This is a genomic window from Micromonospora sp. CP22 (genome assembly GCF_009712475.1).
GTDB lineage: Bacteria > Actinomycetota > Actinomycetes > Mycobacteriales > Micromonosporaceae > Micromonospora.
In genome coordinates this window covers 189,850-246,336 of the sequence record NZ_VCJO01000005.1, presented here as the reverse complement: position 1 = coordinate 246,336, position 56,487 = coordinate 189,850, and the positions used below count along the sequence as shown (strand labels likewise).

The following is a 56,487-nucleotide window of genomic DNA, read 5'->3' as shown; positions in this document are numbered from 1 at the left end:
CCGGCAGGCTGCCCAGCTCACGCCGGACCGCCAGCACGTCACCGGTGCCCAGCCGCACGTCCATCAGGTCGGCGAGCGCGTCGAGCACCCGGCTGTCGGGCATCGCGGCGGTGTTCAGCACCGCGTCGAACGGACGCAGGCGGCCTTCCCAGTCCAGGAAGCTGCCAGCCTTCTCCACCACCGGCGCGACCGGGAGGACCACGTTGGCCCGGCGGGTGACCGCGCTGGCCCGCAGTTCCAGGCTGACCAGGAACGGCACCGCGTCCAGGGCCTGCTCGGCCAGGCGCGGGTCGGCCAGGTCGGCCGGATCGACCCCGGCCACCACCAGCGCGCCGAGCTGACCGGCGGCAGCAGCGGTGAGGATGGCGTCGGTGTCCCGGCCCGCCTGGCTCGGAATCACCCCGGCCGGGATGTCCCACGCCTCGCCCAGCTCCGCCCGGGCCGCCGGCTCGGTGACCAGGCGACCACCGGGCAGCAGGTTGGGCAGGCAGCCGGTGTCGACGGCACCACGGTCACCCGCGCGGCGCGGCACCCAGGCCAACTTCGCCCCGGTACGCGTCGCCACCTCGGCGGCGGCGGAGAGGCCACCCGGCACGGTGGCCAGCCGCTCGCCGACGATCAGGATCGCCCCTTCGGCACTGAGCGCCTCGGCGACCGTGGCGTGCTCGGCGAGCACCCCGGCCTCCTCGCCCGGCACCACCCGGGCCAGCTTGGCCCCGAGCTTCTCCAGGCCCCGGGTGGCGAACGGGGCGATCGCGTACACCTTCAGCTTGTTCTTCAGGTACGCCTTGCGCAGCCGCAGGAAGAGGATCGGGCACTCCTCCTCCGGCTCCAGGCCGACCAGCACCACCGCCGGGGCGTTCTCGACGTCGGTGTAGGTGACGTCGGTGCTGCCGGCGACCGTGCTGGCCAGGAAGTCGGCCTCCTCGCGGGAGGCCGGGCGGGCCCGGAAGTCGATGTCGTTGGTGTGCAGCGCGACCCGGGCGAACTTGGCGTACGCGTACGAGTCCTCGACGGTCAGCCGACCGCCGGTGAGCACCGCCGCGCCCTGGCCGGTGTCCCGGGCCGCCCGCAGCCCTTCAGCGGCGACGCTGAGCGCCTCGCTCCAGGACGCCTCCCGCAGTTCGCCGGTGCGCTCGTCACGCACCAGCGGAGTGGTGAGCCGGTCGGTGGCGCGGGCGTACTGGAAGGCCCACCGCCCCTTGTCGCAGTTCCACTCCTCGTTGACCTGCGGGTCGTCGCCGGCCAGCCGGCGGAGCACCTTGCCCCGGCGCCAGTCGGTGCGCTGGGCGCAACCGGCCGAGCAGTGCTCGCACACGCTCGGGCTGGAGACCAGGTCGAACGGGCGGGCCCGGAACCGGTACTGGGTGCCGGTGAGCGCGCCGACCGGGCAGATCTGCACGGTGTTACCGGAGAAGTACGAGTTGAACGGGACGTCGCCGGCGTCGCTCTCGTCCCCGTAGTCCTCGTCCCGGTAGATGTTGATCTCTTCGGCGGAGGAGCGGTTCATCAGGTCGATGAACTTGTCGCCCGCGATCTCCTCGGAGAACCGGGTGCACCGCTGGCAGAGCACGCAGCGCTCGCGGTCGAGCAGCACCTGGGTGCTGATCGGCAGCGGCTTCGGGTACTCCCGCTTGTGCTCGTGGAACCGGGAGTCGGCGCGGCCGGTGGACATCGCCTGGTTCTGGAGCGGGCACTCACCGCCCTTGTCACACATCGGGCAGTCGAGCGGGTGGTTCACCAGCAGCAGCTCCATGATCCCCTCCTGCGCCTTCTTGGCGACCGGGGAGGTGAGCTGGGTGCGGACCACCATGCCGTCGGCGACCGTCTGGGTGCAGGAGGCGACGGGCTTACGCTGCCCCTCCACCTCCACCAGGCACTGCCGACAGGCGCCGGCCGGAGCCAGCAGCGGGTGGTCGCAGAAGCGCGGGATCTCGGTCCCCAACTGCTCGGCGACCCGGATCAGCAGCGCTCCCTTCGGAGCGGTGACCTCGACGCCGTCGATGGTGAGGGTGACCGTCTCGGTCTGCTTGGCAACGTCCGTCACAGTGCTCGCCTTTCGCTCGCGGCTGCGGGGCTCGCTCCGCTCACTCCTCGCACTCGCATCAGTGGGCTCCCACGAGCTGCTTGTCGGACAACTTCGGCGCGGTCCGTCCCTCGATGTAGTCGAGGTAGTCCTGCTTGAAGTACTTCAGCGACGAGGTCACCGAGCTGGTCGCACCGTCACCCAGACCGCAGAACGAGCGGCCGAGGATGTTGTCGCAGGTGTCGAGCAGGGTGTCCAGGTCCTCGTGGGTGCCCTGGCCGGCCAGGATGCGCCGGTAGACCCGGACCATCCAGTAGTTGCCCTCGCGGCACGGGGTGCACTTGCCGCACGACTCGTGGTGATAGAACTCCAGCCACCGGTAGGTCGCGTAGACCGGGCAGTCCTGGTCGGAGAAGATCTGCGTGGCCGTGGTGCCGAGGATCGAGCCGGCGGCGGCCACCCCCTCGAAGTCCAGTGGCACGTCCAGGTGCTCGGCGGTGAGCAGCGGAGTGGACGATCCGCCCGGGGTCCAGAACTTCAGGTTGTGCCCCGGCTGCATCCCACCGGCCAGCTCGATCAGCTCGCGCAGGGTGATGCCGAGGCCGCACTCGTACTGGCCGGGGTTGACGATCCGGCCGGAGAGGGAGTAGATCATCGGGCCCGCCGACTTCTCGGTGCCCATCGACTTCCACCAGTCCGCGCCACCCAGCACGATGTACGGCACGCTGGCGATGGTGCCCACGTTGTTGACCACGGTGGGGCTGGCGTACAGGCCGTGGGTGGCCGGGAACGGCGGGCGCAACCGGGGCTGACCCCGGAACCCCTCCAGGGAGTCCAGCAGCGCCGTCTCCTCACCGCAGATGTACGCGCCGGCTCCCGAATGGACCACCAGGTCCAGGTCGAAACCCGAGCCGAGGATGTCGCGGCCGAGGTAGCCCTTGGCGTACGCCTCGTTCACCGCGTTGCGCAGCCGGCGGGCGGCGTGCACGGCCTCACCACGGATGTAGATGTAGGCCCGGTTGGCCCGGATCGCGTACGAGGCGATGATGACGCCCTCGACCAGCGAGTGCGGGTCGTGGGTCATCAGCGGCAGGTCCTTGCACGTGCCGGGCTCGCCCTCGTCGGCGTTGACCACGAGGTAGTGCGGCTTGCCGTCACCCTGCGGGATGAAGCCCCACTTGAGGCCGGTGGGGAAGCCGGCGCCACCGCGACCGCGCAGCCCGGAGTCCTTCACCAACTGGATCAGGTCGTCCGGGTGTGCCTTGATGGCCTTGCGCAGGGCGGCGTAGCCGTCCAGCTTCTCGTAGGTGTCGATCCGCCAGGCGTCAGGGGACAGCCAGCGCTTGGTGAGCACGGGCGTCAACTTGGCCAGGGTCTCCGGCGCGGGCGTGGTCACTTCTGAGCCCCCTTGTCGTGCGCGGATTCCGGTGCACCGCCGGTCGACTCCGCCTCCTTGAGGTTGCGCTCCTGCGCGCCGGTGTCGTCACCGGCCGGCTTGGCGTCGCTTGCCGGCTTGTTGGCGGCCTCACCGGCGGCCTCCGCGGCCCGGGCGGCACCCGGAGCCGGCGGCTGCCCGTCGACGGGAACCTTGGTGCCAGGGGCATCCGGGACCGCGGTCTTCGCGTCCGGCTGCCGGGTCTCGGCGGTACGCACCTGCGGCGACTTGCGATCCGGTGCCGCGACGTCGGGCGCGGTGCTGCCGGTCGGCGCGGCCTTGGCCGGGGTCGCCGGGGCCGGCTTGTCACCGGCCTGGCCGCTGCGGATCGGGGTGTTCGGGTCGAAGCCCGGCGCGGTGATGCCGTGCTCCTGGGCCAGCCGCAGACCGCGCAGGCTCGGCTCGCCCGGCACGCCGTCGGCGACCGCGCCCTCCCGCTCGTCGGCGAAGCCGGCCAGCTGGATCGCCATCTCCTTGAGAGTGCAGAGGCGGGCCCCCCGGCTCGGCGTGGGCCGACCACCGGCGCGCAGCTCGTCGACCACCCCGACCGCGCGCTGCGGGTCGACGCCGTCGAAGAAGTCGTAGTTGACGGTCATCACCGGGCCGTAGTCGCAGGCGGCCAGGCACTCCGCGTGCTCCAGGGTGATCTTGCCGTCGGCGGTGGTCTCGTCGTGGCCGACGCCCAGGTGCTCGGCGAGGGTGTCGTAGACCTCCTGGCCACCGAGCACGTTGCACATGGTGTTGGTGCAGACGCTGACCAGATAGTCACCGGTCGGCCGGCGCTTGTACATGGTGTAGAAGCTGGCCACCGCGCCGACCTGGGCCTTGTTGAGGCCCAGCACCTCCGCGCAGAACGCCACGCCGGCCGGGGACACATAGCCTTCCTCGGCCTGCACGAGGTGCAGCAACGGCAGCAGGGCCGAGCGGGACCGGTCCGCCGGGTAGCGCGCGATGATCTCCCGCGCCCGGGTCCGCGTCTCTTCGGTGAAGACAGTCATCAGCGTCGCCTTCCGTTCGCGACTGCACCGGCGTCTGCCCGCGACTGCGGGCGGATGGGGCTCGCAAGCTCAGTTCTCGCGCTCACCGGTCACACCCACCCATCACCGGGTCCAGCGAGGCGCCGCCCGCGATCACGTCGGCGATCAGGCCGCCCTCGGCCATCGCCGGCAGGGCCTGGAGGTTGACGAAGCTCGGCTCCCGGTAGTGCACCCGGTACGGCCGGGTACCACCGTCGGAGACCGCGTGCACGCCCAGCTCGCCGCGAGGCGACTCGATCGCGACGTACACCTGGCCCGGCGGCACCCGGAAGCCCTCCGTCACCAGCTTGAAGTGGTGGATCAGGGACTCCATCGACTGGCCCATGATCTTCGCGACGTGCTCCAGGGAGTTACCCATGCCGTCGACGCCGATGGCCAGCTGCGCCGGCCAGGCGATCTTCTTGTCGGCCACCATCACCGGGCCGGGCTTGAGCCGGTCCAGGGCCTGCTCGACCAGCTTGAGCGACTCGCGGATCTCCGCCAGCCGGACCAGGTAGCGGCCCCAGACGTCACCGTCGGGGTGGGTCGGCACGTCGAACTCGTACGTCTCGTAACCGCAGTACGGCATGGTCTTGCGCAGGTCCCACGCGAGACCGGCCGAGCGGAGCACCGGCCCGGTGACACCGAGGGCCAGGCAGCCGGTCACGTCGAGCACCGCCACGTTCTGCGTCCGCTCCAGCCAGATCGGCTGGCCGGAGAGCAGGTCCTCGTACTCCTTGAGGCGCTTCGGCATCACCTTGAGGAACTCACGGATCTTGACGATCGCCTCATCCGGCACGTCCTGGGCCACGCCGCCCGGCCGGACGTAGGCGTGGTTCATCCGCAGGCCGGTGATCAGCTCGAAGATCTCCAGGATGTACTCGCGCTCCCGGAAGCCGTAGAGCATGATCGAGATCGCGCCCAGCTCCATGCCCGTGGTGGCCAGCCACACCAGGTGCGAGGAGATCCGGTTCAGCTCCATCATGAGCACCCGGATGGTGGTGGCCCGCTCGGTGATGTCGTCGGTGATGCCGAGCAGCTTCTCCACGGCCAGCGAGTACGCCGTCTCGTTGAAGATCGGCGAGAGGTAGTCCATCCGGGTCACGAAGGTCGAACCCTGGACCCAGTTGCGGTACTCCAGGTTCTTCTCGATGCCGGTGTGCAGGTAGCCGACGACCGAGCGGGCCTCCCGGACCGTCTCGCCCTCCAGCTCCAGGATCAGCCGGAGCACGCCGTGCGTGGACGGGTGCTGCGGGCCCATGTTGACGACGATCCGACCCTCGTTGATCGGATCGACGCCGGAGACGACGTCGTCCCAGTCCCCGCCGGTGACGGTGAAGACCCGGCCCTCGGTCGTCTCGCGCTCGGTAGCGTAGTTCGACCCGGTCATTGGTAAGACCTCCGCTTGTCGGGCGGCGGAATCTCGGCGCCCTTGTACTCCACGGGCACGCCGCCGAGGGGGTAGTCCTTGCGCTGCGGGTGACCCTCCCAGTCGTCCGGCATGAGGATGCGGGTCAGTGCCGGGTGACCGTCGAAGATGACACCGAACATGTCGTACACCTCCCGCTCCTGCCAGTCGGCGGTCGGGTACACGGAGGTGACGGTGGGCAGGTGCGGCTCCTCGGCGGTGACCGCGGCCTCCAGCCGGACCTGCCGCCGGTAGGTCATCGAGGTGAGGTGGTAGACGACGTGCAGCCGACGCGCGTCGGCACCGAGGTAGTCCACCCCGGACACCGAGGAGCAGAGCTCGAACCGCAGCGCCGGGTCGTCCCGCATCACCTGGCAGACCTCGGCGATCCGCTCGGGGCGGATGTGCAGGGTCAGCTCGCCCCGGTCGACCACGACCTTTTCGATGGCCTCGCCGAACGCCGGGTACGCCTCCTCCAGCGCGTCCCGCACCTCGTCGAAGTAGCCGCCGTACGGTCGCGGCGCGTCCTCGACGATGTGGTGCCGCCGGACCAGTCCGCCGAATCCGGAGACGTCGCCGGTGCCCTGGTTGCCGAACATGCCCCGGCCCGCCGGTGCGGCCGGCGGGAACTCGGCGGGGGCGCCACTCGTCGCGCCGGCCGGCGTCACCGGAACCGGTACGCCACCGGTGGTCGGCTTGTCGTCAGTCACTTGATCCCCCCGTACGGGTGGAGGTGGTTCTGGGCCTTCATCCAGTTCTCGATCCGCAGCTGCTCCTCGCGGCCCTCGCGGACGGCCTTCGTCCACTCGGCCCGCCGGGCCTTGTCGCTGCGGTACGACGACGGCATCGAGCCGTACGGCACCACCGGCACGTCACCGCGCGCCTCGCGGGCGGCCAGCATCTTGCGCCCGTTCGGGCCGAGCGGCTCGTGGCCGATCTTCTCGCGCAGCTTGAGGATCGCGTCGATGAGCATCTCCGGCCGGGGCGGACAGCCCGGAAGGTACATGTCGACCGGCACGACGTGGTCGACGCCCTGCACGATGGCGTAGTTGTTGAACATGCCACCGCTGCTGGCGCAGACCCCCATGGAGAGCACCCAGCGGGGCTCGGCCATCTGGTCGTAGATCTGGCGCAGCACCGGGGCCATCTTCTGGCTCACCCGACCGGCGACGATCATCAGGTCGGCCTGTCGGGGCGAGGCCCGGAAGACCTCCATCCCCCAGCGGCCCATGTCGTAGTGCGGCCCACCGGCGGCCATCATCTCGATCGCGCAGCAGGCCAGGCCGAACGTGGCACCCCAGACCGACGACTTGCGCGACCAGTTGACCAGCTTCTCCACCGAGGTGAGCAGGACACCGGCGGGAAGTTTCTCCTCGATACCCATAGCCGTTCCTCCCTCAGTCCCAGTCCAGGCCGCCACGCCGCCACTCGTAGGCGTACGCGACGAAGACGGCACCGATGAACACCAACATGGCGACGAACCCGAAGACCGGCAGGATGTCGAAGGAGACCGCCCACGGGTACAGGAAGATCATTTCGACGTCGAAGACGATGAAGAGCATCGCCGTCAGGTAGAACTTGACCGGAAAGCGGCTGCCGCCGATCGGCTGCGGGCTGGGCTCGATGCCGCATTCATAGGCTTCGAGCTTGGCCTTGTTGTAGCGATGGGGGCCGGCGAGCCGGGCAGCGGCTATCGAGAACAGCGCGAAACCCGCGGCGAGGGCGAACAGCCCGATGATGGGTACGTAAGGCGAGAGCGACATTTCTTCTCCTGCTCGTCCTTCCCTGCCCTCGGTGGTTGGCGAAATTCACACTATTCACATCCCACCCCGCGCCCTTCGGCGGGGGTGGACCTTGCCTGTTCAGCGCCCCTACACAGCGGGCGCCACCCTGGTCATCGCATTGATGACCCGGTCCATCGCGTCACCGCCACGCGGGTCGGTGAGGTTGGCCAGCAGCTTGAGCACGAAGCGCATCAGCGTGGGGTGGGGCATGCCGTGCTTCGTCGCGACGCGCATGATCTCCGGACGGCCGATCAGCTTCACGAAGATCCCGCCCAGTCGGTAGTAGCCACCGAACCGGGCCTTCAACTCCTGCGGGTACGCCATCAGGGCCCGCTCCCGCTCGGCACCGGCCGGTCGGGCGAGCGCCTGGACCGCGACCTCCGCGGCCAGTTCGCCGGACTCCATCGCGTACGCGATGCCCTCGCCGTTGAACGGGTTGACCATGCCGCCGGAGTCGCCCACGAGCAGCACGCCGCGCGTGTAGTGCGGCACCCGGTTGAACCCCATCGGCAGAGCGGCACCGAGGATCGACCCCTCGGCGTTCGTCTCGTCGGTCATGCCCCACTCCGGCGGCGTGTTGGCCAGCCAGTCGGTGAGCAGCCGCCGGTAGTTCGTCTTGCCGAACGCCGAGGACGAGTTGAGGATGCCGAGCCCGACGTTGACCCGGCCGTCACCGAGGCCGAAGATCCAGCCGTACCCGGGCAGCAGTTCGTTGCTGCCCTTGGCCCGCAGCTCCAGCCAGGACTCCAGGTAGTCGTCGTCGTGGCGGGCCTCGGAGCGGTAGTAGCGACGGACGGCGACACCGATCGGGCGGTCCTCGCGCTTGGCCAGTCCGAGGGCGAGCGGGAACCGACCCGAGACGCCGTCGGCGGCCACCACCAGCGGCGCGTGGAAGGTCACGGGCGCCTTGTCCGGCCCGTCCTCGCCCTGCACCCCGATCACCCGGCCGTTGCCGTCGAGCACCGGAGCGACGACGTTCACGCTGGTGCGCAGCTTGGCTCCGGCCGCCACCGCGCGCTGGGCGAGCAGGTCGTCGAAGTCGAGCCGGGTGCGGACCAGGCCGTAGTTCGGGAAGCTGGCCAGATCCGGCCAGTCCAGTTCGAGCCGCACGCCGCCACCGATCACCCGCAGGCCACGGTTGTGCAGCCAGCCAGCTTCGGGCGAGGTGTCCACACCCATCCGGATCAGCTGCCGCACCGCACGCGGGGTGAGGCCGTCGCCGCAGACCTTCTCCCGAGGGAACTCGGTCTTCTCCAGCAGCAGCACGCGCACGCCGTGCCGAGCCAGGTGGTACGCGGTCGCCGACCCACCGGGACCGGCGCCCACGACGATAACGTCGGCGTCGTTCTCCACCGCGGTCATTAGCGCCTCCTCCCCGCCCTGCTCGTGAAATGCTTCACAAGCCAGCCGGGACGAGTCTAGGACCGACGCCGTACGCTCGCCTTGTTAGGGCGACCTAACCTGCTGGAAACGATCGGAGGGGACCGACAGCCCCCTCAGGGCCGGGCCGCGCCGGCGCTGTCCAGACCGGCGCGGATGGTCTCCGGCAGCTGCTCGCGCAACGCGCCACCGGCCGCGCGGTCCAGCGCCGCGATCACCTCGGTCACCACCTGACGCACCTCCGCGGGATCCGCTCCGGCCAACTCGCGGAGTTGGTCGACCAACTCCGCAGCGTCGCTGGTGGCCGCACTCCTCGGATCCGTCATGCGGGCCAGCGTACGCCGCCAAGAGCGTCAAATCACCATATTTGCCTGAATTCCGGACTCAACCGGATGGCCCGGTGCAGCGCCACCACGCCGCCGGTCAGGTTGCGCCACTCCACCGATCGCCAGCCGGCCGCCTTGACCCGGTCCCCCAGGGCGGCCTGGTCCGGCCAGGCCCGGATGGACTCGGCGAGGTAGACGTACGCGTCCGGGTTGCTGGAGACCTTCCGGGCCACCGCCGGCAACGAGCGCATCAGGTACGACAGATAGACCTTGCGGAACGCGGGATTCACCGGCGTGCTGAACTCGCAGACCACCAGCCGGCCGCCCGGACGGGTCACCCGGGCCAGCTCACGCAACGCGGCGTCGGTGTCGTTGATGTTGCGCAACGCGAAGGAGATGGTCACCGCGTCGAAGCTGGCGTCGGCGAAGGGCAGCCGCAGGGCGTCGCCGGCCAGCAGCGGCACCTGCGGGCGGGTCCGCTTACCGGCGTGCAACATGCCGAGCGACAGGTCGACGCCGACCGCGTACGCCCCGGAGTGGGCGAGTTCCTCGGTGGAGACGCCGGTGCCCGCACCGACATCCAGCACCCGGTCGCCCGGTCGCAGGTTGAGCGCGGCCCGGGTGGCCCGCCGCCAGAACCTGTCCCGACCGAAGGAGAGGACGGTGTTGGTCAGGTCGTAACGGGCAGCGACACCGTCGAACATCGCGGCGACCTCGTGCGGCTGCTTGTCCAGACTGGCGCGCTGGCCCTGCGGATTACGGCTCACCCCACCACTGTGCCAGCCCTCCCGCCGACGGCCTGGGCAGGGTCACGACGAAACAGTGCGGGCGGGATGGTGACCCATCCCGCCCGCACTGCCTTGCGTTATGTAAACGGCCCGCGCGGGCCGATAGAGGACGAACCTCAGGCGTCCGTCTTCTCGTCTTCCGGCGCCACCAGGACCACCCGGCGACGACGGGCAACCAGGAACATGGCCACACCGACGAGCACCACACCCGCCCCGATGCCACCGATCAGGCCGGCCTGTGCACCGGTGACCGGCAGGCCACCGCCGCCGCCACCGCCGCCGTTGGGGGCGGTGACCACCACGGCGAAGTCGTCGGAGTTGTCGGTCGGGTCCAGGTCGGCGAACTCCGACTCCTTGATCTCGCGCACCTCGGCCCGGTGGAAACTCGGCTTGGTGGCCTGCTGGCTGAGGCGAGCCTGGGGCGACAGCGCACCGAACGCCTCGGCCGTCAGGGAACCGCCCTGCAGGGTGACGGGAGCCGCCACGTCCGCACCCACCTCGACGGCCAGCGGAACGACCAGCACCGTGTCCGACTCCAGCAGGAAGGCGTCGTCCTCGCAGACCGCAGCGCGCTTGTCCGCGCTGATCTCGCAACCCTCGACCGGCAGGAAGGCGACGCCCTTCGGCAGCTGGTAGGTCAGTTTGATGCCCTGTGCGGTCAGGTCACCCTGGTTGGCGATCTCGCTCCAGAGCAGGGCCGTGTCGCCCGGACGGACCGGGCTGCCGTCCTCCTCGAAGGTGTCCAGGTCGAGGCGGGTCTGCACGTCAGGGACGATGACACCGAGGTCGACACCGCTCTCGGGAGTCAGCTCGACATCGACCTCGACGCTGTTGTTGCTCTCGTCGGTGTCGTCCGGTGACTCGATGCTGATCGTCACCGGGGCGGTGTACGGGCCGGTGCTGTCCTCGGCGGCCTTGAACAGGACGATCGGCACCTCGGTCGTCTCACCCGGGCCGGGAATCTCGCCTGCGGCGAGTTCGCAGACCCACAGCTCGGGCTTGGTGTCGCCGGTGACGTCGCAGCCGCCTTCGGTGTACGCGCCCACCACGAGCTTGGTGTCGTCCACCTTGGAGGTGTCGACCCTGACAAGCAGCTTCCTCGGCGTGCCCTCCCCCTGGTTGGCGATCTTGGCCCAGGCGATCTTGCCCTGAACTCGGTCGGTGGCGCGGGTGCCGGCGGCGGTGATGGCCAGGTCCGTCTCGGTGCCGGCGGCGTAGGCCGGAGCGCCCAGGGCGGCGCAGGCGCCCGAGGCGAGCAACGCGGCCACAGCCAGGCTGGCGGCACGACGGGTTTGCAAGATCATGGGATGGGCCCCCGTGGGGTTGCGAAACATACGGGCGGGGACGTTAGCGGTCAGCGATCGCCCGCGCCACCCTGCATCACACCCACCACAAGCTGCCCGGCTAATGGGGACTTAAGGATTGTCCGGATTGATGGGCCTTACTGCTCGGTCACCCCCGGGCATCCAGCCGGGGCGGTCCGGCGCTTCGAACCGGATGGATGGCCCCTCCGATCCGTTCGGCTGAGACGGCACGCGTCCCCGACCTCGACACAGCGTCAGCCGAGCGATCACCCCAGGTGACCGGTCGGCTGACGCGTCGCGCCGGACGAGAGCTTCGGTCAGTTCGCGTCGACCAGTGGCAGCGACCGACCGGCTCCCCCGCCGGGCAGGGCGATCGAGGAGAAGTGCGAGACCACCCGGTCGTCGCTCGGATCGTCGGCCGGGGTGTGGTGCACGGCCAGCCTGTTGTAGAGCGTGTCCCGCTGGGCGGGGATCCGGTCGGCGGATCGGATCATCCCGATCAGCTCGTGCAGGTTGGAGCGGTGCCGGGCACCCGCCGAGGAGATGACGTTCTCCTCGAGCATGATCGAGCCGAGGTCGTCGACGCCCATGTGCAACGCCAGCTGACCGACGTCCTTGCCGGTGGTCAGCCAGGACGCCTGAAGGTGCGGCACGGTCTCGAAGAACAGCCGGGCCACCGCCACCAGGCGCAGGTACTCCAGGGTCGTGGCCTGGGTGCGGCCCTTGAGGTGGTTGTTCTCCGGCTGGTACGTCCACGGGATGAAGGCCCGGAAGCCGCGCGTACGATCCTGCACGTCGCGGATCATCCGCAGGTGCTCGATCCGCTCGGCGGCCGTCTCGCCGGTCCCCATCATCATCGTGGCAGTCGACTCGACGCCCTGCCGGTGCGCGAGTTCCATGACCTCCAGCCAGCGCTCACCCGACTCCTTCAGCGGCGCGATCGCCTGGCGGGGCCGCTGCGGCAGCATCTCGGCACCCGCCCCGGCGATCGAGTCGAGCCCGGCGGCCTTGATCCGGGCGATCGCCTCGTCCAGGCTGACGCCGGAGACCTTGGCCATGTGCAGGATCTCGCTCGGCCCGATCGAGTGGATCGCGAGCTGCGGGTACGCCTTCTTGACCGAGGAGAACAGCTCCTCGTAGTACTCCACGCCGTAGTCCGGGTGATGGCCGCCCTGGAGCATCACCTGGGTGGCGCCCAGCTCGACCGCCTCACCGCACCGGCGCAGGATCTCCTCGGTCGGGTGGGTCCACCCTTCCTTGTGCTTCGGCGCGCGGTAGAAGGCGCAGAACTTGCACGCCGTCACGCAGACGTTGGTGTAGTTGATATTGCGGTCGATCAGGTACGTGACGATGTTGTCCGGGTACCGCCGCCGACGGACCGCGTCCGCCGCCTCGCCGAGGGCGTGGAAGGGGGCGTCGGTGTAGAGCAGCAGCGCTTCCTCGGGCGTGATCCGCCCGCCGTCGGCACCACGTTGCAGGATGTCGTCGATCTCCCGATTCACCGTCACATCCCCGAGAGTACGCCGACCCTTCTCCCCGTCCGCCAGGGCGGATCCCGACCTGTGATCCATCCCGCCGCCCCGGCGGCTGGCCGGTGCCGGGGGTCGGTCCGGCCCGGCCGACCCCTGGTAGGCGGTCGGTGGTCGCATCACGCGTCGTAGTCGACGGAGAGGGTGTCGGTCAATGGGCTGGACTGGCAGGTCAGCACGTAACCGGCCGCCACCTCGTCGGGCTCCAGCGCGTAGTTGCGGGCCATCTCGACCTCGCCGGAGACCACCTTCGCGCGGCAGGTCGAGCAGACCCCGCCCTTGCAGGCGTACGGCAGCTCGCCGCGCACCTTCAGGGCCGCGTCCAGCACCCGTTCGTCGCGACGCATGGTGAAACTCGACGAGCGCCCGTCGAGCATGATCGTCACGTCCGTACCGCCGGACACATCGTCGGGGCGGGCCACCGGCTCGGGCGGCGCGTCGACGTGGAACAGCTCGGTGTGCACCGCCGCCGTCGGCACGCCCCGCTCGGCGAGCACCGCCTTGGCGTCCACCACCAGCCCGTACGGGCCGCACAGGAACCATTCGTCGATCGCTTCACCGGGCACGATGGTGTCCAGCAGCCGACCCAGCCGGTCGGCGTCGATCCGGCCCGAGAGCAGCGGCGACTCACCCTGTTCCCGGGAGAGCACGTGTACCAGGTGCAGCCGGGTCGGGTACCGGTCCTTCAGGTCCGCCAGCTCCTCGGCGAACATCACGCTGCCGGCCGTACGGTTGCCGTACACCAGGGTGAAGGTGCTGGCCGGTTCCACGGCCAGCGCGGTGGCGACCAGCGACAGCACCGGGGTGATGCCCGAACCGGCGACCACCGCGCCGTAGCGGCGGGCCCGCTCCGGCGCGAACGCCGTGGTGAAGTGACCCAACGGCGGCAGCACCTCGATGGTGTCGCCGTGGCGCAGCACCGCGCAGGCGTAGCCGGAGAAGGCCCCGCCCGGGATCTCCCGCACACCGATCCGCAACCGTCCGTGCTGCGCCAGCTCCGCCAGGGTGGAGCAGATCGAGTACGACCGGCGTACGTCCTCGGCCGCGTCCGCCCCCGCACCGTCGCCGCGCTGCGCGGCCCCGGCGGGCAGCCGTACGGTCAGATGCTGGCCGGCGCGGAAGGCGAAGACCTCACGCAGTTCCTCGGGCACGGCGAAGGTGATCGCGACGGCGTCGGCGGTGAGCCGGTCGACGGCGACGACGGGCAGCGGGTGGAACACCGGCCGGCGACGAACCGGGCGGGTGATGGTGACAGTCACAGGGCCTTCACATGGTCGAAGGGTTCGGAGCAGGAGCGGCACCGCCACAGCGCCTTGCACGCGGTGGAGCCGAAGCGGCTGAGCTGCTCGGTCTCCGGCGAACCACAGCGTGGGCAGCGCACCGCCAGGGTGAGCGGGACGACGCCGTCGCGCCGGACCGGGGCTGGTGGGGCGATACCGGCGGCGGCCAGCTTGGCCCGCCCGGCGTCGCTGATCCAGTCCGTGCTCCAGGCCGGACTGTGCACCGTGCGGACCTCGGCGTCCGGGTGACCGACGGCGGCCAACGCCCGCCGGATGTCGGCGCGGATGACCTCCATCGCCGGGCAGCCGGTGTAGGTGGGTGTGATCGTCACCACCACTCGGCCGGTGTCCGGATCCTCCTGCACCGACCTCAGGATGCCCAGGTCGTCGATGGTGACCACCCGGATCTCCGGGTCCACCACCGCCGCCACGGCCTGCCGGACGCTGCTCATCTGGTCACCAGCGGGCCCCGGGATGGGCGCGGTGCAACACCTGCATCTCCGCGAGCAGGTACGACAGGTGCTCGGTGTGCAACCCGTCCCGCCCGCCGGTCGGCGACCAGCCGGCCTCGGGCACGGTGAGGGTCGCCTCGGTGAGCACAGTGGTCACCGTCTCGTCGAAGGCGGCACGCAGGGTGGCGGGGTCGACCGGCGCGTCCGGCCAGGCCACGAAAAGCTCGTCGGCGTACGGCCAGATCTGGTCGATGCCGGCCTGCATCCGCCGATGTGACTCCTCGGTCCCGTCGCCGAGCCGCCGCACCCACAGCGAGGCGTGGTCCAGGTGGTACGCGGACTCCTTGCGGGCCTTGCCACCGATGGCGGCCAGCCGCTCGTCCGAGCTGTCGGCCAGGGCGGTGTAGAGCGGCACCTGGTACGCCGCCAGGACGAGCAGCTTCGCCATGGTCACCGCGAAGTCGCCGTTCGGCAGCTCGACCAGCAGACAGTTGCGGAACTCCCGGTCGTCGCGCAGGTAGGCCAACGCGTCCTCGTCCCGACCGGCGCCCTCCAGTTCGCCCGCGTACGACAGCAGGAGGCGGGCGGCACCGAGCTGGTCCAGGGCGATGTTGGCCAGCGCGATGTCCTCCTCCATCTCGGGAGCCCGGGTGGTCCACTCGGCCAGCCGCTGCGCCGCGATGAGCGCGTCGTCGCCAAGGGCGAGGGTGAAGGCGAAGGAACCTTTCACAGGTGAGCCGCCCCTTCTGGGACCTCATAGAAGGTGGGGTGGCGGTAGACCTTGTCGGCGGCCGGGTCGAAGAAGGCGTCCTTCTCGTCGGGGCTGGAGGCGGTGATGTCGCTCGCCGGCACCACCCAGATCGACACGCCTTCCTGGCGGCGGGTGTACAGGTCACGGGCGTTGCGCAGGGCCAGTTCCGCGTCGGGGGCGTGCAGGCTGCCGACGTGGGTGTGCGCCAACCCGCGCCGGGCCCGGACGAAGACCTCCCACAGCGGGGTGTGTTGCTGGCTCACGCTGCCACCTTCTCCTTCTCCGTGTGCTTGGCCGCGTACGCGGCAGCCGCCTCGCGCACCCAGGCGCCCTCGCGGTGTGCGCGGCGCCGGTGTTCCATCCGCTGCCGGTTGCACGGCCCGTTGCCCTTGATCACCCGCATCAGCTCGTCGTAGTCGGGCTGGGTGAAGTCGTACGACTGGCGCTCTTCGTTCCAGCGCAGGTCAGGGTCGGGCAGGGTCAGCCCGAGCACCTCGGCCTGGCCGACACACATGTCCACGAAACGCTGGCGCAGCTCGTCGTTGGAGAAGCGCTTGATCTTCCAGGCCATCGACTGGGCGGAGTGGGTGGAGTCGCCGTCGGGCGGACCGAACATGGCCAGGGACGGATACCACCAGCGGTTCACCGAGTCCTGGGCCATCTCCTTCTGCGCCGGGGTGCCGTGCGCCAGGGTGTGCAGGATCTCGTAGCCCTGACGCTGGTGGAAGGACTCCTCCTTGCAGACACGGATCATGGCGCGGGCGTACGGGCCGTAGGAGCAGCGGCACAACGGCACCTGGTTGACGATCGCCGCGCCGTCTACCAACCAGCCGATCGCACCGACGTCGGCCCAGCTCAGGGTGGGGTAGTTGAAGATCGAGCTGTACTTCTGCCGACCGCTGAGCAGCAGGTCGACCAGCTCGTCCCGGCTGATGCCGAGGGTCTCGGCGGCGGCGTAGAGGTAGAGGCCGTGGCCGGCCTCGTCCTGCACCTTGGCCAGCAGGATCGCCTTGCGTTTGAGCGACGGGGCGCGGGAGATCCAGTTGCCCTCCGGCTGCATGCCGATGATCTCGGAGTGGGCGTGCTGGGCGATCTGCCGGATCAACGTCCGCCGGTACGCCTCCGGCATCCAGTCGCGGGGCTCGACCTTCTGGTCGGCGTCGACGATCCCGGCGAAGTAGGCGGCCAGGTCCGCGCCCGGCTCGGCGGCGGCACGGCCGCGTTCGGCAGCCGCGCGCAGCGCCGCCTCTGCGGCCTCGACCTCACCGAGCAGGCCGCCGGGCGGGTCCTCACCCGAGAAGTCATTGCCATACATGCCACCAGTGTTACAGCTGGGCGCTGAAGACACCAGAGGGTGTCATACAAATCCCGGACTCCCACCGCTACCCATCGGTCACCCAAAGTCGCCACGGCGACTATGAGTTAGGTCACGAACTACCGACAAATCCTCGCAAGCACCACAAATCGGTTCGTTATCCCGCCTTCACCGCGAGTCGCTCGGTGTCGGGTCCTGGCATCCCGCCGATCCGCACGTAGACTTCCTCCGTCACACCGATCGGCTGAAGACGATCGCCAGCTCAGGGCCACTTTCCCCCGGCCCGGCGGTCCACACCGGTCAGTCCTGGCAACCAGCCGGTCCCCCCGGCCTCGACATCTGGAGCTCACCCGCTCATGCGATCTCGCGTGACCATGGTGCTAGCCGTAACGGCGGTGCTGCTCGGCGGCGTCATGCTGGTGCCGGCCGCGTACGCCCGGCTCTCCGCCGGTGGGACGGACGGTGGCCAGGAGAGCGTCGCCGCGCCCACGCCCACCCCACCGCCGCCACCGACCCTGGCCGCCGGCAAGGTCTCGGTGGACTTCAAGGGCGAGTTCTTCTCGTGGGCGCTGATGGACCGGGAGACCGGCGAGATCTCCGGCTCGAAGAACATGGCCAAGACCAGCTCGACCGAGTCGATGCTCAAGGTCTGGATCGTCGCGGACTACCTGCGGCGGCTCGGCGACAAGGAGCCTCCGGCGGCGATGAAGAAGGACGCCAGCCGGGCCATCCGGGACAGCGACGACGACGCGACAAACCGGATCTACAGCGCCATCGGTGGCTCCTACCGGGCATCTGCCGACGGGCAGCCCGGCCCGGTGATCAAGCGCGCGATCAAGATCTGCGGCCTCACCGACACCGGGCGTGGCGAGGTCAGGGGCTACGAGGGCTGGTGGAGTTTCACCCAGATGTCCCCGCGCGACGCCGTACGCCTCGGTGACTGCGTCGCCGACGGCACCGCCGCCGGGCCCAAGTGGACCAAGTGGCTGCTCAGCGAGATGAGCAAGGTTCGCGGCAGCACCGCAGCCAAGGACCAGAAGGCCCGCTCGGGCGGCGGGCGGTGGGGCATCATCGACGGCCTGCCGGAGTCGATCACCAGCCAGGGCCCGATCAGCATCAAGAACGGCTGGACCCCCCTCAACTACGACGGCAACTGGCACGTCAACTGCCTGGCCGTGACCGAGAAGTGGAGCCTCGCGGTAATGCTGCGTTACCCCCAGCGGAGCGGGCTCGACTACGGGTCCGACGTCTGCGCCAGCGTCGCCAGCCAGTTGGTGACACCGCAGCCTGGCGGCGCCCTCAAGGTGCCGCAGCAGCCGATCGGGAAGCTCTGATGTCCGGCCGCAACCGCACCGATCGCCACGGCGAGACCTCGCCGCTGCGTCTGATCGCGATCGCTGCGGTGCTGATCGGGCTGGTCCTGGTCTCGCTACGCCTCATGCCCGGTTCGCCCTTCGAGTCCACCGCCGCCGCCCAGTGGGGTCGGGGTGAGTCACCGGAGGCCCGCAGCGGCACCGCGACCGACCGCAGTGTTCGACCGTCGCCGTCGCCCAGCCCGTCACCGGAGCCTGAGCCGCTGCCCTTCGAGGCGAAGGAGATCGACCTGGACATCGACGGCTGGTACGCGTGGAGCGTGCTGGACCGCCGGACCGGCGAGATCATCGGCTCGGACAACATGGACGAGACCAGCACCACCGCGTCGTTGATCAAGTCGTGGATCGTCGCCGACTATCTGCGTCGTACGGCGAACGCCGGGCAGACCCCGAGCGACGCGAAGTTGAGCGACCTGACCCGGATCATCCGGGACAGCGACAACACCCGCACCGAGCAGCTCTACACGCAGATCGGCAGGTCCGCCTCGATCAAGCGGCTCCTGTCCACCTGCGAGCTGACCGACAGCAAGGTGTCCAAGGACCTCGGCTGGAGCCGTACCGAGCTGTCCCCGCGGGACACCGCCCGCCTCGGTGAATGTATCGCCGACGGCACCGCTGCCGGCCCGAAGTGGACCAAGTGGCTGCTCAACGAGATGCGTCAGGTACGCGGTGCCGGTGACTTCGGCATCCGCAAGGCGTTCCCGGCCGCCGAGGCGAAGAAGATCGCTATCAAGAACGGCTGGGTCGACCGCACCCGGGAGCAGGAGATCCACGTCAACTGCCTGGCGATCGGCGACACCTGGACGATGGGTGTGATGCTCCAGTACCCGATCAACAAGGGCTACGAGTACGGCATGGACAACTGCCAGAAGATCACCGAGGCCCTTCTCGCCACGTGACGAGCCGCGCCCGCCGCGCAGCGGGCGAGGCCCCGCCGCACAGCGGATGAGATCCGCCCCGCAGCGGCGCCTCAGCGGGTGAAGAAGGCGGGACCGTTCGGCGGCAGTGCCGGGGTCTCGCCGAGGGCGGCGGTGCGGCGGGCGAACTCACGGATGCCGGCGACCTGTCGCTCACCGAGGGAGAAGTCCAGAGCCCGGAAGTACTCGGCGAGCGTGGTGGCGTCGAAGGGCTCCCACCGGGCGGCCGACTCGGCGACCTGATCCAGCTCCGCCAGGCACAGGTCGCGCGAGCGCAGGAAGCCGTCGTGGACCTCCTTGACCAGGCCGGGATGGGCGGCGGCGAAGTCGCGACGGGCCGCCCAGACGGCGAAGACCATCGGCAGACCGGTCCACTCCCGCCACGCCTGACCCAGGTCGGTCACGGTCAGCCCCTGCCGGGGTGCCTCGTACATCGCCCGCAGTGCCACGTCACCGATCAGCACTGCGGCGTCGGCCTCCAGCAGCATCTGGGTCAGGTCCGGCGGGCACCGGAAGTACTCCGGGCGGACGCCGTACCGCTCGCGCAGCAGCAGCTGGGCGAGAAGGACGCCGGTCCGTGAGGTGGAGCCCAGCGCCACCCGGGCACCGTCGAGATCAGCCAGCGGCCGGGTGCTCACCAGGTTGACCGACAGCACCGGCCCGTCGCTGCCGACCGCCAGATCGGGCAGGAGCAGCAGGTCGTCGGCGTGCCGCAGGTACTCGACGAAAGTGATCGGCCCGATGTCCAGGTCACCGGCGACGAGTTGGGCGCTGAGCCGGTCCGGTGAGTCCTTGCGCAGGTCGACGTCGAGCAGCGCGCCGGAACGCATCAGCCCCCAGTAGATGGGCAGGCAGTTGAGGAACTGGATGTGCCCGACGCGGGGGCGGGCGAGGCGCTCGACCATGCCCCGACCGTATCCCCACCGCCCGTGACCTGCTCAGCGGGACGCCGTCGAAGTGGCCAACCCCGCACCGCCGACGGCCAGCGGGAAAATCGGTTGTCCACGGCACGCCCTCCAGTAGGCTGTTCGTCCCCGCCTGACGGCCGCGGTGAGTAGCACCGCAGCGGACGTCCCGCGCCGACCCACGAGTCGGAAACGCGAGCGGCAGCCTTCTTCCCGTGCCGAGGAGTACATGGATGAGCCTGCACGCCCGAGAGATCTCCCCGCCGAACGCGTTGGCGGATGAACTGGCCGCCGAACGCGCGCACCTGACCCGGTCACGCGCGGCACTGCACCGGATGCGCGAACGCGCCGAAGCCCTCTTCGCCACCGGCGACAAGGTGGCCGGGGACGCGTACACCGCCGAACAGCTCGGCCGGCACCTGGCCCGGCGGGTCGCCGAACTCGCCGACGACCCGCGTACCCCGCTCTTCTTCGGCCGGCTCGACTTCGACGACGTGGACGCCGATCACGCCGGCCGCCGCTACCACGTGGGTCGCCGGCACGTCACCGACGAACAGGGCGAGCCGTTGGTGCTGGACTGGCGCGCGCCGGTCTCCCGCGCGTTCTACCGGGCCAGCGCCCGAGATCCACAGGGCTTGGCGGTACGGCGCCGGTTCGGCTTCGGCGACGGGCAGCTGACCAGCTTCGAGGACGAGCACCTGAACCGGGGCGAGGAACTCGGCCGGGCCAGCCGGATCCTCACCGCCGAGATCGAACGTCCCCGGGTCGGGCCGATGCGCGACATCGTCGCCACCATCCAGCCCGAGCAGGACGAACTCGTCCGGGCCGACCTGGCCGACTCGATCTGTGTGCAGGGCGCGCCAGGCACCGGGAAGACCGCCGTCGGGCTGCACCGCGCGGCATACCTGCTCTACCTGCACCGGGAGCGGTTGCGGCGGTCGAAGGTGCTGGTCGTGGGGCCGAACCGGGCGTTCCTCGGCTACATCGCGGCGGTGCTTCCCGCGCTGGGTGAGGTCGAGGTGGAGCAGGCCACCGTGGAGGACCTGGTCGACCGGGTGCCGGTGCGGGCGGTCGACCCGCCGGAGGTGGCCACCCTCAAACACGACGCGCGGATGGCCGAGGTGCTGCGCCGGGCTGTCGACGCGTACATCGGAGAGCCGACCGAACCGGTGCTCGTCTCCGACGGCTCGTTCCGCTGGCGGATCGGGTTGGAGCCGCTGCACCGGCTGGTCCACGACACCCGCGCGGAGCGGCTGCCGTACGCGGTCGGGCGGGACCGGGTCCGGGCCCGGGTGGTCGGGTTGCTGCAACGACAGGCCGAGGCGCGGCGGGCGGAGTCACCGAGCGACGCGTGGCTGCGCCGGATGGGCAAGTCGAAGCCGGTCACCGAGTTGCTGGACGCGGTCTGGCCGGCGCTCACCCCGGACGGTCTGCTGCACGCGCTGTACACCGACGCCGATCGGCTCGCCCGAGCCGCCGACGGCCTGCTCACCGACAACGAACAGCGGCTGCTCACCGGCGGGGCCGGGCGCGCCGCCGGTGGCACCAGGTTGGGCCGGACGGCGAAGGCGACCCGGTGGACGGCCGCCGACGCGGTGCTCATCGACGAGGCGGCCGGGCTGCTCGAACGGTCGGCGGGCTACGGGCACGTGGTGGTCGACGAGGCTCAGGATCTGTCCCCGATGCAGTGCCGGGTCATCGCCCGGCGCAGCGAGCACGGCTCGCTCACCCTCCTCGGCGACCTGGCGCAGGCCACCGCGCCGTGGGCGGCCACCGACTGGCGGGAGAGCCTGCGCCACCTGGGCAAGCCGGAGGCTTCCGTGGTGCCGTTGACCATCGGTTTCCGGGTGCCCGCCGTCGTGCTCGCCTTCGCCAACCGGTTGCTTCCGGCACTGGCCGTCGACGTGCCACCGGCCGAGTCGCTGCGCGGGGACGGCACGCTCGACGTGCGTACCGTGAGCGATCTCGCCGATGCGACGGTGGCCGAGGTGCGGGCGGCGCTCACGCACGAGGGGTCGATTGCCGTGATCGCCGCCGACGATGCCGTGGACGCGCTGCGGGCGGCGCTGACCGGGGCGGGGATCGAGACCGCGACCGCCGACGAGCCGGCGGCCGAGGCGCGCGTCACGGTGATGCCCGCGACGCTGGTGAAGGGCCTGGAGTACGACCACGTCATCACGGTCGAGCCGGCCGCCATCGTCGCCGCCGAACCGCGCGGCCTGCACCGGCTCTACGTGGTGCTCACCCGGGCGGTGTCCCGGCTGTCCGTGCTGCACACCGCGCCGCTGCCCGAGCCGCTGGGCTGACGCCGCACACCCCGCTACGGTCGCCGGTTCAGTTGACGTTCCGCCCGTTTCCGCCCCGGGCGGCGGCGGACCGGTGCCACCATGCCCGAAGGGAGCGGCCGGTGGCCGCCGAGGCGAGCAGGGTGGCCAGGCGGCTGCCGGACGAGAGGGGTGGCCGTGGTCAGCATCGCGCCGGGTACGCCCTGCTGGGCCGACCTGGCGACGCCGGGACTGGACGCGGCCCGCCGGTTCTACCCGGAACTGTTCGGCTGGACCGGCCGGGTCGACCCGGAGCCGGAGGCGGGCGGGTACACGGTCTTCCTGCTCGGCGGCCGGGCGGTGGCCGGGGTGGGTCCACCGGCGGTGCCGGACCAGGTGCCGATCTGGTCGACGTACGTCGCCACCGACGACGCCGACCTGGTCGCCGGTCGGGTGGAGCGGGCCGGTGGGCAGGTCGTGGTGCCGCCGTTCGACGTCTTCGACCGGGGCCGGATGGCGGTCTTCACCGACCCGGCCGGGGCCGCGTTCAGTGTCTGGCAGCCGATGACCTTCGCCGGTGCCGAGGTGTTCGACACTCCCGGGGCGATGAGCTGGACCGAGCTGGTCACCCCCGACCCGGACGGGGCGAGGGTCTTCTACGAGCTGGTCTTCGGCTGGCAGCCGGAGGAGGAGCCGATGGGGCAGGCCGCCTACACCGGATGGCGGCTCGGCGACCGTCTGGTGGCGGGCATGATGCCGCCGCTGGGTGACGATTTCCCGGCCGACTCCCCGGCCTACTGGACGCTGTACTTCTCCGTCGCCGACGCGGACGCCACCGCGGCCCGTGCCGCCGAACTGGGCGGCACGATCCTGGTCCCGCCACGGGACGTACCCGCCGGTCGTCTCACCGCCCTCCGCGACCCCGACGGCGCCCTCTTCTCCCTCATCGCCCTGGCCTCCTGACCCACCTTCACGCTCCTGGTTCAGGACGAGTCGCGGCCCAGGTCGGGTGCCCCGACCGCGCCGTCGCGGGTGGGGCGGGTGGGTAGGACCAGGGGACCGTGCGGGCCGGGGATGACGCGGACGCTGGCGCGGTAGTGGCGGGACAGCAGGTCCTCGGTGAGGACTTCGGCAGGGGTGCCGGCGGCGACGATCCGGCCGTCCGCCAGCAGCACCATGCGGTCGGCGTACTCACCGGCGATGGAGAGGTCGTGCATGGTGGCCACCACCGTCAGGTTGTGCGTGCGACGCAGCTGGTCGACCAGTTCGAGGACCTCCTGCTGGTGGCCGATGTCGAGGGCGCTGGTGGGCTCGTCGAGCAGCAGCAGGGTGGCGCCCTGGGCCAGCGCCCGCGCCAGGAAGACCCGCTGCCGCTCGCCACCGGAGAGGGTGGCCAGCTCGCGGTCGTGGAAACCGGCGAGATCCAGCCGGTCGAGCACCTCGTGCACCACGGCGAGGTCGGCAGCGGACTCCCGGCCCAGCGGCGCGATGTACGGGGTACGCCCGAGCAGCACGTAGTCCAGCACCGCCATGCCGGGCGGTACGACAGGTGCCTGAGCGACCGTGGCCACCACCCGGGCCCGTTCCCGGCGCCGCAGCTCACCGATCGGCGTACCGAACAGCCGGACGGCGTCCGGCGTGGGCAGCAGGCCACCGACGGCGCGCAGCAGCGTGGACTTGCCCGCGCCGTTGGGACCGATCACCGTGACCCACTCACCGGCGCTGACGGTCAGGTCGACGCCGGTGAGGATCGGTGCACCGTCCAGGCTGATCCGCAGGTCACGGAGGTCGACGGCGGGGACGGACGGCGTCATGTCAGCACCCGCCGGGCCGAGCGCAGCACCACCACGAAGAACGGGCCGCCGAGCAGCGCGGTGACCACCCCGATCGGGATCTCCTCGGGCGCGGCGGCGGTCCGCGCCACCACGTCGGTCAAGGCCAGGAAAGCCCCTCCGAACAGCAGCGACAGTGGCAGGATCACCCGGTAGCTCGCCCCGGCCAGCATCCGTACGGTGTGCGGCACGATGATGCCGACGAAGCCGATCAGGCCGGAGGCGGAGACCGCGGCGGCGGTGCCGAGCGAGGCGGCGGCGATCAGCAGGTACCGGGACCGCTGCGGGTGCAGGCCGAGGCTGGCCGCCTCGTCGTCGCCGACCGAGAGCACGTCCAGCTCCCGGCCGTGCAGCAGGGTGATCAGGCTGGTCAGCGCGAAGTACGGCAGGACCAGCAGGACGTCCTGCCAGCCGGCGGTGGCCAGCCGCCCGAGCAGCCACGAGTACACCTGCTGGAGGCTCTCCGCGTGCTGTTGCAGCAGGTACGTCTGACCGGCGCTGAGGAACGCGGAGACGGCCACCCCGGCCAGGATCAGGGCGGCCGGGGAGCGGCTGCGCCCACCGGCCGAGCCGAGCAGGTAGGTCATCGCCACCGCACCGAGGGAGCCGACGAAGGCGGCCAGCGGAACGGTGACCGGCAATCCGCTCAACGCGCCACCAGCCCCGACCCCCAGGGTCAGCACCACGGTGACCGCCAGCCCGGCCCCGGCCGCCACGCCGAGCAGGTACGGGTCGGCCAGCGGGTTGCGGAACACCCCCTGGTAGGTGCCGCCGGCCAACGCGAGCAGCCCGCCGACCAGCAGGCCGAGCACCACCCGGGGCAGCCGTAGCTCGGTGACGATGGCGATCTCCCGCTCGGTGAGCCCGCTGTCCAGGTGTACCCCGGGCAGCAGGTTCAGCAGCTCGATCGCGACACTGCCGGGCGGCAGGCTGACCGGGCCGAGCGACACCCCGACCACCAGCGTGACGAGCACGGCGAGCACACCTGCGGCGAGCCAGCGCTTGCGCAGGCCCGCCGGTCGGGGCGGGGTGAGAGCCCCGACCGGCGCGTCGCCGTGGCGCTTCAGCGAGAGGGCCATGGCGGGGAACCTGTCACCGCCCGGCGTTCATCGTCACTGGGACACCTTGGCGATGGCGTCGACGATCGTCCGCAGCAGGTCCACCACGCGCGGCCCCCAGCGGGAGGCGATGTCGTCGTCGAGTTCCACGATCTGGTTCTGCCGCACCGCGGTCAGCGCCGACCAGCCACTGCGTGCCTTGACCGTCGCCGCGTTCTGTGCGCAGCACTTCACGTCGGACAGGAAGATGAAGTCGGGATCGGCGTCGACGATCACTTCCTGGGACAGCTGCGGGTATCCGCCGTTCTTGCCGTCGGCGTCGGCCGGGTCGGCGATGTTCTCCAACCCGGCGAGGCTGTAGATCGAGCCGATGAAGGTCTTGCTGGTCGCGGTGTACAGCTCCGGGCCCAACTCGTGGAAGTAGGTGAGCGGCTGGGCCCGCTGCGGCACCTCGGAGACGAGCTTCGCGATGTCGTCCTTCATCCGCTGGACCACGTCGGCCGCCTCGGTGGCGTTGCCGGTGAGAATCCCCAGCTCGGTCATCTGCCGGTAGGACTCGTCGAGCGTCTGCACCGCCGGGGTCTGGTAGACCGGGATCTTGAGCGTGGTGAGCTGGTCGACGATCTTGTTGCGGTCGTCGCTGAGCACCACCAGGTCCGGGTCCTTCGCGGCGATGGCCTCGGCGTTCGGCTGGTAACCGGAGAGATCCGACTTCGGCGCGTCGGCGGGGTAGTTGGACTGGTCGTCGACGGCGACGACCTGCGGACCGGCACCGACGGCGAAGAGCATCTCGGTGGCGCTCGGCGACAGCGAGATGATCTTCTGGGGCCGCTCCTCCAGCGTCACGGAGCCGACCGTGACGGGGAACGAGGTGTCCGAGCCGCCGCCGGTTGCGGGAGCGTCGGTGGTCTTCTCGGCGCAGGCGCCGAGCGTGAGCGCGGCCACCGCCAGAGCGGCGGCGAAGACCTTGGGGGTACGTCTGAACATCGGTCCTCCTGTCGGTCGAGGATGTGCTGCTTCGCCGACAGAGAGCCGAGGTGGCACCCGTCCGCGAGGCGCCCTTCCTCGAGAGCGCGGTTCGCGACCACGCCCCAGGCGACCTGGCTCATCCCCGGTAACGGGGCATCACAGTTGCGGGACAGCGCCGGTGTCTCACCGGCTTCGCTGGAACGGGTCGGTTAGACCGTAGCGCACGGTGCGACGGGGCCCTGCGGGGGACACCGCAGGGCCCCGTCAGACCTCAGCGGGTGTTTCAGGAGGCGGTGATGGTGATGTTGTCCACCGCCGCCTCGACGAGGCTGGCCGTGGAGACGTCCGCGGCCTCTACCAGGATCCGGATGGACTGGCCGGCGTACGGCGTGAGGCTGAGGTTCGACACCGTCCAGGAACCGTTGCGGTTGCTGGCCGCGCCGGTCTGGTTGAGCAGCGTCGTGGTGCCGCCGTTGTGCACCACGCTGACCCGGAAGTAGTCCGCCGAGGACGAGTTCGAGCCGTGGGCCAGATACCACGCCAGGGACAGCGTCAACGTTCCGCTGGACGGCAGGGTGATGGCCGGGGATCGGGCGCTGGTCACGCCGCCGTCGACGTCGTAGTCGCCCGCACCGCTACCGGCGAGCCGGCCGGTGACCAGGTCGTTACTGCCCGCGTACGGGGTGAGCTGCTTGGCACCGCTGGAGTTTGTGGCCTGTGCGGCACCCCGTTCCCACTGACCCGACGTCGCGGTGTCGGTGCCGTTGGGGTTGGTCGTCCAGCCGGTCGAGGTCTCGAAGGTGTCCGACCAGACCGTGGTGCCCCCACCGCCGCTACCGCAGTACTGTGCCTGCTTGCCGATGGCCCGGTACGGGCAGTCGGCGTACTCGGAGAGGATCAGCACCGCCTCACGGTTGCGCGAGGTCTGCTGCGGGATGACCTCGTCGGGCGGGTAGAAGCCGCCGCCGGAGGCCGAGCGCGGGTACAGCTCGAAGGTGTACGCCCAGATGCCGTGGTTCGCCCACATCCAGTCGATGCTGCTGCCGTCGGTGATGTACAGGTCACTGGACTGCTGCGGGGTGAAGCCGTTGGTCGCCGCCATCTGCCGGCCGATGGTGGCGAAGGTGTTGTACTGGTCGGCGGTCATGCCCGGAGCGGTGTTGTTGTACGTGTAGCCGTACGGCCAGAGCACCAGCTCGGAGTAGGTGTGGAAGTCGATGTTCGCCTTGATCTGCTGCACCCCACCGACGACCCGGCTGTTGACGAAGTTGCGCAGCGCCTGCGTCTCGGGAGCGGAGAAGGCCGACGGCCCCCGGTAGGTCTCCGAGGAGGTGGAGCCGGACGAGCCGCCGCAGCAACCCCAGTTGTAGCCCCAGTTCCGGTTCAGGTCGGTGCCGACGTACGACGATCCGCTGTTGGGTTGACGGTTCTTGCGCCACGACCGGTAGGAGCCGGTGGCGATGTCGTACTCGCTGCCGTCCGGGTTCACCGACGGCACGATCCAGATCTCCCGGTTGTTGACCAGGTTGGTGATCCGGGAGTCGGAGCCGTAGTTGTCGGTGAAGAGGTTCATGAGGTAGAGCGCCATCTCGACGGTCAGGTGCTCGCGGGCGTGCTGTTGGGCGTTGAACAGGATCTCCGGCTCGTTCTCGTCGGTGGCGACGTTGTCGGAGATCTTCACCGCGACCAGGTCACGGCCCTCGTACGAGGTGCCGATGCTGATCTTCCGTGCGATCGTCGGGTGATCGGCCACCACCTTGTTGACCGCCGCGATCATCTCCGGATAGTCGTGGAAGTTCGAGTCGGCCGCCGGGAAGCCGAGTGCGCCGACGTCCCCCTCGGCGTGGCTGTGGCCCCGGTCGTTCGGAACCTCGGGGATCTCCTCCAGTCGGAACCCGAGCCTGGTGATCGCGGCGGCTTCGGCCCGGGTGGCCGAGACGTGCAGCACCCCGTGCTCGGAGTAGTCGATGGCGGCACCGGTACGGGCGACCGCGCTGCGGTCGGCGAGGGTCTTGGGGCCGAGCACCCGATAGGACGCCGCCGCCGGTTGTTCGTCCCGGTTGGGCACCGGATCGGCGGACACCGGTGGCGCGGCGATGGTCAGCAGGCCGAACCCGGCGGCGACGACGAGCGCCAGGGAACGGCGGACAGAGATGGAACGGAAGGCCATGGACAACCTCCTGGAGGCGCGGTAAACCCGCACGGTGGCGGACAGCCCACCACCAGTCACATGGTCATATCAACATTGATCGTTGTTTGGCCCATCCCAGCCGGATCCTCATGTCGGCGACATGCATCGCCGACATGCCACGAAACCGGGTGGCCGCTCAGCCCTTCTCGTCGGCGGACCGGTCGTCCGCCGCGCCGTCGACCTGGTCCTCACCGGCCAGCGCCGTCCGCAGGCGTTCCTTCTCCACCCGGCGACGCTCGGCGGCGGCGGCCATCTCCTCGGCCATCTCGTCGCGCAACCCCTTGAGCAGGAAGAACGACACGGCGGCGGAGAACAGCAGCGCCAGGATCAGCTTGAGGAAGATGTCCATGTCGACCGGCCACAACGCGGCCACCACGACCACGAACAGGCCGATCCGGCCGAGCGTGTACTTGACCGCCGCACTCACGTTCGTTCGCTCCGCTCGCTCACGTCACCACTTCCGTATCTCCACCGTCCGCGACGGCACTCCGGTAGATCCTGCCCGACCACCCGGTCCACCTGGTCGCCCGGCCTGCCGCACCACCCGGGACGCGGAGTCTCAGCCGGTGCGGTTGGCCAGCCAGCGAACGCCGGGAAACCAGATGACCGCGTAGACCACGGTGAACGTGGTCGCGGCGAACACGCCGGACAGCAACGCCGGCAACCCCGCCGCCGCACCGGCCACCAGCAGCCCGGAGACCACCGCCGTCGCCACCGCCACCAGCCCGGCCACCACCCGGGGCGCACCGAAGCCCCAGGCGCGGAAGTCCTCCCAGAACAGCCAGGCCGGCAGGATCACCGCCAGCCAGCCGTTGGCCTGACCGAACTCACCCGCGCCGAACCAGGCGAACGCCCCGTCGAAGATCGCTAGTACCAGCAGCCCGATGACCACCCCGGCCAGCGCGATCCCCATCAGGTCACCCAGGGTGCGGATGCGCCCCTCGGCGTCCCGACGGGGAAAGGTGCTCTGCTGCTCAGTCATCGTCGTGCCAGGGTACGCGTCGGGTCAGGCCCAGACCTGCTGCGGCTCGGACCGGCGCTCGGCCAGCGTGGGAGCGGCGTCGTACTCGCGGACCACCTCGTAGCGGGTGTTGCGCTCGACCGGACGGAACCCGGCGTCCCAGATGAGGTGCAGCAGGTCGTCGCGGTGCATGGTGTTCGGCGTCCCGTACGAGTCGGCGTCGTGGGTGATCTTGTATTCCACGACCGAGCCGTCCAGGTCGTCCACACCGAAGTTGAGCGACAACTGGGCCACCGACAGGCCGTGCATCACCCAGAAGCACTTGACGTGCGGGACGTTGTCGAACAGCAGTCGGGAGACGGCGAAGGTCTTCAACGACTCGGCCGGTGAGGCCATCGTGGTGCGGGCCTGGATCCGGTTACGGATCTTGCCGTCCGCCGAGTCCACGAAGTCGTGCTGGTAGCGCAGCGGGATGAAGACCTGGAAGCCGCCGGTCTCGTCCTGCAACTCGCGCAGCCGCAGCACGTGGTCGACCCGGTGCCGGGGCTCCTCGATGTGCCCGTAGAGCATCGTCGACGGCGTCTTCATGCCCTTGCTGTGGGCCAGGCGGTGGATGCGCGACCAGTCCTCCCAGTGGCAGGCGTGGTCGACGATGTGCTGTCGGATCTCCCAGTCGAAGATCTCCGCGCCGCCACCGGTCAACGACTCCAGACCGGCGTCCATCAGCTCGTCGAGGATCTCGTCGGCGCTCAGGCCGCTGATCTTCTCGAACCACTGCACCTCGGTGGCGGTGAACGCCTTGAGGTTGACCTTCGGCAGCGCCGCCTTCAGCTCACGCAGCACCTTGGGGTAGTAGCGCCACGGCAGGGTCGGGTGCAGGCCGTTGACGATGTGCAGCTCGGTGAGCTGCTCGTCCTCCATCTCCTTGGCCTTACGAACCGCCTCGTCGATGCGCATGGTGTACGCGTCCTTCTCGCCCGGCTTGCGCTGGAACGAGCAGTACGCGCAGCTCGCGCTGCACACGTTGGTCAGGTTCAGGTGCCGGTTGACGTTGAACATCACCCGGTCGCCGTTCATCTCGGTGCGCTTGTGGTGGGCCAGCCGCCCCAACCAGGTCAGGTCGTCGCTGGCGTAGAGGGCGATCCCGTCCTCACGAGTCAGTCGCTCCCCCGCGTACACCTTTGCTTCGAGTTCGCGCTTGAGTCCGGCGTCCATCGAAAGCCCCGTCCCCTTCCACCTGCGGTCGCGACCGGAACGCGGTCGCCACCCGAGCCTACGTCGGCCGTGCTGGCAACTCACATCGTGGGCGTCGCCAGCAGACTCTCAGGCTCCCGTTACCCGTAAGGACATCGACACCGGTGCGCCGGGTGAGGTAAGACAGGGTGGGGCACGACACACACTGGTAGCGTCCCGAACCGCCGCGCGGACCGAGCGTGGCAGAGCAGCGCCGGACGGGGAGCGGGATGATCGACAACGCGGACGGACGGCAGCGGCGACGAGGGCCGGTGATCTCACCGGTGCTACGGCCGGCGCTCTGGTCCGCCCTGCTCGCCGCGGTCGCCAGCGCGGTCCTCGCCACACCTGCGTACGCCGAGCCGGGCGTCCCCGTCACGGTGCCCGACACCGGCTCCCGTCCGGTCGTCACCGGCCAGCTCCAGCTACCCGGCGCGCCCGCCGGCACCACGCCCGGCCTCCCGTCGCTCGACACCCCGGTCGCCAACACGCTGGAAGCCCAGATCAACGCCGCCGAGGCTCGCGTCGCCGAGCTGGGCACCCAGCTACTCGAACTCGAGCAGCAGCGCAACGAGGTACAGGCCCAGTTCAACGCCGCCCAACGGGATCTGGAGTTCGCTCGAGGCGCGGTCCGGCTGGCGCAGCAGCGCGCGGATCAGGTCGCCGCCGAGGCGCTCAAGGCAGCCGCCGCACTGCCGCCCGGCGACTTCGCCTCCGACCTGCGTCACCTGGAGCTGCTCAGCCGGGCGAACCGGGGGGAGAAGGTCGAGCACGCCACCGGCCCGGCCGAGGGTGAGCTGGCCCGCACCCGGGCCGACGAGCAGGTGGCGACACAGGCGTACACGGCCGCCCAGTCCCGGCTTCAGGGCGTCGAGCAGCAGTACACCGCCACCCGGCAGGCGCTGCGCGACGCCGAGGCGAAGCTCATCAAGCTCCGCGACGAGAACGCCGCGAAACTCGTCGAGCTGGCCCGGCAGCAGGAGGCCGCCGAGCAGCAACTCGGCGCCGACTACGTCGACCAGCCGGCCGGCGGCCTGGTCGCCCATCCCGTCGCGCAGGCCGCTGTCGCGTACGCCCGCAAGCAGCTCGGCGACCCGTACGTCTGGGCGGCCGAGGGCCCGGACGCGTTCGACTGCTCGGGCCTGATGTGGGCGGCGTACCGGTCGGCGGGCTACCGGCAACTGCCTCGGGTCTCCCGCGACCAGTACCGCGCGACCCGCTCCCGGACCGTGCCCCGCAATGCTCTCCTCCCCGGTGACCTGCTCTTCTTCGCCTCCGGCAGCAACTGGCAGAGCATCCACCACGTGGGGATGTACATCGGCGGCGGAAAGATGATCCACGCGCCGACCACCGGCGACGTGGTGAAGATCTCCACGGTCCGCTGGTCCCGGCTCTACGCCGCGACCCGGGTGGTGGGCGCGGTTCCGGCACCGACGTCCTCGCCCACCCCGTCGCAGCCGCCGACCCCCACGCCGAAGCCGACGCCCAAGCCCACGCCGAAGCCGACGCCCACCAAGACGCCGAAGCCGACCCCGTCGCCCACCCCGTCGGGCAGCACGACGCCGTCGCCGACCCCCTCGGGCTCCACCACCCCGTCGCCGACCCCGTCGGACTCGACCACCCCGTCCGCGACCCCGTCAGACTCGACCACCCCGTCGGCCACCTCGTCGGCGCCCGCCTCGCCGACCCTCGGTGCCAGTAGCCTCACGCCGACCACCTCCACCGGCACGGTCGATCCGACCACGGGGGCCAGCAGCGCGACGCCGGAGGACAGCGCCTCGGCCAGTCCTTCGGCGGCCAGCGGACGCTGACCCGGCCGGCACCCGTCCCGGACGGCAGGTGCGCACGTCACGGTACAGGTGTGATCGGTAACCACTGATGTCCGATTTGTCGGCCGCCGATGACACCTGGAACGGGGTATGCGCTCTGGGTGTGCCGCGCGGGTGGAATGTGGCACGGTGTCTCTCAGGCATTCCCGGTCCCGGCGGTACGGGTCCGGTTGCGAGCGTGGCGCGGAGGCGACGATGACGGAGCACGAGGTTCCGGCGGGACCGGTCAGTCCGGCCCCCACCCCCACCGCCACCGCCGAACAGAGCGCCGGCACCGCCCCGGCACCGGCAGGGAACGAGGCCGCCGCCGAGGCTGCGGAAACCTCGTCGCCCGCTGCCCGTGCCACGGCGGGTGCCGCCGACCATCGGTCGATACCGGCCCGAGGCCGGGCAGGAGTCGCCCGGGTAGCGGTACCCGGCAGTGTGGCCCACGGCGAGCCACCGGTCGGCACGCCCGGATCTGGCGGGGGAACCACCTACCGCGCCACCGCCACCGCCGAACCGGTGGCGGGCGGAGCTGTCGCCGCTCCCGCAGCAGCGGCGGGCGGAGCTGTCGCCGCAGCACCGGCAGCGGTGACGGGTGGAGCCGTCGCCGGTCCCGCAGCGGTGGCGGGTGGAGCCGTCGCCGGTCCCGCAGCGGTGGAGGGCAGCGTCGCCGCAGGTCCCGCCGCAGCGGCGGCGGTGACCGGGAAGGCGAGTGTCCCCGGGCAGCGGGAGGCGGCCTCGCCGGACCGGGAGGCCGGAGCGGCGAAACCGGCGCGGGCCAGCGTCCGGGTACCGGGCATCAGCCGGGTGAGCGCGGACGAGGCGCAGTCGGCCGGAGGCGGCGGCAAGGCGAGCGGCGTCTACCGGTCCGCGCCGACCGAACCGAAGCCGGTCACGCCGCCGGAGCCCGCCCAGCCACGCGAGCCGGCCGAACCACCGACACCACCCACCCCTGAGCCGGAGCCCGCTCCCCGCCCGCCGACACCCGAACCGACCCCACCAGCGCCGGCCCCCACCCCGGCGCCCGTACCGGCCCCACCCGCGCCGACCCCGCCACCGCCAGCACCGACCCCACCGCCTGGGCCGTACCCTCCGGAGCCGCCGCCCGGCCCCCGGCCCACGCCACCGGTTCCCGGGCCACCGACGCCGCCGCCCGGCCCTCCGGTGCCCCCGCCGCCACCGCCACCGGGCCCGATGCCGGCACCACCGTTTCCGCCTCCTCCGGCGACCGCCGGGGCCGCGCCTTCCGCCGCACCGTCGCGGGCGGTCCCGCCCACCGGTGGGGGAATCGCTGCGGCACCTGTCGTACCGGCCCCGGCCCTGCCGGTCTGGCCGCCACCGACCACCCCCGCCGGGCGTCGGGACGACCCGGCGCCCATCTCACCGGCGATGGCACCACGACCCTCGGCGCGTCCGGGCCTCCGTCCGGGCTCGACCACCCCGATCGCCGCCGTCACCACGCCGGAGACCGGCCCGGGAACGATCCGACCGTCGGCCGGATCCGAGCCCACCGCCCGGGTGGGGACCGGCGCTCCGGCGACGCCGCACGTCGCGCCGCCCCAGGGGCACCGCCCCGGAGGTACCGACCTGAGCGCGTACTACGCCGGAGGGGAGAGTTCCGCGACGGTGGCCTTCCCGGCCGGGGAGGAGAACTCCGGCTCGTTGACCGGGCACATCCTGGCTCAGGGCTGGGCGGACACGGCCAGCGAGAAGTCCAGCAGCACGCTGCGCGTGGTGATCCTGATGGCCATCGCGCTGGGGGTGTTGGTGGCGATCAGCGTCTTGGTGGTGCTCTTCGCGAACAACGCGCTGTCCGGCTTCGGCAGCGGCCTGACGGGGTGACCGAAGGCTCGCGGAGGGTGGTGAGTCCGCCCACTACCCGACTCCACGGCGCGTGGGCCGCCGCCGCTCGCCGTACACTGGGCAGCGATCATTGACCTGGCGCGTGACCACGCGCCCATGGGCGATCTTGCGGAAGATCCGGCGGCCATGGCCGCAGCGGGACATCGCGAAGATGCGCCCCGCTTGAAAGGCAGTTCTTGACCACCTCCGCTGACCTCAGCATGCCCCCGTTCTCTCCCGACCTTCCCGCCGCGCCGCAACCGGCCGGCACCACCACCCCCGACACCCCGGTCACCTTCGGCACGCTGGGGCTTCCCGCGCCGCTGGTCCGCGCCCTCGACCGGCAGGGCATCACCACTCCGTTCGAGATCCAGCAGGCCACCGTGCCCGACGCGCTCGCCGGGCGCGACGTGCTGGGTCGTGGGCAGACCGGCTCCGGCAAGACCCTCGCGTTCGGGCTGCCGCTGCTGGCCCGGATCGCCGCCGGTGAGCGGGCCCGCCCCCGGCGGCCACGCGCGCTGGTCCTGGTGCCCACCCGGGAACTGGCCATGCAGGTCAACGAGGCGCTGCTGCCGCTGGGCAAGGCGGTCGGCGTGTTCCTCAAGACCGCCGTCGGCGGCGTCCCGTACGACCGGCAGATCGATGCCCTGCGGCGCGGGGTCGAGGTGGTGGTGGCCACCCCGGGTCGGCTCGCCGACCTGATCGACCGGGGTGTCTGCCAGCTCGACGACGTCGAGATCACCGTGCTCGACGAGGCCGACCAGATGGCCGACATGGGCTTCCTGCCCGAGGTCACCGAGTTGTTGGCGAAGACGCCGGCCGACACGCAGCGGCTGCTCTTCTCGGCCACGTTGGACGGTGACGTCGACGCGTTGGTGCGGCGGTTCATGACCGACCCGGTCACCCACTCGACCGCACCGCCGACCGCAGCCGTGTCCACCATGGACCACCACCTGCTGCTCATCCCGCCGCAGGACAAGTTCCCGGTGACCGCGTCGATCGCCGCGCGGGCGGGCCGGACCATCGTGTTCGCGCGTACCCAGTTGGGTGTGGACCGGCTGGTCAACCAGCTCGCCGCCGTGGGCGTACGCGCCGGTGGGCTGCACGGCGGCAAGACCCAGCGGATGCGTACCCGCACCCTGGCGGAGTTCCGCGAGGGGCGGACCAGCGTCCTGGTCGCCACGGACGTCGCGGCCCGGGGCATCCACGTCGACGGTGTCTCCCTCGTGCTGCACGTCGACCCGCCGAAGGACCCGAAGGACTACCTGCACCGCGCTGGGCGTACCGCCCGAGCCGGTGAGGCCGGTGCGGTGGCCACCCTGGTGCTCCCGAAGCAGCGCCGCACCACCCTGGCGATGCTGGAGAAGGCCGGTGTGGAGCCGGCCCAGGCCCGGGTACGCGCCGGTGACCCGGTCCTGGCCGAGCTGACCGGGGCGCGGGAGCCCAGCGGGGTGCCGGTGCGGGACGAGCCGGAGCCGCCGCGCCAGCGCAGCAGCAGCCGACCGGGTGGACCCCGCCGCTTCGGCGACCGGCCCACCGGGGAACGCCGTTACGCCGACCGTGGTCACCGGGGCGACCGCCGCTACGCGGAGCAGGCACCGGGCGACCGTCGCTACCACGACCACCCGCGCGGCGAGCGTCGTTTCGGCGGTGAGCGGGGCGGCCGGTCGGAGGGTTGGAGCCAGCGCGAACGGCCGCGCGAGGACCACCGAGGTACGGGCGGCCGATCGCGGGCCCACAGCTACTGACCTGGGCGTTTCGCTCGCGGTGCTGGTCTTCGGCGCATACGCTGCCCGGCTCGTCCGGGTGGCGTAACGTCCGGCTCATGTCGACCACGCCGAAGTCGTTGCTGTGGACCCGTACGGATACCGCGGGTGCCGAGCACGCCGTGGTCGACGACGGCCACGGGCTGACGGCGCAGGGCACCCAGGTGGCCGTCGACCCGGTTCCCTACACCTGTCGTTACCAGGTGACCACCGACACCGACTGGACGAGTGTCCGTCTGGAGGCCGAGGTCGAGGGAGCCGGGTGGCGGCGCAGCGTACGCCTGGAACGGGCGACGCGACGATGGCGGGTGACCGCCGCCGAGCAGGGTGATCTCGACGCGGTTCTGACCGCCGCCGGGCACGCCCCGGCCGGGCTGCCCGGCGTGGAGGACCAGGACCGGCTGGCCGACGCCCTGGACGTGGACCTGGGCGGCTCGCCGTTGTTCAACACCCTGCCGCTGCGTCGACTCGGCCTGAACACCGCGCCTCCGGACACCGCCCACTCGGTAACCGTGGCCTGGGTGCTGCTGCCCAGCCTGACCGTGCTGCCCACCGAGCAGCTGTACACCGGGCTGGGCCCACACCGGTTCCGCTACGCCAGCGACGGTTTCAGCGCCGAGGTCGAGGTGGACGCCGACGGCTACGTCCTGCGCTATCCCGGCCTGGCCGAGCGCGCTCCCACCCGCTGAGCTGACCACCACCCGGCCACGCCCTCGACGGCCCGCCGGTGGCTCAGGTCGGCCAGGAGCCGTCGGTCAGGAAGCGGTCGATGGTGGCCAGGTGTGGCGTCAGATCGAGGCCCTGCTTGGCCACCCACTCGTCGGCGTAGTAGGTGTCGGCGTACCGGTCGCCCGCGTCGCAGATCAGGGTGACCACCGAGCCCGTACGGCCGGCGGCCAGCAGTTCGGCGATCAGGCCGAAGGCGCCCCACAGGTTGGTGCCGGTCGAGCCACCCACCCGTCGGCCCAGCACCGCCGAAGCGGCCCGCATGGCCGCCAGGGACGCCGCGTCGGGCACCCGCACCATCCGGTCCACCACCGAGGGCAGGAACGACGGCTCGACGCTCGGGCGGCCGATGCCCTCGATCCGGGAGCCTCGGCCGGTCCGCACCGACCAGTCAGCCGCCTGCCAGGCGGGGTAGAACGCGGAGTTCTCCGGATCGACCACGCAGAGCTTGGTGGGCAGCCGCCGGTAGCGGGCGTACCGGCCGATGGTGGCGCTGGTGCCGCCGGTGCCCGCGCCGACCACGATCCAGGCCGGTATCGGATGCCGTTCCAGGGCAAGCTGCGCGTAGATCGACTCGGCGATGTTGTTGTTGCCGCGCCAGTCGGTGGCCCGCTCGGCGTAGGTGAACTGGTCCATGTAGTGCCCGCCGGTGTCCTCGGCGAGCCAGCGTGCCTCGATGACCACCTTCGCCGGGTCCTGGACGAGGTGGCACCGGCCGCCCTGGAACTCGATCTGGGCGATCTTCTCGGGCGAGGTGGAGGCGGGCATCACCGCGATGAAGGGCAGCCCCAGCATCCGGGCGAAGTACGCCTCGGAGACCGCCGTGGAACCGGACGACGCCTCGATGATCGTGGTGCTCGGCCCGATCCAGCCGTTGCACAGCCCGTACAGGAACAGCGAGCGGGCCAGCCGGTGCTTCAGCGAGCCGGTCGGGTGGACCGACTCGTCCTTGAGGTAGAGGTCGATCCCCCACTGCCGGGGCAGCGGGAACGGCAGCAGGTGGGTGTCGGCGGACCGGTTCGCGTCCGCCTCCACGGCCGCGATGGCCTCGGTCACCCACCACCGGCTGGCCTCGTCGCACCGGTCGAGTTGAGTCACGCCGGAAACCTAGCAGCCGACCTGCGGCAGCGGGCTCAGGCGGTCGGCGGCAGGCTCAGGCGGTCGGCGGCAGGCTCAGACCGTCGGCGGCGGAGCGACCGGCTGCGGGCGGTTCTCCCACTTGGTCGACAGGGCGATGCCGGTACGGGTGGAGGCGACCCCGGGTGTCCGGTTCAGCCGGACGATCAACTGCTCCAACTCGGCGATGGTGCCCACCCGCGCCTTGAGCAGGAAGGATTCGACACCGGCCATGAAGTAGCAGGATTCGATCTCGGGCATCGCCCGGAACGCCTCCAACACGTCGTCGGTGTCCGCCCCGGAGTCCTCCACGATGCCGATCAGGGCGGTCACGCCCAGTCCGATGGTCTCCGGCTCGACCTCGGCGCGGTACGCCCGGATGACGCCCCCGGATTCCAGCTTCCCGACCCGCTCGTGCACCGCCGGGGCGGACAGGCCGACCTGTCGGGCAAGTTCGGCGTACGACAGCCGGGCGTTGCTGCGGAGCAGGTCCACGAGGTTGAGGTCGATGGCGTCCACGGACTGTGACCCTAGTCGGCAGGGCGTAACACCCGGACTCCGGCATCCGTTTGACCTGGCAGCGGGTGACAGTTCGCATACCCGGGGTTCGGAGGGCGTGACGCCGGTACCATTTACTAACTTCCCACTCAGTGCGTTTTTCGCGTTTGGCGGACACGCCAGGTCGCTGGTGCTGTAATTGCCATACGTCCCTCATGACGGCTCTGGGCTCGCACCGGCCGGGGGCAGTGTGTTCAGCCGGGGGCTTCGTCGACGCGAGGAGGGGGCTGTGGACACTGGAGATCGCCTGCTGACACCGGGTGAAGTCGCCGCACTGTTTCGGGTTGATCCGAAGACTGTGACGCGATGGGCGGCGGCGGGTCGGATCGGGAGCATCCGGACTCCAGGAGGGCATCGCCGGTTTCGGGAATCCGAGGTGCGGGCCCTGCTTGAAGGGGAGGGCATGCTGGACGAGGCGGAGGAGATGGGTAAACCGCGTAACGCGGGCCCGACCGCCTCGACCGGCCCGGTCGGCCCGGCGAATGCCGGCCCGGCGAACGCCGGGATGTACTGAAGTGCGGGTCGGGACGCGGACCGGCCGTCAGGTCCGGTCCGCGTTCAACTTCCCGGCCCAGCGCGTGAACAGGGTGTGCGGCACGTCGAGGGCGTCGAGCACCTTGCCCGCCACGAAGTCCACCAGCTGGGCCGCGGAGGCCGCGGCACCCGCACCGTAGAAGCCGGGACTGGCTGGCAGCACCACAGCACCAGCGTCGTGCAGCGCGATGAGATGTTCCAGGTGGCTCCGGGTCACCGGCGTCTCGCGGGGCACCACCACCACGCGTCGCCGTTCCTTCAGGTTCACCTCGGCCGCACGCTGCAACAGGTCCTTGGACAGGCCGATGGCGATCCCGGCGCATGCCGCCGTGCTGGCCGGCACCACCACCATCCCGCGTACCGGGTAGGAACCGCTGCTCGGCCCGGCCGCGAGGTCACCGGCAGGCCAGTGCCGCAGGTCGGCCGCGCCGATGTCCCGCCCGAGCCAGCCGGCCAGGTCCTCGGCCCAGTGGCCGTCCCGGAACGGCCGTCCGGTCTCGTCGAGGACAGTCAGCCGGGCCGCCCGGGAGACGATCAGGTCCACCGGCTGCCCGGCGTCGAGCAGGCCGCGGATGACTGCCGCCGCGTACGGGGTGCCGGAAGCCCCGGACACCCCGACCACCCATGGTTCGCGCATCCCCCCAGCCTGCCTGGTCACCCGTGGTCTGGGTCGGGCACCCCGCCCGCGTGTCCTAGGTGCCCGTGATCACCGCAGGTCGGACCGTTACATCGCCGATGCCCGACGGGTCTGCGCGGGCCACCGTGGGCTGTCATGCTGCCGGGTACGCGGGCGTGGGCGGGCGGAGAGGAAGTGTGATGACCGACGAGATCATCTCGTCGTCGGCCCACGGTGCCCACGACGTCCTGGCGGCCCTGCGGGCCGCCTGTCCCATCCCGGCACGGCTTTCCCCGCACGCCGACGACGTGCAGGGTTGGCTGGTCTCCGAGCTGCCGTGGGACGCGCCGACCCGTGAACGGCTGGGGCTGGCCGGTTTCGCCCGCTACGCGGGTCGGCTCTATCCCGACGCCACCGAAGCCGACCTGCGCGTCCTGACCGCGTTGTTCACCTGGTTCTTCCTGGTCGATGACGCCTGCGACTCCGCCGACCGCAACGCTCCGGAGGAGATCCGCGCCCTGCGCGACGGAGCGGTCGCGCTGCTGCACGGCGGCACCCGGCTGCGGCACCCGGGGCTGATCGGTCCGCTCCGTCGGCTGCTGGTCCACGCCTCACGGGAGCCGTACCGCCGGATGCCCGCCTGCTGGCGGCTGCGGTTCGCCGACGCGGTCGCCCACCACCTCGACGGCACCTGGCAGGAGGCGGTCAACAAGACGAACGGGCACGCGCCCGGTGTCGAGGAGTACGTCGAGCTGCGCCGGGCGACCTCGGCGGCGTACGTGTCGTATCCGCTGGTGGAGTTCGTCAGCGGCCGACCGCTGCCCGACGCGGTCTACCACCACCCTCGGCTGGGTCAGCTGCGCGCCGTCGGCAACGACCTGCTGTCCTGGTACAACGACATCGCCTCGCTGGACCGGGACGCGGCGGTGTCCGGCGGTCACAACCTGGTGCTGGCGTTGGCCGCCGCGCACCGCCTGCCGCTGGCCGCCGCCGTCGAGTTGGCGGCCGAGCGCTGGCACGACTCGATGCGCCGGTTCGTCAGCCTGCGCGACTCGGTGCCCTCGTTCGGTCCGGCGTTGGACCCGGCGGTCACCGCCCACCTCGACGGGGTGGCCCGAGCCGTGCGCGGCACCGTCGACTGGACCATGGAGAGTGCCCGCTACGCCCTAGCGAAGGAAGGGCCCCTTCCTAACGCCTCCGGTATAGGAAGGGGCCCTTCCTAACACCGCGCACCTGCGGACGTCCGGGCGGCCGCGCTCAGGGGCGCAGGCCGAGCCGGACGACCAGGTCGAGCAGGGCGAAGGCGAACAACGCGATCCCGACGAACCCGTTGGCGGTGAAGAAGGCCCGATTGACCCGGCTCAGGTCGGTCGGCGTGACCACCAGATGCTGGTAGGCGAAGGCGACGGCGGTGAGTGCCAGCCCGATCCACCAGAGCCAGCCGAAGCCGACCAGCACGCCGAACCAGCCGAACAGCGCGAAGGTGACCACGTGCGCCACCGTGGAGGCGTGCAGCGCGAAGCGGCGACCGTACCGGGCCGGCACGCTGTGCACACCGATCTCCCGGTCCACCTCGTCGTCCTGGCAGGCGTAGATCAGGTCGAAGCCGCCGATCCACAGCCCGACGGCCACGCCGAGCAGCCAGGCCGGTCCGGAGCCGGCGAGGGTGCCGGTGACCGCGAGCCAGGCGCCGACCGGCCCGACCATCTGGGCCACGGCCAGGATGGCGTGCGGCCAGTTGGTGAACCGCTTGCCGTAGGGGTAGACCACCAGCGGCACCACGGCCAGCGGCGCGAGCACCAGACAGAGCGGGTTGAGCAGGGCGGCGGCGACCAGGAAGACCACCAAGGCGACGCCCGCGCCGGTCCAGGCCGTGCGCAGGCTCACTGCCCCGGTCACCAGTTCCCGGTTGGCGGTACGCGGATTCCGCGCGTCGATCTTGCGATCCAGGATCCGGTTCGCGGCCATCGCGAACGTCCGCGCCCCGACCATCGCCACGGTGATCAGCAGCAGGTCGAGCCAGCGCACCCGCCCGCCGTTCACCTGCATCGCGGTCAGCGCGGACAGGTACGCGAACGGCAGCGCGAACACCGAGTGCTCGATCGCCACGAGCTTGAGGAAGGACTTCACCCGCCCGGGGCGTTCGGCGGGCTGCACGGCGGTGGCGGCCATCAGATGCCGTACTCCTTCCACCGCTTGTCGACCAGCGACACGACCTCGGGAGTCATGGTCATCTCCTCCGGCCAGCCCCGGTGGTAGCCCTCCTCGGGCAGCTTGCGGGTGGCGTCGATGCCGGCCTTGCCGCCCCAGAACTGCTGGTACGAGGAGTGGTCCAGGTGGTCCACCGGCCCCTCGGTGAGCAGCAGGTCCCGGGCGTAGTCGACGTTGCCGAACGCGCGGAAGGCGACCTCGCGGTAGTCGTGCACGTCGCAGTCCTCGTCCACGATCACGATCAGCTTGGTCAGCGACATCATGTGCGCGCCCCAGATCGCGTTCATCACCTTCTGGGCGTGCTTCGGGTAGCGCTTGCGGATCGACACGATCGCGCAGTTGTGGAACACCCCCGCCGCTGGCAGGTCGTAGTCGACGATGTCCGGGATCAGGAACCGCAGCAGCGGCGCGAAGATCCGCTCGGTGGCCTTGCCGAGACCGTGGTCCTCCTGCGGCGGCTTCGAGGTGACGATCGAGTGGTAGACCGGGTCACGCTGCATGGTCATCGCCTCGACGTGCAGCACCGGGAACGGCTCGACCGGGGTGTAGAAGCCGGTGTGGTCACCGAACGGACCCTCCGGCAGCCGCTCACCCGGCTCCAGGTAGCCCTCCAGCACGATCTGCGCGTGCGCCGGCACCTGCAAGGGCACGGTCAGGCAGTCGACCATCTCCACCCGCTCGCCGCGCAGGAACCCGGCGAACAGGTATTCGTCGATGTCGGCGGGCAGGGGCGCGCTCGACGCGTAGCTGACCACCGGGTCGCAGCCGATGGCGATGGCGACCGGCAGCCGCTGGCCGAGCCGCTCGGCGACGGCGTGGTGCGCGGTGGAGTTCTTGTGGATCTGCCAGTGCATCCCGAGGGTGTTGTGGCTGTGCTGCTGGAGCCGGTAGAGACCGAGGTTCCGCTTACCGGTCTCCGGGTGCTTGGTGTGGGTCAGCCCGAAGTTGTGGAAGATCCCGCCGTCACCCGGCCAGACCTGGAGTCCGGGCAGCCGGTTCAGGTCGACGTCGTCCCCCCGGTAGACCACCTGCTGGCAGGGGGCGGTCTTGACCTTCTTGGGCGGCATCGACTTGAGCTGCATCACCTTGCCGAGGCCGCCCATCATGCCGGCGAAGCCCACCGGCAGCTCCGGCTTGAGCATCTCGCCGATCCGGTCACCGATCTCGTCCAGCGACTCGACGCCGAGCGCCATCGCGGTCCGCTTCTCGGTGCCGAACAGGTTGATCGCCAGCGGCATCTCGCCCCGGGTGGGCTGCTCGAACAGCAACGCCGGCCCGTCGGCCCGTACCGTCCGGGTGACGATCTCGCTGATCTCCAGCGTCGGGTCGACCGGGACGCCGACGCGCCGCAGTTCGCCCGCGCGCTCCAGCGCCGCGAGAAAATCCTTCAGATCGGTGTACGGAAAACCACGAGCCGCCATGCCGCAAGTCTCCCCCACCGCCCTGAGGTGTAAGGAAGGGCCCCTTATTAACGCCTGAGGTAGAGGAAGGGTCCCTTCCTAACAGGCGCCCCCGCAGACGGATCACTGCGGGACATCGCGATCCGGCGAATTTTGCGATGCTTGTTCCGCCCAGCCGGGCGCAGACCACGCAACCGGCACCCGTGTGCGCAGCTGCGACAGCTACGCCCGCCGTGGCCGGGTTCCCACCAGGAGTGACAGATGGGCCAGGACCGGTCAGACGTCTCCCGCTTCGCAGCGCCGGGTCGGCTGACCTCCGCCGGGTCGTACGCATCACTGCTCGACGCGGTGCCGTCGGATCCGGCGGGGATCGCCCGGACCATCCAGGGGTTGCTGATCCACGAGCACGTCGCCGGGGAGTACGGGGTGACGTTGACCGACGCCGACCGGCAGACCGTGCACCTGCGGCGCGCAGACGAACTGCTCGCCCGGATCGCGGGCTCTCCGGACGACCAACCGCTGACCGTCGCGCGTACCCCGGAACAGCGCATGCCGGGCAACTGTCGGCACTACTCCCTGCTGATGGTCACCGCGCTGCGGGCCCGGGGCGTACCGGCTCGGGCCCGGTGCGGGTTCGGCGACTACTTCGTCGACAACTGGTACGAGGACCACTGGGTGGCGGAGTACTGGAGCACCGAGCAGGCTCGCTGGATCATGGTCGACGCCCAGCTCGACGCGCGCCACCACGAACTCCTCGACCTCGACTTCGACTTCACCGACGTACCACGGGATCGGTTCCTGGTCGCCGGAGAGGCGTGGGCCCGCTGCCGTGCCGGTGCGGCCGACCCGGACGCCTTCGGGCTACACGGGATCAGCGAAGGCGGCTGGTGGTGGATCGCGGGCAACCTGATGCGCGACGCCGCCGCGCTGCACGGGGTGGAGTTGCTGCCGTGGGACGCCTGGGGCGTGATGCCCGGTCCCTTCGAGAAGGTCAACGATGAGCGGGCGGCCCTCTTCGACGAGCTGGCTCGCCTCACCCGGGAGCCCGACGAGCACGCCGACGAGCTGCGCCTGCTGTACGCGGACAAACGCCTACGCGTCCCCGCCGTCGTCACGAACGGGTTGCGCGCCCGCGACGAACCGATCTGATACGCCCGGGTCGTACCGCGCTGGCCCGCCCGCGCCGCGCCGGGCGGGCAGCGGCGGGCAGCAGCGCGGGGCGGCGGCCCGCGCCGGGCGGCGGGTCAGAGTCGGCGGGTCGCCGCCACGAAGGCCCGCCAGGCCGCCGGGCCGAAGACCAGCACCGCGCCGTCGCGGTCCTTGCTGTCGCGGACCGCGACCAGGCCGGGCAGGTTGTCGGCCACCTCGACGCAGTCTCCGCCGTTGGTGCTGCTCCGGGTGCTTGTGCGCCACTGGGCGCCGGTCAGCTCCGCCATGACTCCGCCACCTCCGTCACCAATTCGATCGACTGTCGGGGCGGCAGCGCCTCACCCTGGATCGCCTCCCAGGAGGCCCGGATCGCGAGCACGTCCTCGGTGTGGTCGATCACCTGGCCCTTGAGCTGATCGTCCAGATAGGCCACGTCCTCCCCACCGGGAAGGGTAGCCAGCACGAAGGCCCCGGCGACACCCGGATACGCGCCGACCGAGGCGGGCACCACGTGCAGCCGTACCCGGGAATGCTCGGTGGCCAGCTTGACCAGCCGCCGCAGTTGCTCGCGCATCACCACCGGCCCGCCGACCGGGCGGCGCAACACGTGCTCGTCGAGCACCGTGACGAGTTGCGGCGGTCGCTCGCCAGCGAGCACCGCCTGCCGGGCCAGCCGCGCCTCCACCCGCTGCTCCACCTCCGCCTCGTCGTAGAGGCCGACGCTGCGGAACAGCGCGCGGGCGTACGCCGAGGTTTGCAGCAGCCCCGGCACCACCGTGTTCTGGAACGACCGCAGCACGGTGGCCTGCCGCTCGTTGGCCTCCCACTCCCGCATCCACTGCGGCGACCCGAACCGGGCCAGCATCCGGACGAACGCGCCACCCGTGTCCAGCGCCGCGTCCGCCCGCTCCCAGAAGTCGGGCGGCGGCTTGCGCGCCTCGGTCTCCACCATCGCCACGGTCGACGGCGAGTAGTTGATCGCCCGAGCCAGCTCCTCCTGCGTCACCCGGCGCGCCGCCCGCATGTGCCGCAGCTCCTCGATCAGCACCCGCGACCGTTCGTCCACCCGCACCACTCCTCACCAGCACGATCCGCGTTTCTCACCGCCCTCACCGGGGGACAGTCCAGGCACACAGGGCGATCGAATGCCTTCCGAGCGTAGTCGGCGGCACACCAGACTGTCCCCATCGGAACCGCCCGGATCCGACCCGAAAGGGACGGGCGCGACCGACGCGGGGCCGTCCGGTACGTCGGCGACGGACGGCCCCGCCGCCAACCGGCCGCAGACAGGAGTACGTATGACGTCGCAGATCCACGTCGCGCTTCGGCCACTCTGGCTGTGCCGGGCCTGCGCCGCACCGTGGCCCTGCGCCACCGCCCGGCTCAACCTGCTGGCCGAGTACCGGAACAGTCACGTGGCCCTGTCGATCTACCTCGCCGGGATGCTCTACACCGCAGTCGAGGACCTGTACCGCCTCAACCCCCAGGACGCGCCGAAGCCCACCGCGCTGCACGACCGCTTCCTCGGCTGGACCGCCCCACGCGCACCCCGCCCACAACCCTCCGACTGACCGCCGCCGTCGCCCGGCGATTGGTCGTACGCTCGCACCTCATGACGATCGTCCCTGCCGACCGGCCGCACTCCGACGACGAGCCGCCGGTGGCCGCCTTCCCGGAACTGGACGCGGCGGCCGCCTTCCCGGCGTCCGTGGCGGAGGCGGAGCGGATCCAGCAGGAGTTGCGGCAACGCCTCGACCTGGGCGAACACCTCAAGGGCGTACCGAGGCTCGTCGCGGGCGTGGACGTGTCGTACCACAAGGATTCGCCGCGTATCGTCGCCGCCGCCGTGGTCATCGACCTGGCCACCGATGCCGAAGTGGAGTCGGCCGTGGTGCCCGGCCAGGTGAGCTTCCCGTACGTGCCGGGGCTGCTGGCCTTCCGGGAGGTGCCGATCCTGTTGGCGGCGCTGGACCGGCTCGAACATCGTCCCGAGGTGGTGGTCTGCGACGGGTACGGCGTCGCTCATCCCCGGCGGTTCGGGCTCGCCTGCCACCTGGGCGTGCTGACCGGGCTCCCCACCTTCGGGGTGGCGAAGACGCCCTTCGTCGGTGCGTACGACGAGCCGGGCACCCGTCGGGGCGACTGGTCGGCGCTACGCGATGGCGACGAGGTGCTGGGTCGGGTGCTGCGTACCCAGACCGACGTCAAGCCGGTGTTCGTTTCGGTCGGCCACCGCACCAACCTCGACCAGGCGACCACGATCACGCTCGATCTGAGCCGACGCTACCGACTGCCCGAGGCGATCCGCCGGGCCGACTTCCTCTCCCGCGAAGCCCTCCGGATGTCGAGTGATTCTTGGACAATTCCCGTCAGCGAATAACGGAAACTGTCCAAGAATCGGCGGAAGCCCTGGGGAAATCTCACCAGCGGCGGACCGGACGCCGGGGTCAGAGGCCGGCGTAGGAGTGCAGGCCCTCGAAGAAGATGTTCACGCCGAAGAGGTTCATCATCACGGTCAGGAAACCGAGGATGGCCAGCCAGGCGGTCACGTTCCGCCTCACGCTCGGCGTGGCGCGGGCGTGCAGGTAGCCCGCGTAGATCACCCAGGAGATGAACGCCCAGGTCTCCTTCGGATCCCAACCCCACGGGCGTCCCCAGGCCGCCTCGGCCCAGATGGCACCGGCGATCACCCCGAACGTGAAGATCGGGAAAGAGAAGGCGTGCAGCACGAAGGTGAGCCGTTCCAGCCCGGCCGCCACCGGCAACCGCTTCGCCAGGGTGTACGGGAAGCTGCGCTTGCCGTCCTCGTATCCGGCCCGCATCAGGTACGCCACCGCCGGCACCGCGCCGAGCAGGAACAGCCCTGAGGAGAACACGACGGTCGAGACGTGCACGATGAACCAGTACGAGTTGAGCGCCGGCACGAGCGGCACGATCGGGGTGTAGAGCACCAGCTCGGCGGTGGCCACCAACAGCACCATCACCAGCGTCAGGAAAAGCCCGAGGCGACGCAGGTACGGCCACTTGACCAGCACCGCCAGCCAGGCGGCGACCCCGATGAAGGAGACCGTGAGCACGAACTCGTACATGTTGCCCCACGGCATCCGGTCAGCCGCGAGGCCACGGGTGACCAGTGCCGCCAGGTGCAGCGCGGCGGCCAACACGGTCAGCCCGACGGCGATCCGGCCGCCCAGCTCCGCTCGACGCGCGGTGCGGTCAGCACGACTCGGTGAGCCCGTGCCCGGCTCGGTGCCGACAGCGCCACCGGCTGCCGACGTGCCGCTGGCCAGGTCACCTGCGTCCTCCGAACGGTCCACGACGGCGCCGGACGACGCGGCACCCACCGCCGCACCGACCAGCTCCCGGGAGGGGGCCGCGACCTGCTTGGCGCGCGAGGCACCGAGGGCGTACTCCACCGCGTGGCTGATCATCGCCAGCAGGTACACCATCGTGGCGATGGAGACCAACTGGTCGGAGAGTACGGACATCACTCGGCTCCTTCCCGCGACCGGGCCGGCGCGCCCTGGTCGGTGCCGGCGTCGCCGGATCGCCCGCCGGCGCTGACCGCGGCGACCAGTTGGGCGAACTCGGCGGCGAAGCCGGGATGTTCGGTACGCGGCAGACCAGCCACCTCGACCAAACTACTACCGCTTGTCGGAGATCCACTCCCGGGGTCGCCCTGACCAGCGGGCCGCAGCCGGACGAAGACCCGCCGCCGCCGGACGAAGAGCGAGCCCATCAAACCCAGCACCAGCCCGATGGAGCTGACCAGCAGCAGCATCGTGCCGGGGTCGTGACGCACCGACAGCACGATGTACCGTTCCGTGCCCACGAACTCGACGCGCGTGCCGTCGTCCAACGTCCAGCTCTCGCCGACCCGCAGTTGCTTCGCACCGATTTCGGTGAGCCGGCCGTTGCGCAGCTGCCGCTCGTCGAGTTGGTAGATCGAGCCCGGGATACCGGCGTCAAGCCCCAGGTTCCCCCGGTACGCGATCAGGTCGAGCAGCGGATTCTGCTCGGTCGGGTGCTCGGACCGGGTGAACGGCGGCTCCTGCGGCGCGGTCGGCAGGTAGAGCCCGGAGAAGGCCACCTGGAGATCCGGGTTCCGCTCGCCGCTGGCCGGGTCGACGTTGGCGTCCGGGAAGGCGGCCAGCCCCTCACCGGTCAGCCCGATGTCGCCGGTGGAGAGGAACGGCACCGCGCTGGTCTGGCTCCGACCGAAGCGGTCGGTGTAGCGGATCACCGGGGCGTAGCCGTGGCCGAGCAGGTAGACGTTCGCGCCGTCGAGGCGCAGCGGCGCGTTGACCGAGAACTCGGCCTGGCGTGGCGCGCCGCCGTCCTCGTCCACGGTCACCTTCGCGTTGAACGAGGACGCCTGGCCGTTCGGCAGGAACTGCGCGTCGAACTCGTCCAACTGCATGCAGAACCGGGGCAGGTTGTCGCCGACGCGGGGGCCGAGCTTCACCTCGGCGTACTGCTGGCGGGTGTTGCAGAAGACGCCGTCCGGGCCGGCGACGAGCAGCCGGTTGCCGTGCCAGCCGTACCAGGAGCCGAGCGCGACGCCGATCAACACCAGCACCATCGAGGTGTGGAAGATCAGGTTGCCGGTCTCCTTGAGGTAGCCCTTCTCGGCGGAGACCTCGTCGCCGCGTACCGCCACCCGCCACCGCCGTCGCCGCAGCGTCTCGGCGACCGCCGCCGCGCCGCCCTCGGGCGCGGGCACCACCGCGTGTTGCGGCAGCCGCTCCAGCCGCTTCGGCACCGCCGGTGGGCGGGCCCGCAGCGCCCGGACGTGGTCGCGCAGCCGGGGCGTGATGCACCCGATCAGCGAGGTGAACAGCAGCAGGTAGATCGCGGAGAACCAGACCGAGCTGAACGCCTCGAACGCGCCGATCCGGTCCAGCACCGGGGCGAGCTCCGGGTTCGCGGCGTAGAAGTCGCGGACGTCCTCCGGGTTCACCCCCCGCTGCGGCAGCACCGAACCGGGGATCGCGGCGACCGCGAGCAGGAAGAGCAACACCAACGCGGTACGCATGCTGGTCAGCTGCCGCCACGAGTTGCGCAGCAGGGCGAGCAGCGGATTGCTGCGTCGCCGGGGCGCTTCGGCCGGGGTGACCGGCCGGTCGTCGACTCTGGTCATCAGATGCCCACCTCGAAGCTGCCCACCCCGACGGTGGTCTGCAACCAGATCACCACGTTGGTCCAGCCACCGGTGAGCAGCGCCAGCCCGATCAGGATCAGCAGCGCACCGCCGATCCGGGTGACCCAACGACTGTGTCGACGCACCGTGCGGAACACCCCGAGCAACCGGTTGAAGCCCAGCCCGAAGACGACGAACGGAAGCCCCAACCCGAGGCAGTACGCCACGGCCAGCACCACCGCCCGGTCGGTCTGGCCGCTGGTGGTGGCCATGCCGAGCACGGCGGCCAGCGTGGGCCCGGTGCACGGAACCCAACTCAGGGCGAACACCGCACCGAGCACCGGCGCGCCGAGCAGACCGGCGGCGGGCAGCCGGTTGATCCGGAACTCCCGCTGGAACCCGGGCAGCACGCCGAGGTAGCCCAGGCCGAGCACGACGACGAGCCCACCGACGACGATCTCCAACGTCCGTTCGTGCTCGAAGAAGACCCGACCGAACCCGCTGAATAGGACGGCGGTGGCGGTGAACACGACGGTGAAGCCCGCGATGAACAGCAGCGTCCCGGCCAGCACCCGACCCTTCACCGCCGGGGCGACCCGGGTTTCCGGCCGTACCGCCGTGCCGACCCGGCCACCACCCACCTGCTCCCCGCCGCCGGACGTGTTAGGAAGGGCCCCCTCCTCTACCGGAGGCGTTAACGGGGGGCCCTTCCTTACACTTCGGCCTTCGAGGTCGGTGCCGGCCAGGCCGGTGACGTACGACAGGTATCCGGGCATCAGCGGCAGCACGCAGGGGGAGAGGAAGCTGACCAGACCGGCCAGGGCTGCCGCGCCCACCGCGAGCAGCAACGGGCCGGACTCGGCGAGTTGGCCGAAGGTCGCACCCATCAGCGTTGACCGGTCGGCGCGGGCGACTCGGCGGCGATCCGCTCGACGATGGGTTGCAGCCCTTCCTGCCGTACCGCAGCCCTGATCACCGTGGCGATCCGGCCCTGCCGGTCGAGCACGACCGTGGCCGGGATGGTGTTCGGCGGGATGTCCATGTCGAGGGCGAGCCGGCTGCCCGGGTCGAAGATGCTCGGGTAGCTGACCCGGCCCTCCTCGAAGGCGAGCGCCTTGTCCCGATTGTCCTGCACGTTGATGCCGAGGAAGGTGACCCCGGAGTCCTTCGTCGCCTGGTACGTGCGCTCCAGGTCGTCGGCCTCGGCCCGGCACGGCGCGCACCAGGAACCCCAGAAGTTGACCACGACGACCTGGCCCCGCTGACCGGCCACGTCGTAGGACCCACCCGCCAGCAGCTCACCGGCGATCTTCGGGGCGGCGGAGCGCTGCTCCGGGGCGCACTCGACGATGCCGCCGACGCTGTCGCAGGCGGACTCTCGCCCGTCGGTGCAGCCGGTCAGCAGCAGCGCGGTGGTCGCGGTGGCAAGCAGACCGACGGCCACCCTCCGGACGCCCATCTCAGGCTCCCTTGGCCGTCCGTGCGGTCGCCGACATGGCCACCAGGTGCGCGGCCGGTTCGGAGTAGCCGATGCCGACGATCTTCGCACCGTCGAAGTGGAAGGTGGTGAGTGAGGCCAGCCCGCACTGCCGACGGCGCGGGTCGTGCCACAGTCGCTTGCGCTCGACGTAGCGGCGCAGCGTCCAGATCGGCAGCTGGTGCGAGACCAGGACGGCCTCGCGGCCCTCGGCGGCGACCCGGGCGGCGTGCAGCGCGGCGAACATCCGCTCGGCGATGGCCCGGTACGCCTCACCCCAGGACGGGGTGACCGGGTCGCGCAACACCCACCAGTTACGGGGGTCGCGGAAGGAGCCGTCGCCGGGCGAGACCTTCTTGCCCTCGAACCAGTTGGCGCTCTCGATCAGCCGCTCGTCCACCCCCACCGGTAGCCGGAACTGGGCGGCGATCGGCTCGGCGGTCTGCTGGGCGCGTTCCAGCGGGCTGGCCGCGATGTGCACGACCTCGCGGTCGGCGAGCCCCTGCGCGGCGGCCTTGGCCATCTGGACACCCAGCTCACTGAGCCGGAAACCGGGCAGCCGGCCGTAGAGGATGCCGTCCGGGTTGTGTACCTCGCCGTGCCGAAGCACGTGGACCACCGTCTTGCTCACCGCTGCCCCCTTGTTCGCGACTGCGGGGCTCGCAAAACCGGCTCACTCCTCGCGCTCACCGCTGCCCCCTTGTTCGCGACTGCGGGGCTCGCAAAACCGGCTCACTCCTCGCGCTCACCGCTACCCCCCGTGGCTTGCCGCTGCCGCCGCGTTGGCCGCTGCGGGCAGCGCGCCGGCGACCTGTTCCAGGGCGGCGTCGTCGATCGCCGCCGAGACGAACCAGGACTCGAACGCGCTCGGCGGGAGGTAGACCCCGGCAGCGAGCATCGAGTGGAAGAACGCCTTGAACGCCGGCACCTGCTGGGTGCGGGCGCTGTCGTAGTCGACCACGTCGGCGTCGGTGAAGAAGATCGAGAACATGTTGCCCGCGTACGAGAGCCGGTGTGGGACCCCGGCGGCGGCCAACGCGTCGGTGACCAGCTTGCCCACCGTGGCGGCGGTCTCGTCCAGCCTGCGGTAGAGGGCGTCGTCGGCGAGCCGCAGCGTGGTCAGCCCGGCCGCGCAGGCCAGTGGGTTCCCGGAGAGGGTGCCCGCCTGGTAGACGGGGCCAGCGGGCGCCAGTCGCGACATGATCTCCGCGCGCCCGCCGAACGCCGCTGCGGGCAGGCCACCCCCCATGACCTTGCCGTACGTCCACAGGTCCGCCTCGACCGGGTCGAGCCCGTGCCAGCCGGAGCGGGAGACCCGGAACCCGGTCATCACCTCGTCGACGATGAGCAGCGCGCCGTGCGCGTGCGCGATCCGGGCCAGTCGTGCGTTGAACCCGTCGCGGGGTGCGACCACACCCATGTTGCCCGGAGCTGCCTCGGTGATCACCGCGGCGATGTGCTGGCCCTCGGCGGCGAAGGCCGCCTCGACGGCGGTCACGTCGTTGTACGGCAGCACGATGGTCTCGCTGGCCGCCGCGCCGGTGACCCCCGGCGAGTCGGGCAGTCCGAGCGTGGCCACGCCGGAACCGGCGGCGGCCAGCAGCGCGTCCACGTGCCCGTGGTAGCAGCCGGCGAACTTGATGATCTTCGAGCGGCCGGTGTAGCCCCGGGCCAGGCGGATCGCCGACATGGTCGCCTCGGTGCCCGAGTTGACCAGCCGGACCTGCTCGACCGGGGTACGCGCGACGATCTCGTCAGCCAACTCGACCTCGCCCGGGGTGGGCGTACCGAAGCTGGTGCCGTGCGCGGCGGCGGCCTGCACGGCCGCGACCACCTCGGGATGGGCGTGGCCGAGGATCAACGGCCCCCACGAGCAGACCAGGTCGACGTAGCGGCGACCGTCCGCGTCGTGCAGCCAGGGCCCCTCGCCCCGGACCATGAAGCGTGGTGTGCCGCCGACCGCACGGAAGGCGCGCACAGGTGAGTTCACCCCACCCGGCACGATGGCGCAGGCGCGGTCGAACAGGGCCGCTGAGGCCGGCGCGTCGACCGGGTAACGGTCGGATCCGGCAGTAAACACCTCGGTCACGATGTCGCCATTGTGTCAGCGACCGGCGGTGGATTGGCAGGCACCCCAGCCCAGGGTTACCGGGCTCACCCCCAGCACGCTGCGGGGGGACGGCACGCCTCGACGGGCCGGGCGACCGAGATCGCGATAGGCTGACCCGGTGGATCGTGCCGAACTGTCCATCACCGTACACCGGACGGGCGACGAAGCTGTGCTGCGCCTTGCCGGTGAGATCGACATGCAAACGGCCGCCCAACTATCGACCGTTGTCAATGAAGTTCTCACCGAGCCGCCGCCCCGGATCGTCCTCGACCTCGGCGGCGTGACCTTCTGCGACTCGCAGGGCCTGGGCACCCTGGTCGTCCTCAGTCGCAAGGCCAGCCACGCGCAGAGCCTGCTGATCCTGACCAATGTCGGCGAGTTCCTGCTGCGCGTCCTGGACATCACCGGCCTGCGGAGCGCCCTGATGGTCCGTAACGACGCCACCACGATCTGACCCGACTCAGTCGGGGGTGGTCCCCCAGCGCGCCTGTTCGAGGAGAGCCACCGCGCGGGCCCGCGCCTCCGGGTCGTCGCCGCGCAGCAGCGACGTGGCCTCGTCGACCGCCTCGGTCAACAGCCGCCACTGGGCATCACGCTCGCGCACCATCTCCGACTGCGCGGCCAACTGGCGGGTCTTCGTCCACAGCTCGACGAAGACGGAGACCTTGGCCCGCAGCACCCACGGGTCGAAGGGCTTGGTGAGGTAATCCACCGCACCCGCCGCGTAGCCCCGCAGGGCCAGCTGGGCGTCCCGGTCGGCGGCGGTCAGAAAGATGATCGGTACGTGTCGGGTGCGCTCCCGCCGCTTGATGTGGCTGGCCGTCTCGAACCCGTCCATGTCCGGCATCTGGGCATCCAGCAGGATCACCGCGAAGTCGTCCACCAGCAGCTGCTTCAGCGCCGCCTCACCGCTCTCCACGGCGACCGACTGCACCGGCAGGCCCTGGAGGATAGCCTCCAGGGCCATCAGGTTCTCCCGGCGATCATCGACCAGCAACGCCTTGGCCATCTGGGTCACGAGCCCTCCTCGGTACGGCTGCCACTGATCCAGGTGCCCATCAGCTCGATCAGCTGGTCCAGGTCGACCGGCTTGGTGATGTAGTCGCTGGCTCCGGCCGCGATCGCCGACTCCCGGTCCCCCGGCATCGCCTTCGCGGTCAGGAACACGATCGGCAGGTCCGCGAACCGGTGGTTACGTCTGATCTGCCGAGTCGTCTCGTATCCGTCCTGATCGGGCATCATGGCATCCATCAGGACGATATCGACTTCTGGGTGCTCAGCCAACAGCCGGACGCCATCTGTGCCGTTGTCGGCGTACAGCACCGTCATGCCGTGCAGTTCGAGCGCGCTGGTCAACGCGAAGACGTTACGCACGTCGTCGTCGACGATCAGCACGGTGGAGCCGTCCAGTTGCCGGGTCTTCGGCGCCTCGGGCGCCTCCGACAGCAACTCCATCGGCGGCATCAACAACGACGCCGGCAGGCCCGCCCGCTGCGGCGACGGCGGCGCGGGCGCCACCACCGCGTCCGGGGCCAACACGTCGGGCAGGTAGAGGGTGAACGTCGAACCCTGCCCGGGTGCCGCGGCGACGGTGATCGTCCCGCCGATCAACCGGGCCAGATCGCGGCTGATCGACAGCCCCAGCCCGGTACCGCCGTAGCGGCGGCTGGTGGTCCCGTCCGCCTGCTGGAACGCCTCGAAGATCAGCGACAGCTTGTCGTCGGAGATGCCGATCCCGGTGTCGACCACCGTGAAGGCGATCACCTGCCGGGCGTTGATCAGCGCCGGCACGTCGAACACCGCGTGCTCCGGCGCCCGGGAGATGCGCAGCTCCACCGCGCCGGTGTCGGTGAACTTGACCGCGTTGGACAACAGGTTGCGCAGGATCTGCTGGAGCCGCTGCGCGTCGGTCACCACCACCGGCGGCAGGTCCTCGCCGATGCTCACCTGGAAGTCCAGGCCCTTCTCCTCGGCCTGCGGCGCGAACGCCTGCTCCACGTAGTTGCAGATCTCGGTGAACCGGACCTCGGTCGGCTCGACGTCCATCCGGCCGGCCTCGATCTTGGACAGGTCCAGGATGTCGTCGATCAGGCGCAACAGATCGGACCCGGAGCCGTGGATCGTACGGGCGAACTCGATCTGCTTCGGCGTGAGGTTCTGCTCCGAGTTCTCCATCAGCAGCCGGGCCAACAGCAACAACGAGTTAAGCGGCGTACGCAGTTCGTGGCTCATGTTCGCCAGGAACTCCGACTTGTACGCCGAGGCCCGGGTGAGCTGCTGCGCCTTGTCCTCCAGGCCGAGCCGGGCCAGTTCGATCTCGCGGTTCTGGGTCTCGATGTTCGCCTTCTGCTCCGACAGCAGCTTGGCCTTCTCCTCGAGTTCGGCGTTGGTCCGCTGCAACTCCGCCGACTGCTCCTGCAACTCGTGCGCCAGCCGCTGCGACTGGGCGAGCAGCTCCTCCGTACGCCGGTTCGCCTGGATGGTGTTCACCGCGATGCCGATGGTGGAGACCAGCCGCTCCAGGAACGACAGGTGCAACTCGGAGAAGGGCTTCACGGTGGCGAACTCGATCACGCCGAGCATCTCGCCCTCGAACAGCACGGGCAGCACCACCAGATCCGCCGGTGGCGTGTCGGCCAACCCGGAGCGCAACGTGATCCGACCGTCCGGTACGGCACCGACCCGGATGGTGCGCCGGGACAGCGCCGCCTGACCGACCAGCCCCTCGCCCGGACCGAAGGTCACGTCATGCCCTCGGGAGACATAGCCGTACGAGGCGGTCAGCCGCAGCCGCATCACTCCCTCGGAGTTGTCCATCAGGAAGAAGGCACCCAGCTGCGCGTCGACCAGCGGCGTCACCTCCTGCATGATCATCCGGCAGACCTCGCCGAGGTCGCGCTGGCCCTGGAGGAGGCCGCCGATGCGGGCGAGGTTCGAGTCGAGCCAGCCCTGCTCGGCGTTCTTGTGGGTCGTCTCCCGCAGGGTGACGATCATCTGGTTGATGTTGTCCTTCAGCTCGGCGACCTCGCCCTGCGCCTTCACCGCGATCCGCTGGGTGAGGTCACCCCGGGTCACCGAGGTCGAGACCCGGGCGATCGCCCGGAGCTGGGTGGTCAGCGTCGAGGCGAGCTGGTTGACGTTCTCGGTCAGATCCCGCCAGGTGCCGGAGACCCCCTTGACCTGCGCCTGACCGCCCAGCTTGCCCTCGGTACCCACCTCACGGGCCACCCGGGTCACCTCGTCGGCGAACGACGACAACTGGTCCACCATCGTGTTGACGGTGTTCTTCAGCTCCAGGATCTCGCCCTGCGCGTCGACCGTGATCTTCTGCGACAGATCACCGTTCGCCACCGCCGTGGTGACCGAGGCGATGTTCCGCACCTGGCTGGTCAGGTTCGACGCCATCGAGTTCACGTTGTCGGTCAGGTCCCGCCAGGTGCCGGCGACACCGCGTACCTGTGCCTGGCCGCCGAGGTTGCCCTCGGTGCCCACCTCACGGGCCACCCGGGTCACCTCGTCGGCGAACGACGA

At 70.8% G+C, this 56,487-nt stretch carries 54 protein-coding genes and 1 riboswitch (1 of these 55 only partly in view); of the genes, 14 read left to right on the top strand and 40 right to left on the bottom strand.

Annotated elements, in window-relative coordinates:
• The 17 genes from FF096_RS11940 to paaA form a co-directional block, all read right to left on the bottom strand.
• Nucleotides 1-2,047, bottom strand: partial view of an NADH-quinone oxidoreductase subunit G gene (locus tag FF096_RS11940; protein ID WP_309223133.1) — the 5' portion only. 449 nt of this gene lie to the left of the window's left edge; 2,047 of the gene's 2,496 nt are visible here — the first part of the coding sequence; it begins with the start codon at nt 2,045-2,047; its stop codon lies beyond the left edge, outside the window.
• 58 nt (nt 2,048-2,105) lie between these two features.
• Nucleotides 2,106-3,422, bottom strand: coding sequence for an NADH-quinone oxidoreductase subunit NuoF (gene nuoF / locus FF096_RS11935; RefSeq protein WP_309223132.1), 1,317 nt, complete (start codon nt 3,420-3,422; stop codon nt 2,106-2,108).
• Nucleotides 3,419-4,459, bottom strand: a complete 1,041-nt coding sequence (nuoE, locus tag FF096_RS11930; protein WP_230462522.1) for an NADH-quinone oxidoreductase subunit NuoE — start codon at nt 4,457-4,459, stop codon at nt 3,419-3,421. The genes nuoF and nuoE overlap by 4 nt, the downstream gene beginning before the upstream one ends.
• Before the next feature lie 82 nt (nt 4,460-4,541).
• Nucleotides 4,542-5,867 (bottom strand): NADH-quinone oxidoreductase subunit D, encoded by a 1,326-nt coding sequence (locus tag FF096_RS11925; RefSeq protein WP_155217342.1) that lies wholly within the window; start codon nt 5,865-5,867, stop codon nt 4,542-4,544.
• Nucleotides 5,864-6,595, bottom strand: a complete 732-nt coding sequence (locus tag FF096_RS11920; RefSeq protein WP_309223131.1) for an NADH-quinone oxidoreductase subunit C — start codon at nt 6,593-6,595, stop codon at nt 5,864-5,866. Before FF096_RS11920 ends, FF096_RS11925 begins: the two co-directional genes overlap by 4 nt.
• The gene (locus FF096_RS11915) at nt 6,592-7,269 is read right to left on the bottom strand and encodes an NADH-quinone oxidoreductase subunit B family protein (RefSeq protein ID WP_093404021.1); all 678 of its coding nucleotides are present in this window, start codon (nt 7,267-7,269) and stop codon (nt 6,592-6,594) included. Before FF096_RS11915 ends, FF096_RS11920 begins: the two co-directional genes overlap by 4 nt.
• A 13-nt stretch (nt 7,270-7,282) precedes the next feature.
• Nucleotides 7,283-7,648: an NADH-quinone oxidoreductase subunit A gene (locus FF096_RS11910; RefSeq protein ID WP_155217340.1), complete on the bottom strand. Its 366-nt coding sequence runs from the start codon at nt 7,646-7,648 to the stop codon at nt 7,283-7,285.
• Between the two features lie 108 nt (nt 7,649-7,756).
• Entirely contained in the window at nt 7,757-9,031 is a 1,275-nt protein-coding gene (locus FF096_RS11905) for a geranylgeranyl reductase family protein (protein ID WP_155217338.1), read from the bottom strand.
• A gap of 134 nt (nt 9,032-9,165) precedes the next feature.
• Complete coding sequence (locus tag FF096_RS11900) at nt 9,166-9,375, bottom strand: hypothetical protein (protein ID WP_155217336.1); 210 nt, start codon at nt 9,373-9,375, stop codon at nt 9,166-9,168.
• 32 nt (nt 9,376-9,407) lie between these two features.
• Nucleotides 9,408-10,142, bottom strand: coding sequence for a demethylmenaquinone methyltransferase (locus tag FF096_RS11895; protein ID WP_309223130.1), 735 nt, complete (start codon nt 10,140-10,142; stop codon nt 9,408-9,410).
• 137 nt (nt 10,143-10,279) lie between these two features.
• Nucleotides 10,280-11,467, bottom strand: a complete 1,188-nt coding sequence (locus FF096_RS11890; protein WP_155217334.1) for a hypothetical protein — start codon at nt 11,465-11,467, stop codon at nt 10,280-10,282.
• Between the two features lie 317 nt (nt 11,468-11,784).
• Complete coding sequence (mqnC, locus tag FF096_RS11885) at nt 11,785-12,975, bottom strand: cyclic dehypoxanthinyl futalosine synthase (RefSeq protein ID WP_309223129.1); 1,191 nt, start codon at nt 12,973-12,975, stop codon at nt 11,785-11,787.
• A 140-nt stretch (nt 12,976-13,115) separates the two neighbouring features.
• Nucleotides 13,116-14,255 (bottom strand): 1,2-phenylacetyl-CoA epoxidase subunit PaaE, encoded by a 1,140-nt coding sequence (gene paaE, locus FF096_RS11880; protein WP_309223128.1) that lies wholly within the window; start codon nt 14,253-14,255, stop codon nt 13,116-13,118.
• Entirely contained in the window at nt 14,252-14,728 is a 477-nt protein-coding gene (paaD, locus tag FF096_RS11875) for a 1,2-phenylacetyl-CoA epoxidase subunit PaaD (protein WP_155217332.1), read from the bottom strand. The genes paaE and paaD overlap by 4 nt, the downstream gene beginning before the upstream one ends.
• Before the next feature lie 4 nt (nt 14,729-14,732).
• Complete coding sequence (gene paaC / locus FF096_RS11870; RefSeq protein ID WP_309223127.1) at nt 14,733-15,458, bottom strand: 1,2-phenylacetyl-CoA epoxidase subunit PaaC; 726 nt, start codon at nt 15,456-15,458, stop codon at nt 14,733-14,735.
• Nucleotides 15,455-15,742, bottom strand: coding sequence for a 1,2-phenylacetyl-CoA epoxidase subunit PaaB (gene paaB, locus FF096_RS11865; protein WP_309223126.1), 288 nt, complete (start codon nt 15,740-15,742; stop codon nt 15,455-15,457). The genes paaC and paaB overlap by 4 nt, the downstream gene beginning before the upstream one ends.
• On the bottom strand, nt 15,739-16,794 hold the full coding sequence (gene paaA, locus FF096_RS11860) for a 1,2-phenylacetyl-CoA epoxidase subunit PaaA (RefSeq protein WP_155217330.1): 1,056 nt from the start codon (nt 16,792-16,794) through the stop codon (nt 15,739-15,741). Before paaA ends, paaB begins: the two co-directional genes overlap by 4 nt.
• A 356-nt stretch (nt 16,795-17,150) precedes the next feature.
• On the opposite strand from paaA, the gene FF096_RS11855 reads away from it, so the two are divergent.
• Nucleotides 17,151-18,128, top strand: a complete 978-nt coding sequence (locus FF096_RS11855) for a hypothetical protein (protein WP_155217328.1) — start codon at nt 17,151-17,153, stop codon at nt 18,126-18,128.
• Nucleotides 18,128-19,066 (top strand): serine hydrolase, encoded by a 939-nt coding sequence (locus tag FF096_RS11850; RefSeq protein ID WP_155217327.1) that lies wholly within the window; start codon nt 18,128-18,130, stop codon nt 19,064-19,066. The genes FF096_RS11855 and FF096_RS11850 overlap by 1 nt, the downstream gene beginning before the upstream one ends.
• A gap of 71 nt (nt 19,067-19,137) precedes the next feature.
• Here FF096_RS11850 and FF096_RS11845 read toward each other — a convergent pair whose 3' ends face one another.
• Nucleotides 19,138-19,989: a menaquinone biosynthetic enzyme MqnA/MqnD family protein gene (locus FF096_RS11845; protein WP_155217325.1), complete on the bottom strand. Its 852-nt coding sequence runs from the start codon at nt 19,987-19,989 to the stop codon at nt 19,138-19,140.
• A 233-nt stretch (nt 19,990-20,222) separates the two neighbouring features.
• On the opposite strand from FF096_RS11845, the gene FF096_RS11840 reads away from it, so the two are divergent.
• Both FF096_RS11840 and FF096_RS11835 read left to right on the top strand, forming a co-directional pair.
• Entirely contained in the window at nt 20,223-22,295 is a 2,073-nt protein-coding gene (locus FF096_RS11840; protein ID WP_155217322.1) for an AAA family ATPase, read from the top strand.
• A 156-nt stretch (nt 22,296-22,451) separates the two neighbouring features.
• Nucleotides 22,452-23,216: a VOC family protein gene (locus FF096_RS11835; protein WP_309223125.1), complete on the top strand. Its 765-nt coding sequence runs from the start codon at nt 22,452-22,454 to the stop codon at nt 23,214-23,216.
• A gap of 20 nt (nt 23,217-23,236) precedes the next feature.
• Here FF096_RS11835 and FF096_RS11830 read toward each other — a convergent pair whose 3' ends face one another.
• The 7 genes from FF096_RS11830 to mqnE all read right to left on the bottom strand — a co-directional run bounded on the left by FF096_RS11830 (nt 23,237) and on the right by mqnE (nt 30,479).
• Nucleotides 23,237-24,067 (bottom strand): ABC transporter ATP-binding protein, encoded by an 831-nt coding sequence (locus FF096_RS11830; RefSeq protein WP_155217318.1) that lies wholly within the window; start codon nt 24,065-24,067, stop codon nt 23,237-23,239.
• Entirely contained in the window at nt 24,064-25,164 is a 1,101-nt protein-coding gene (locus FF096_RS11825) for an iron ABC transporter permease (RefSeq protein ID WP_155217316.1), read from the bottom strand. The genes FF096_RS11830 and FF096_RS11825 overlap by 4 nt, the downstream gene beginning before the upstream one ends.
• 33 nt (nt 25,165-25,197) lie before the next feature.
• Nucleotides 25,198-26,130: an ABC transporter substrate-binding protein gene (locus FF096_RS11820; protein WP_155217314.1), complete on the bottom strand. Its 933-nt coding sequence runs from the start codon at nt 26,128-26,130 to the stop codon at nt 25,198-25,200.
• 65 nt (nt 26,131-26,195) lie between these two features.
• Nucleotides 26,196-26,333: riboswitch (adenosylcobalamin (AdoCbl) riboswitch) on the bottom strand.
• A 62-nt stretch (nt 26,334-26,395) separates the two neighbouring features.
• Nucleotides 26,396-28,282, bottom strand: coding sequence for a M14 family zinc carboxypeptidase (locus tag FF096_RS11815; RefSeq protein ID WP_155217312.1), 1,887 nt, complete (start codon nt 28,280-28,282; stop codon nt 26,396-26,398).
• 157 nt (nt 28,283-28,439) lie between these two features.
• A complete protein-coding gene (locus FF096_RS11810; RefSeq protein ID WP_309223124.1) occupies nt 28,440-28,730 on the bottom strand; it encodes a DUF4229 domain-containing protein in 291 nt (96 codons plus the stop codon).
• Nucleotides 28,731-28,862: 132 nt separating this feature from the next.
• Nucleotides 28,863-29,285, bottom strand: coding sequence for a hypothetical protein (locus FF096_RS11805; RefSeq protein WP_155217310.1), 423 nt, complete (start codon nt 29,283-29,285; stop codon nt 28,863-28,865).
• A gap of 24 nt (nt 29,286-29,309) precedes the next feature.
• On the bottom strand, nt 29,310-30,479 hold the full coding sequence (gene mqnE, locus FF096_RS11800) for an aminofutalosine synthase MqnE (protein ID WP_155217308.1): 1,170 nt from the start codon (nt 30,477-30,479) through the stop codon (nt 29,310-29,312).
• Between the two features lie 248 nt (nt 30,480-30,727).
• Between mqnE and FF096_RS11795 the strand changes: the two genes are divergently transcribed.
• The 4 genes from FF096_RS11795 (at nt 30,728) to FF096_RS11780 (ending at nt 36,608) form a co-directional block, all read left to right on the top strand.
• Nucleotides 30,728-32,308, top strand: a complete 1,581-nt coding sequence (locus FF096_RS11795) for a C40 family peptidase (RefSeq protein ID WP_155217306.1) — start codon at nt 30,728-30,730, stop codon at nt 32,306-32,308.
• Between the two features lie 213 nt (nt 32,309-32,521).
• Nucleotides 32,522-34,153, top strand: a complete 1,632-nt coding sequence (locus FF096_RS11790; protein ID WP_155217303.1) for a hypothetical protein — start codon at nt 32,522-32,524, stop codon at nt 34,151-34,153.
• Between the two features lie 221 nt (nt 34,154-34,374).
• Nucleotides 34,375-35,901: a DEAD/DEAH box helicase gene (locus tag FF096_RS11785; protein ID WP_155217650.1), complete on the top strand. Its 1,527-nt coding sequence runs from the start codon at nt 34,375-34,377 to the stop codon at nt 35,899-35,901.
• 77 nt (nt 35,902-35,978) lie between these two features.
• Complete coding sequence (locus tag FF096_RS11780) at nt 35,979-36,608, top strand: putative glycolipid-binding domain-containing protein (RefSeq protein WP_155217301.1); 630 nt, start codon at nt 35,979-35,981, stop codon at nt 36,606-36,608.
• Between the two features lie 43 nt (nt 36,609-36,651).
• On the opposite strand, the gene FF096_RS11775 is transcribed toward FF096_RS11780, so the two are convergent.
• On the bottom strand, nt 36,652-37,743 hold the full coding sequence (locus FF096_RS11775; protein WP_309223123.1) for a PLP-dependent cysteine synthase family protein: 1,092 nt from the start codon (nt 37,741-37,743) through the stop codon (nt 36,652-36,654).
• A 75-nt stretch (nt 37,744-37,818) separates the two neighbouring features.
• Nucleotides 37,819-38,280 carry an Lrp/AsnC family transcriptional regulator gene (locus FF096_RS11770; protein WP_309223122.1) on the bottom strand — a complete coding sequence of 154 codons (462 nt, stop codon included), beginning with the start codon at nt 38,278-38,280 and terminating at the stop codon, nt 37,819-37,821.
• A 268-nt stretch (nt 38,281-38,548) separates the two neighbouring features.
• On the opposite strand from FF096_RS11770, the gene FF096_RS11765 reads away from it, so the two are divergent.
• Nucleotides 38,549-38,833 (top strand): BldC family transcriptional regulator, encoded by a 285-nt coding sequence (locus tag FF096_RS11765; RefSeq protein ID WP_309223121.1) that lies wholly within the window; start codon nt 38,549-38,551, stop codon nt 38,831-38,833.
• A 27-nt stretch (nt 38,834-38,860) separates the two neighbouring features.
• Here FF096_RS11765 and FF096_RS11760 read toward each other — a convergent pair whose 3' ends face one another.
• Complete coding sequence (locus FF096_RS11760) at nt 38,861-39,490, bottom strand: UbiX family flavin prenyltransferase (protein WP_155217299.1); 630 nt, start codon at nt 39,488-39,490, stop codon at nt 38,861-38,863.
• A 179-nt stretch (nt 39,491-39,669) separates the two neighbouring features.
• On the opposite strand from FF096_RS11760, the gene FF096_RS11755 reads away from it, so the two are divergent.
• On the top strand, nt 39,670-40,692 hold the full coding sequence (locus tag FF096_RS11755; RefSeq protein ID WP_155217297.1) for a terpene synthase: 1,023 nt from the start codon (nt 39,670-39,672) through the stop codon (nt 40,690-40,692).
• A 34-nt stretch (nt 40,693-40,726) separates the two neighbouring features.
• On the opposite strand, the gene mqnP is transcribed toward FF096_RS11755, so the two are convergent.
• A complete protein-coding gene (gene mqnP / locus FF096_RS11750; RefSeq protein ID WP_155217295.1) occupies nt 40,727-41,641 on the bottom strand; it encodes a menaquinone biosynthesis prenyltransferase MqnP in 915 nt (304 codons plus the stop codon).
• Nucleotides 41,641-43,101, bottom strand: coding sequence for a menaquinone biosynthesis decarboxylase (locus tag FF096_RS11745; protein WP_155217293.1), 1,461 nt, complete (start codon nt 43,099-43,101; stop codon nt 41,641-41,643). Before FF096_RS11745 ends, mqnP begins: the two co-directional genes overlap by 1 nt.
• 240 nt (nt 43,102-43,341) lie before the next feature.
• On the opposite strand from FF096_RS11745, the gene FF096_RS11740 reads away from it, so the two are divergent.
• Nucleotides 43,342-44,229, top strand: a complete 888-nt coding sequence (locus tag FF096_RS11740) for a transglutaminase-like domain-containing protein (RefSeq protein ID WP_155217291.1) — start codon at nt 43,342-43,344, stop codon at nt 44,227-44,229.
• 95 nt (nt 44,230-44,324) lie between these two features.
• Here the strand turns inward: FF096_RS11740 and FF096_RS11735 are convergent, their stop codons facing one another.
• Nucleotides 44,325-44,516 carry a DUF397 domain-containing protein gene (locus FF096_RS11735; protein ID WP_155217289.1) on the bottom strand — a complete coding sequence of 64 codons (192 nt, stop codon included), beginning with the start codon at nt 44,514-44,516 and terminating at the stop codon, nt 44,325-44,327.
• Nucleotides 44,504-45,295, bottom strand: coding sequence for a helix-turn-helix domain-containing protein (locus FF096_RS11730; RefSeq protein ID WP_375335325.1), 792 nt, complete (start codon nt 45,293-45,295; stop codon nt 44,504-44,506). The genes FF096_RS11735 and FF096_RS11730 overlap by 13 nt, the downstream gene beginning before the upstream one ends.
• A 232-nt stretch (nt 45,296-45,527) precedes the next feature.
• Between FF096_RS11730 and FF096_RS11725 the strand changes: the two genes are divergently transcribed.
• Both FF096_RS11725 and FF096_RS11720 read left to right on the top strand, forming a co-directional pair.
• On the top strand, nt 45,528-45,800 hold the full coding sequence (locus FF096_RS11725; protein WP_155217286.1) for a hypothetical protein: 273 nt from the start codon (nt 45,528-45,530) through the stop codon (nt 45,798-45,800).
• 137 nt (nt 45,801-45,937) lie between these two features.
• Nucleotides 45,938-46,609: an endonuclease V gene (locus tag FF096_RS11720; protein ID WP_309223187.1), complete on the top strand. Its 672-nt coding sequence runs from the start codon at nt 45,938-45,940 to the stop codon at nt 46,607-46,609.
• 67 nt (nt 46,610-46,676) lie between these two features.
• On the opposite strand, the gene ccsB is transcribed toward FF096_RS11720, so the two are convergent.
• The 6 genes from ccsB to hemL form a co-directional block, all read right to left on the bottom strand.
• Nucleotides 46,677-47,717, bottom strand: coding sequence for a c-type cytochrome biogenesis protein CcsB (gene ccsB / locus FF096_RS11715; RefSeq protein WP_155217282.1), 1,041 nt, complete (start codon nt 47,715-47,717; stop codon nt 46,677-46,679).
• The gene (locus FF096_RS11710; protein ID WP_155217280.1) at nt 47,717-49,369 is read right to left on the bottom strand and encodes a cytochrome c biogenesis protein ResB; all 1,653 of its coding nucleotides are present in this window, start codon (nt 49,367-49,369) and stop codon (nt 47,717-47,719) included. The genes ccsB and FF096_RS11710 overlap by 1 nt, the downstream gene beginning before the upstream one ends.
• A complete protein-coding gene (locus FF096_RS11705; protein ID WP_155217278.1) occupies nt 49,369-50,256 on the bottom strand; it encodes a cytochrome c biogenesis CcdA family protein in 888 nt (295 codons plus the stop codon). The genes FF096_RS11710 and FF096_RS11705 overlap by 1 nt, the downstream gene beginning before the upstream one ends.
• Complete coding sequence (locus FF096_RS11700; RefSeq protein ID WP_155217276.1) at nt 50,256-50,828, bottom strand: TlpA disulfide reductase family protein; 573 nt, start codon at nt 50,826-50,828, stop codon at nt 50,256-50,258. Before FF096_RS11700 ends, FF096_RS11705 begins: the two co-directional genes overlap by 1 nt.
• A gap of 1 nt (nt 50,829) precedes the next feature.
• Complete coding sequence (locus FF096_RS11695) at nt 50,830-51,477, bottom strand: histidine phosphatase family protein (protein ID WP_309223120.1); 648 nt, start codon at nt 51,475-51,477, stop codon at nt 50,830-50,832.
• Between the two features lie 120 nt (nt 51,478-51,597).
• Nucleotides 51,598-52,935, bottom strand: coding sequence for a glutamate-1-semialdehyde 2,1-aminomutase (gene hemL / locus FF096_RS11690; protein WP_309223119.1), 1,338 nt, complete (start codon nt 52,933-52,935; stop codon nt 51,598-51,600).
• Nucleotides 52,936-53,074: 139 nt separating this feature from the next.
• Between hemL and FF096_RS11685 the strand changes: the two genes are divergently transcribed.
• Nucleotides 53,075-53,410 carry an STAS domain-containing protein gene (locus tag FF096_RS11685; protein WP_309223118.1) on the top strand — a complete coding sequence of 112 codons (336 nt, stop codon included), beginning with the start codon at nt 53,075-53,077 and terminating at the stop codon, nt 53,408-53,410.
• A 6-nt stretch (nt 53,411-53,416) separates the two neighbouring features.
• Here FF096_RS11685 and FF096_RS11680 read toward each other — a convergent pair whose 3' ends face one another.
• Together FF096_RS11680 and FF096_RS26625 are read right to left on the bottom strand one after the other, a co-directional pair.
• The gene (locus FF096_RS11680; protein ID WP_309223117.1) at nt 53,417-53,974 is read right to left on the bottom strand and encodes a response regulator; all 558 of its coding nucleotides are present in this window, start codon (nt 53,972-53,974) and stop codon (nt 53,417-53,419) included.
• On the bottom strand, nt 53,971-56,487 hold a 2,517-nt coding region (locus tag FF096_RS26625; RefSeq protein ID WP_230462520.1), incomplete at its 5' end, for an ATP-binding protein. The genes FF096_RS26625 and FF096_RS11680, both read right to left, overlap by 4 nt.

What these genes read in the sequence shown, in the direction of transcription:
- FF096_RS11760 (WP_155217299.1), bottom strand. Translation starts at nt 39,490, where the DNA reads ATGCGCGAACCATGGGTGGTCGGGGTGTCCGGGGCTTCCGGCACCCCG.
- FF096_RS11745 (WP_155217293.1), bottom strand. Translation starts at nt 43,101, where the DNA reads ATGGCGGCTCGTGGTTTTCCGTACACCGATCTGAAGGATTTTCTCGCG.
- mqnP (WP_155217295.1), bottom strand. Translation starts at nt 41,641, where the DNA reads ATGGCCGCCACCGCCGTGCAGCCCGCCGAACGCCCCGGGCGGGTGAAG.
- FF096_RS11820 (WP_155217314.1), bottom strand. Translation starts at nt 26,130, where the DNA reads ATGTTCAGACGTACCCCCAAGGTCTTCGCCGCCGCTCTGGCGGTGGCC.
- FF096_RS11725 (WP_155217286.1), top strand. Translation starts at nt 45,528, where the DNA reads ATGACGTCGCAGATCCACGTCGCGCTTCGGCCACTCTGGCTGTGCCGG.
- mqnE (WP_155217308.1), bottom strand. Translation starts at nt 30,479, where the DNA reads ATGGACGCCGGACTCAAGCGCGAACTCGAAGCAAAGGTGTACGCGGGG.
- paaD (WP_155217332.1), bottom strand. Translation starts at nt 14,728, where the DNA reads ATGAGCAGCGTCCGGCAGGCCGTGGCGGCGGTGGTGGACCCGGAGATC.
- FF096_RS11710 (WP_155217280.1), bottom strand. Translation starts at nt 49,369, where the DNA reads ATGACCAGAGTCGACGACCGGCCGGTCACCCCGGCCGAAGCGCCCCGG.
- FF096_RS11925 (WP_155217342.1), bottom strand. Translation starts at nt 5,867, where the DNA reads ATGACCGGGTCGAACTACGCTACCGAGCGCGAGACGACCGAGGGCCGG.
- FF096_RS11825 (WP_155217316.1), bottom strand. Translation starts at nt 25,164, where the DNA reads ATGGCCCTCTCGCTGAAGCGCCACGGCGACGCGCCGGTCGGGGCTCTC.
- FF096_RS11735 (WP_155217289.1), bottom strand. Translation starts at nt 44,516, where the DNA reads ATGGCGGAGCTGACCGGCGCCCAGTGGCGCACAAGCACCCGGAGCAGC.
- FF096_RS11700 (WP_155217276.1), bottom strand. Translation starts at nt 50,828, where the DNA reads ATGGGCGTCCGGAGGGTGGCCGTCGGTCTGCTTGCCACCGCGACCACC.
- FF096_RS11780 (WP_155217301.1), top strand. Translation starts at nt 35,979, where the DNA reads ATGTCGACCACGCCGAAGTCGTTGCTGTGGACCCGTACGGATACCGCG.
- FF096_RS11815 (WP_155217312.1), bottom strand. Translation starts at nt 28,282, where the DNA reads ATGGCCTTCCGTTCCATCTCTGTCCGCCGTTCCCTGGCGCTCGTCGTC.
- FF096_RS11905 (WP_155217338.1), bottom strand. Translation starts at nt 9,031, where the DNA reads ATGACCGCGGTGGAGAACGACGCCGACGTTATCGTCGTGGGCGCCGGT.
- FF096_RS11910 (WP_155217340.1), bottom strand. Translation starts at nt 7,648, where the DNA reads ATGTCGCTCTCGCCTTACGTACCCATCATCGGGCTGTTCGCCCTCGCC.
- FF096_RS11830 (WP_155217318.1), bottom strand. Translation starts at nt 24,067, where the DNA reads ATGACGCCGTCCGTCCCCGCCGTCGACCTCCGTGACCTGCGGATCAGC.
- FF096_RS11900 (WP_155217336.1), bottom strand. Translation starts at nt 9,375, where the DNA reads ATGACGGATCCGAGGAGTGCGGCCACCAGCGACGCTGCGGAGTTGGTC.
- FF096_RS11755 (WP_155217297.1), top strand. Translation starts at nt 39,670, where the DNA reads ATGACCGACGAGATCATCTCGTCGTCGGCCCACGGTGCCCACGACGTC.
- FF096_RS11785 (WP_155217650.1), top strand. Translation starts at nt 34,375, where the DNA reads ATGCCCCCGTTCTCTCCCGACCTTCCCGCCGCGCCGCAACCGGCCGGC.
- FF096_RS11705 (WP_155217278.1), bottom strand. Translation starts at nt 50,256, where the DNA reads ATGGGTGCGACCTTCGGCCAACTCGCCGAGTCCGGCCCGTTGCTGCTC.
- ccsB (WP_155217282.1), bottom strand. Translation starts at nt 47,717, where the DNA reads ATGTCCGTACTCTCCGACCAGTTGGTCTCCATCGCCACGATGGTGTAC.
- paaA (WP_155217330.1), bottom strand. Translation starts at nt 16,794, where the DNA reads ATGTATGGCAATGACTTCTCGGGTGAGGACCCGCCCGGCGGCCTGCTC.
- FF096_RS11840 (WP_155217322.1), top strand. Translation starts at nt 20,223, where the DNA reads ATGAGCCTGCACGCCCGAGAGATCTCCCCGCCGAACGCGTTGGCGGAT.
- FF096_RS11850 (WP_155217327.1), top strand. Translation starts at nt 18,128, where the DNA reads ATGTCCGGCCGCAACCGCACCGATCGCCACGGCGAGACCTCGCCGCTG.
- FF096_RS11845 (WP_155217325.1), bottom strand. Translation starts at nt 19,989, where the DNA reads ATGGTCGAGCGCCTCGCCCGCCCCCGCGTCGGGCACATCCAGTTCCTC.
- FF096_RS11915 (WP_093404021.1), bottom strand. Translation starts at nt 7,269, where the DNA reads ATGGGTATCGAGGAGAAACTTCCCGCCGGTGTCCTGCTCACCTCGGTG.
- FF096_RS11795 (WP_155217306.1), top strand. Translation starts at nt 30,728, where the DNA reads ATGATCGACAACGCGGACGGACGGCAGCGGCGACGAGGGCCGGTGATC.
- FF096_RS11890 (WP_155217334.1), bottom strand. Translation starts at nt 11,467, where the DNA reads ATGATCTTGCAAACCCGTCGTGCCGCCAGCCTGGCTGTGGCCGCGTTG.
- FF096_RS11855 (WP_155217328.1), top strand. Translation starts at nt 17,151, where the DNA reads ATGCGATCTCGCGTGACCATGGTGCTAGCCGTAACGGCGGTGCTGCTC.
- FF096_RS11740 (WP_155217291.1), top strand. Translation starts at nt 43,342, where the DNA reads ATGGGCCAGGACCGGTCAGACGTCTCCCGCTTCGCAGCGCCGGGTCGG.
- FF096_RS11805 (WP_155217310.1), bottom strand. Translation starts at nt 29,285, where the DNA reads ATGACTGAGCAGCAGAGCACCTTTCCCCGTCGGGACGCCGAGGGGCGC.
- FF096_RS11790 (WP_155217303.1), top strand. Translation starts at nt 32,522, where the DNA reads ATGACGGAGCACGAGGTTCCGGCGGGACCGGTCAGTCCGGCCCCCACC.
- nuoE (WP_230462522.1), bottom strand. Translation starts at nt 4,459, where the DNA reads ATGACTGTCTTCACCGAAGAGACGCGGACCCGGGCGCGGGAGATCATC.